The organism is Micromonospora haikouensis, from assembly GCF_900091595.1.
GTDB lineage: Bacteria > Actinomycetota > Actinomycetes > Mycobacteriales > Micromonosporaceae > Micromonospora > Micromonospora haikouensis.
Window position 1 is genome coordinate 56862 of the sequence record NZ_FMCW01000014.1, and the last position, 54627, is coordinate 111488.

General features: G+C 74.3%; 55 protein-coding genes and 1 riboswitch (1 of these 56 cut by a window edge). Of the genes, 17 read left to right on the forward strand and 38 right to left on the reverse strand.

The window, feature by feature from the left end; genetic code table 11:
* Nucleotides 1-116: 116 nt before the first annotated feature.
* Nucleotides 117-1136 (forward strand): SMP-30/gluconolactonase/LRE family protein, encoded by a 1020-nt coding sequence (locus tag GA0070558_RS15875; RefSeq protein ID WP_091280496.1) that lies wholly within the window; start codon nt 117-119, stop codon nt 1134-1136.
* A 164-nt stretch (nt 1137-1300) separates the two neighbouring features.
* Here the strand turns inward: GA0070558_RS15875 and GA0070558_RS15880 are convergent, their stop codons facing one another.
* From GA0070558_RS15880 to pdhA, 5 genes are all read right to left on the reverse strand, one after another.
* Nucleotides 1301-2575, reverse strand: coding sequence for a L,D-transpeptidase (locus GA0070558_RS15880; protein ID WP_091280499.1), 1275 nt, complete (start codon nt 2573-2575; stop codon nt 1301-1303).
* Between the two features lie 197 nt (nt 2576-2772).
* Nucleotides 2773-4452, reverse strand: coding sequence for a right-handed parallel beta-helix repeat-containing protein (locus GA0070558_RS15885; protein ID WP_091280502.1), 1680 nt, complete (start codon nt 4450-4452; stop codon nt 2773-2775).
* Between the two features lie 276 nt (nt 4453-4728).
* Entirely contained in the window at nt 4729-6126 is a 1398-nt protein-coding gene (locus GA0070558_RS15890) for a dihydrolipoamide acetyltransferase family protein (protein ID WP_091280506.1), read from the reverse strand.
* Nucleotides 6123-7139: an alpha-ketoacid dehydrogenase subunit beta gene (locus tag GA0070558_RS15895; protein ID WP_043968913.1), complete on the reverse strand. Its 1017-nt coding sequence runs from the start codon at nt 7137-7139 to the stop codon at nt 6123-6125. Before GA0070558_RS15895 ends, GA0070558_RS15890 begins: the two co-directional genes overlap by 4 nt.
* Nucleotides 7139-8365 (reverse strand): pyruvate dehydrogenase (acetyl-transferring) E1 component subunit alpha, encoded by a 1227-nt coding sequence (gene pdhA, locus GA0070558_RS15900; RefSeq protein ID WP_091280776.1) that lies wholly within the window; start codon nt 8363-8365, stop codon nt 7139-7141. The genes GA0070558_RS15895 and pdhA overlap by 1 nt, the downstream gene beginning before the upstream one ends.
* A 72-nt stretch (nt 8366-8437) precedes the next feature.
* Between pdhA and GA0070558_RS15905 the strand changes: the two genes are divergently transcribed.
* A complete protein-coding gene (locus GA0070558_RS15905) occupies nt 8438-8944 on the forward strand; it encodes an Lrp/AsnC family transcriptional regulator (protein WP_077940085.1) in 507 nt (168 codons plus the stop codon).
* Between the two features lie 7 nt (nt 8945-8951).
* Here GA0070558_RS15905 and GA0070558_RS15910 read toward each other — a convergent pair whose 3' ends face one another.
* The 4 genes from GA0070558_RS15910 to GA0070558_RS15925 form a co-directional block, all read right to left on the reverse strand.
* The gene (locus GA0070558_RS15910; protein WP_091280512.1) at nt 8952-9923 is read right to left on the reverse strand and encodes a DNA polymerase domain-containing protein; all 972 of its coding nucleotides are present in this window, start codon (nt 9921-9923) and stop codon (nt 8952-8954) included.
* A gap of 82 nt (nt 9924-10005) precedes the next feature.
* Nucleotides 10006-10827 (reverse strand): SAM-dependent methyltransferase, encoded by an 822-nt coding sequence (locus tag GA0070558_RS15915; RefSeq protein WP_091280516.1) that lies wholly within the window; start codon nt 10825-10827, stop codon nt 10006-10008.
* 68 nt (nt 10828-10895) lie between these two features.
* On the reverse strand, nt 10896-11222 hold the full coding sequence (locus GA0070558_RS15920) for a hypothetical protein (protein ID WP_091280779.1): 327 nt from the start codon (nt 11220-11222) through the stop codon (nt 10896-10898).
* A 171-nt stretch (nt 11223-11393) separates the two neighbouring features.
* The gene (locus GA0070558_RS15925; RefSeq protein WP_043969572.1) at nt 11394-11624 is read right to left on the reverse strand and encodes a hypothetical protein; all 231 of its coding nucleotides are present in this window, start codon (nt 11622-11624) and stop codon (nt 11394-11396) included.
* Between the two features lie 236 nt (nt 11625-11860).
* On the opposite strand from GA0070558_RS15925, the gene GA0070558_RS15930 reads away from it, so the two are divergent.
* Together GA0070558_RS15930 and GA0070558_RS15935 are read left to right on the forward strand one after the other, a co-directional pair.
* Nucleotides 11861-12280 carry an NAD(P)H-hydrate dehydratase gene (locus GA0070558_RS15930; protein ID WP_256091967.1) on the forward strand — a complete coding sequence of 140 codons (420 nt, stop codon included), beginning with the start codon at nt 11861-11863 and terminating at the stop codon, nt 12278-12280.
* A gap of 60 nt (nt 12281-12340) precedes the next feature.
* On the forward strand, nt 12341-13666 hold the full coding sequence (locus GA0070558_RS15935) for an RNA-guided endonuclease InsQ/TnpB family protein (RefSeq protein WP_218107003.1): 1326 nt from the start codon (nt 12341-12343) through the stop codon (nt 13664-13666).
* Nucleotides 13667-13933: 267 nt separating this feature from the next.
* On the opposite strand, the gene GA0070558_RS15940 is transcribed toward GA0070558_RS15935, so the two are convergent.
* Together GA0070558_RS15940 and GA0070558_RS34400 are read right to left on the reverse strand one after the other, a co-directional pair.
* Nucleotides 13934-14512 (reverse strand): hypothetical protein, encoded by a 579-nt coding sequence (locus GA0070558_RS15940; protein WP_091280518.1) that lies wholly within the window; start codon nt 14510-14512, stop codon nt 13934-13936.
* Nucleotides 14513-14519: 7 nt separating this feature from the next.
* Nucleotides 14520-14765: a hypothetical protein gene (locus tag GA0070558_RS34400; RefSeq protein WP_256091968.1), complete on the reverse strand. Its 246-nt coding sequence runs from the start codon at nt 14763-14765 to the stop codon at nt 14520-14522.
* Here GA0070558_RS34400 and GA0070558_RS15945 point away from each other — a divergent pair.
* Both GA0070558_RS15945 and GA0070558_RS15950 read left to right on the forward strand, forming a co-directional pair.
* Nucleotides 14753-15094 carry a GNAT family N-acetyltransferase gene (locus tag GA0070558_RS15945; RefSeq protein ID WP_256091969.1) on the forward strand — a complete coding sequence of 114 codons (342 nt, stop codon included), beginning with the start codon at nt 14753-14755 and terminating at the stop codon, nt 15092-15094. The two genes, GA0070558_RS34400 and GA0070558_RS15945, sit on opposite strands and share 13 nt — an antisense overlap.
* A gap of 64 nt (nt 15095-15158) precedes the next feature.
* Complete coding sequence (locus GA0070558_RS15950) at nt 15159-15659, forward strand: hemerythrin domain-containing protein (RefSeq protein WP_077940074.1); 501 nt, start codon at nt 15159-15161, stop codon at nt 15657-15659.
* A gap of 93 nt (nt 15660-15752) precedes the next feature.
* Here the strand turns inward: GA0070558_RS15950 and GA0070558_RS15955 are convergent, their stop codons facing one another.
* Nucleotides 15753-16601, reverse strand: a complete 849-nt coding sequence (locus GA0070558_RS15955) for a metallophosphoesterase family protein (RefSeq protein WP_082106764.1) — start codon at nt 16599-16601, stop codon at nt 15753-15755.
* An 84-nt stretch (nt 16602-16685) separates the two neighbouring features.
* Nucleotides 16686-16775, forward strand: a riboswitch (ZMP/ZTP riboswitch).
* Nucleotides 16776-16793: 18 nt separating this feature from the next.
* Here GA0070558_RS15955 and GA0070558_RS15960 point away from each other — a divergent pair.
* Nucleotides 16794-18233 (forward strand): glycine hydroxymethyltransferase, encoded by a 1440-nt coding sequence (locus GA0070558_RS15960; protein WP_043968906.1) that lies wholly within the window; start codon nt 16794-16796, stop codon nt 18231-18233.
* Between the two features lie 132 nt (nt 18234-18365).
* Here the strand turns inward: GA0070558_RS15960 and GA0070558_RS15965 are convergent, their stop codons facing one another.
* The 6 genes from GA0070558_RS15965 to GA0070558_RS15990 form a co-directional block, all read right to left on the reverse strand.
* Nucleotides 18366-18626, reverse strand: a complete 261-nt coding sequence (locus tag GA0070558_RS15965) for a hypothetical protein (RefSeq protein WP_043968905.1) — start codon at nt 18624-18626, stop codon at nt 18366-18368.
* A 61-nt stretch (nt 18627-18687) separates the two neighbouring features.
* On the reverse strand, nt 18688-20106 hold the full coding sequence (locus tag GA0070558_RS15970; protein WP_439709605.1) for an aminotransferase-like domain-containing protein: 1419 nt from the start codon (nt 20104-20106) through the stop codon (nt 18688-18690).
* Nucleotides 20055-21209: an alpha-hydroxy acid oxidase gene (locus GA0070558_RS15975; RefSeq protein WP_256091970.1), complete on the reverse strand. Its 1155-nt coding sequence runs from the start codon at nt 21207-21209 to the stop codon at nt 20055-20057. Before GA0070558_RS15975 ends, GA0070558_RS15970 begins: the two co-directional genes overlap by 52 nt.
* Nucleotides 21202-22209: a LipP1 family hormone-sensitive lipase gene (lipP1, locus tag GA0070558_RS15980; protein ID WP_091280522.1), complete on the reverse strand. Its 1008-nt coding sequence runs from the start codon at nt 22207-22209 to the stop codon at nt 21202-21204. The genes GA0070558_RS15975 and lipP1 overlap by 8 nt, the downstream gene beginning before the upstream one ends.
* Before the next feature lie 13 nt (nt 22210-22222).
* Nucleotides 22223-23440: a cytochrome P450 gene (locus tag GA0070558_RS15985; RefSeq protein WP_091280523.1), complete on the reverse strand. Its 1218-nt coding sequence runs from the start codon at nt 23438-23440 to the stop codon at nt 22223-22225.
* 69 nt (nt 23441-23509) lie between these two features.
* Complete coding sequence (locus GA0070558_RS15990) at nt 23510-24781, reverse strand: SGNH/GDSL hydrolase family protein (RefSeq protein ID WP_077940077.1); 1272 nt, start codon at nt 24779-24781, stop codon at nt 23510-23512.
* A 380-nt stretch (nt 24782-25161) separates the two neighbouring features.
* Between GA0070558_RS15990 and GA0070558_RS15995 the strand changes: the two genes are divergently transcribed.
* The 4 genes from GA0070558_RS15995 (at nt 25162) to GA0070558_RS16010 (ending at nt 30025) form a co-directional block, all read left to right on the forward strand.
* Complete coding sequence (locus GA0070558_RS15995; RefSeq protein ID WP_091280526.1) at nt 25162-26763, forward strand: AMP-binding protein; 1602 nt, start codon at nt 25162-25164, stop codon at nt 26761-26763.
* An 89-nt stretch (nt 26764-26852) separates the two neighbouring features.
* The gene (locus tag GA0070558_RS16000; protein WP_256091971.1) at nt 26853-28124 is read left to right on the forward strand and encodes an MFS transporter; all 1272 of its coding nucleotides are present in this window, start codon (nt 26853-26855) and stop codon (nt 28122-28124) included.
* Nucleotides 28125-28335: 211 nt separating this feature from the next.
* Complete coding sequence (locus GA0070558_RS16005; RefSeq protein WP_176734228.1) at nt 28336-29301, forward strand: exo-alpha-sialidase; 966 nt, start codon at nt 28336-28338, stop codon at nt 29299-29301.
* 40 nt (nt 29302-29341) lie between these two features.
* Nucleotides 29342-30025 (forward strand): SGNH/GDSL hydrolase family protein, encoded by a 684-nt coding sequence (locus GA0070558_RS16010; protein WP_091280796.1) that lies wholly within the window; start codon nt 29342-29344, stop codon nt 30023-30025.
* A 45-nt stretch (nt 30026-30070) separates the two neighbouring features.
* Here GA0070558_RS16010 and GA0070558_RS16015 read toward each other — a convergent pair whose 3' ends face one another.
* From GA0070558_RS16015 to GA0070558_RS16070, 12 genes are read right to left on the reverse strand one after another with little or no spacing between them, the layout of a single operon-like run.
* A complete protein-coding gene (locus GA0070558_RS16015; protein WP_176734229.1) occupies nt 30071-31429 on the reverse strand; it encodes an ATP-grasp domain-containing protein in 1359 nt (452 codons plus the stop codon).
* The gene (locus GA0070558_RS16020) at nt 31429-32400 is read right to left on the reverse strand and encodes an alpha-ketoacid dehydrogenase subunit beta (RefSeq protein WP_077940062.1); all 972 of its coding nucleotides are present in this window, start codon (nt 32398-32400) and stop codon (nt 31429-31431) included. Before GA0070558_RS16020 ends, GA0070558_RS16015 begins: the two co-directional genes overlap by 1 nt.
* Nucleotides 32400-33371, reverse strand: a complete 972-nt coding sequence (locus tag GA0070558_RS16025) for a thiamine pyrophosphate-dependent dehydrogenase E1 component subunit alpha (protein ID WP_091280530.1) — start codon at nt 33369-33371, stop codon at nt 32400-32402. The genes GA0070558_RS16020 and GA0070558_RS16025 overlap by 1 nt, the downstream gene beginning before the upstream one ends.
* Entirely contained in the window at nt 33368-34165 is a 798-nt protein-coding gene (locus GA0070558_RS16030; RefSeq protein ID WP_074477223.1) for a DUF3050 domain-containing protein, read from the reverse strand. The genes GA0070558_RS16025 and GA0070558_RS16030 overlap by 4 nt, the downstream gene beginning before the upstream one ends.
* Before the next feature lie 2 nt (nt 34166-34167).
* Nucleotides 34168-35097 carry a phytanoyl-CoA dioxygenase family protein gene (locus GA0070558_RS16035; protein WP_043968893.1) on the reverse strand — a complete coding sequence of 310 codons (930 nt, stop codon included), beginning with the start codon at nt 35095-35097 and terminating at the stop codon, nt 34168-34170.
* Nucleotides 35094-36209, reverse strand: coding sequence for a 4-hydroxyphenylpyruvate dioxygenase (hppD, locus tag GA0070558_RS16040; protein ID WP_091280533.1), 1116 nt, complete (start codon nt 36207-36209; stop codon nt 35094-35096). Before hppD ends, GA0070558_RS16035 begins: the two co-directional genes overlap by 4 nt.
* A 59-nt stretch (nt 36210-36268) precedes the next feature.
* Entirely contained in the window at nt 36269-37537 is a 1269-nt protein-coding gene (locus tag GA0070558_RS16045) for a beta-ketoacyl-[acyl-carrier-protein] synthase family protein (protein ID WP_091280536.1), read from the reverse strand.
* The gene (locus tag GA0070558_RS16050; protein WP_077940058.1) at nt 37534-39150 is read right to left on the reverse strand and encodes a class I adenylate-forming enzyme family protein; all 1617 of its coding nucleotides are present in this window, start codon (nt 39148-39150) and stop codon (nt 37534-37536) included. The genes GA0070558_RS16045 and GA0070558_RS16050 overlap by 4 nt, the downstream gene beginning before the upstream one ends.
* Complete coding sequence (locus GA0070558_RS16055; protein ID WP_077940065.1) at nt 39147-39689, reverse strand: beta-ketoacyl synthase chain length factor; 543 nt, start codon at nt 39687-39689, stop codon at nt 39147-39149. Before GA0070558_RS16055 ends, GA0070558_RS16050 begins: the two co-directional genes overlap by 4 nt.
* 38 nt (nt 39690-39727) lie before the next feature.
* Nucleotides 39728-40822 (reverse strand): beta-ketoacyl-[acyl-carrier-protein] synthase family protein, encoded by a 1095-nt coding sequence (locus tag GA0070558_RS16060; protein WP_091280538.1) that lies wholly within the window; start codon nt 40820-40822, stop codon nt 39728-39730.
* Nucleotides 40815-41060, reverse strand: coding sequence for a hypothetical protein (locus GA0070558_RS16065; protein ID WP_091280541.1), 246 nt, complete (start codon nt 41058-41060; stop codon nt 40815-40817). Before GA0070558_RS16065 ends, GA0070558_RS16060 begins: the two co-directional genes overlap by 8 nt.
* Complete coding sequence (locus tag GA0070558_RS16070) at nt 41060-41326, reverse strand: acyl carrier protein (RefSeq protein WP_043968887.1); 267 nt, start codon at nt 41324-41326, stop codon at nt 41060-41062. Before GA0070558_RS16070 ends, GA0070558_RS16065 begins: the two co-directional genes overlap by 1 nt.
* Nucleotides 41327-41341: 15 nt before the next feature.
* Between GA0070558_RS16070 and GA0070558_RS16075 the strand changes: the two genes are divergently transcribed.
* Nucleotides 41342-42007, forward strand: a complete 666-nt coding sequence (locus GA0070558_RS16075) for a 4'-phosphopantetheinyl transferase family protein (RefSeq protein WP_091280545.1) — start codon at nt 41342-41344, stop codon at nt 42005-42007.
* Nucleotides 42008-42057: 50 nt separating this feature from the next.
* On the opposite strand, the gene GA0070558_RS16080 is transcribed toward GA0070558_RS16075, so the two are convergent.
* From GA0070558_RS16080 to GA0070558_RS16110, 7 genes are all read right to left on the reverse strand, one after another.
* Entirely contained in the window at nt 42058-43452 is a 1395-nt protein-coding gene (locus tag GA0070558_RS16080; protein ID WP_091280548.1) for a class I adenylate-forming enzyme family protein, read from the reverse strand.
* A gap of 402 nt (nt 43453-43854) precedes the next feature.
* On the reverse strand, nt 43855-44172 hold the full coding sequence (locus GA0070558_RS16085) for an antibiotic biosynthesis monooxygenase family protein (protein ID WP_077940055.1): 318 nt from the start codon (nt 44170-44172) through the stop codon (nt 43855-43857).
* The gene (locus GA0070558_RS16090; protein ID WP_091280552.1) at nt 44169-45458 is read right to left on the reverse strand and encodes a beta-ketoacyl synthase N-terminal-like domain-containing protein; all 1290 of its coding nucleotides are present in this window, start codon (nt 45456-45458) and stop codon (nt 44169-44171) included. Before GA0070558_RS16090 ends, GA0070558_RS16085 begins: the two co-directional genes overlap by 4 nt.
* On the reverse strand, nt 45455-46783 hold the full coding sequence (locus GA0070558_RS16095; RefSeq protein WP_256091972.1) for a beta-ketoacyl-[acyl-carrier-protein] synthase family protein: 1329 nt from the start codon (nt 46781-46783) through the stop codon (nt 45455-45457). The genes GA0070558_RS16090 and GA0070558_RS16095 overlap by 4 nt, the downstream gene beginning before the upstream one ends.
* Entirely contained in the window at nt 46780-47211 is a 432-nt protein-coding gene (locus GA0070558_RS16100) for a cupin domain-containing protein (RefSeq protein ID WP_077940052.1), read from the reverse strand. The genes GA0070558_RS16095 and GA0070558_RS16100 overlap by 4 nt, the downstream gene beginning before the upstream one ends.
* A complete protein-coding gene (locus GA0070558_RS16105) occupies nt 47204-47932 on the reverse strand; it encodes an SRPBCC family protein (RefSeq protein WP_077940051.1) in 729 nt (242 codons plus the stop codon). The genes GA0070558_RS16100 and GA0070558_RS16105 overlap by 8 nt, the downstream gene beginning before the upstream one ends.
* Nucleotides 47933-48053: 121 nt before the next feature.
* The gene (locus GA0070558_RS16110) at nt 48054-48386 is read right to left on the reverse strand and encodes a TcmI family type II polyketide cyclase (protein WP_077940050.1); all 333 of its coding nucleotides are present in this window, start codon (nt 48384-48386) and stop codon (nt 48054-48056) included.
* A gap of 423 nt (nt 48387-48809) precedes the next feature.
* Between GA0070558_RS16110 and GA0070558_RS16115 the strand changes: the two genes are divergently transcribed.
* From GA0070558_RS16115 to GA0070558_RS16135, 5 genes are all read left to right on the forward strand, one after another.
* Nucleotides 48810-49619: an AfsR/SARP family transcriptional regulator gene (locus GA0070558_RS16115; protein ID WP_091280556.1), complete on the forward strand. Its 810-nt coding sequence runs from the start codon at nt 48810-48812 to the stop codon at nt 49617-49619.
* Between the two features lie 94 nt (nt 49620-49713).
* Nucleotides 49714-50064, forward strand: coding sequence for a TcmI family type II polyketide cyclase (locus tag GA0070558_RS16120; protein WP_077940048.1), 351 nt, complete (start codon nt 49714-49716; stop codon nt 50062-50064).
* A 17-nt stretch (nt 50065-50081) separates the two neighbouring features.
* Nucleotides 50082-51431 carry an FAD-dependent oxidoreductase gene (locus tag GA0070558_RS16125; protein ID WP_091280559.1) on the forward strand — a complete coding sequence of 450 codons (1350 nt, stop codon included), beginning with the start codon at nt 50082-50084 and terminating at the stop codon, nt 51429-51431.
* Between the two features lie 167 nt (nt 51432-51598).
* Nucleotides 51599-52693, forward strand: a complete 1095-nt coding sequence (locus tag GA0070558_RS34980) for a helix-hairpin-helix domain-containing protein (protein WP_091280563.1) — start codon at nt 51599-51601, stop codon at nt 52691-52693.
* Between the two features lie 203 nt (nt 52694-52896).
* A complete protein-coding gene (locus GA0070558_RS16135) occupies nt 52897-53106 on the forward strand; it encodes a hypothetical protein (RefSeq protein WP_043968875.1) in 210 nt (69 codons plus the stop codon).
* A gap of 170 nt (nt 53107-53276) precedes the next feature.
* On the opposite strand, the gene GA0070558_RS16140 is transcribed toward GA0070558_RS16135, so the two are convergent.
* Nucleotides 53277-54627: the 3' portion of a right-handed parallel beta-helix repeat-containing protein gene (locus GA0070558_RS16140; RefSeq protein WP_091280566.1), read on the reverse strand. It continues 200 nt past the right edge of the window; the window shows 1351 of its 1551 coding nt (coding positions 201-1551); the start codon falls outside the window, past its right edge; its stop codon occupies nt 53277-53279.

The window sequence follows — 54627 nt, forward strand, 5'->3', positions numbered from 1 at the left end:
ACCCTGAGCCGCCCCGGATCCTCCCCTGGCAGGAGGCCGGGGGCGCTGCGCGGGACCGCTCGACACGCCGCCGGACGACGCGCCCCGGCCGCCGGTGCCGGGGTGAGAATGGGCCGATGGTGGTACCCCGCCCCCGCGCGCCCCGGCCCATCCGTCCCGTCCGCGAGCCGGCCACCGTGCCGCCCCCGCTGACCGGGCCGTGGGCGCCCGACGACCGTCGGCTCGACGAGGTGGAGCTGCTGCCGCTGCCCGACGGCGCGCACGGTCCCGAGGACGTCGTGGTCGACCCGGCCGGCCGGGTGGTCAGCGGGGACGAGGACGGTCGGCTCTGGTGGTGGGCGGCCGACGCGCCGGCGGGCACCCCGGCGCGGCTGCTGGCGGAGACCGGGGGCCGGCCGCTCGGCATCGAACTCGACCCGCGCGACGGCAGCCTGGTCGTCTGCGACGCGTACCGGGGGTTGCTGCGGGTCACCCCCGACGGGGCGGTACGCGAGCTGACCGGCACCGCACCGCCGGTGCACCTGGCCAACAACGCCGCCGTGGCCCGCGACGGCACGATCTACTTCACCGACAGCTCGGACCGCTTCCCCCTGTCGCACTGGAAGCACGACCTGCTGGAGCACCGGCCCAACGGGCGGGTGCTCGCCTACGATCCGGGCACCGGGCGGACGGACGTGGTGACCGCCGGGCTCTACTTCCCCAACGGGATCGCGGTCACCCCCGACGAGTCCGCGCTGATCCTGGTGGAGACGACCACCCACCGGCTGCTCCGGGTCGACCTGCCCGGCGGGGCGGCCACCGTGCTGGCGGACCTGCCGGCGTATCCGGACAACCTCTGCGGGGTCGGCGACGGGACGTACTGGATCGCCCTGCCCAGCCCCCGGCTGCCGGTGGTGGAGCGGCTGCTGCCGCACCCGCGGCTGCGGCAGCTGGTCGCGCTGCTGCCCGACGCGGTCCGGCCGCAGCCGCGCCGCTACGGGCTGGTCGCGCTGGTCGACGGCGCGGGCGCGGTGCTGCGGACCCTGCACGGCCCGCGCGGCGCCTACTGGATGATCACCGGGGTACGCCAGCACGGCGACCGGCTCTGGCTGGGCTCCCTGGTCGGCACCGGCGTTGCCCGGGTGCCGCTCGGCTGAAGCCAGGGCCGGCCGCGCCCGGCGCGTGCCCCGTCCGGCGCGGCGCGTGCCCGGAGCGGCCGACACGCCACGTGTCGGGCGACGTCCCCCGTTCCGCGCTCGCGACAGGGGCCGGCCCGCCACCGTGCGGTGACGGGCCGACCCGCGGCCGTTCCTCCCGATGGTCAGCCGCCGCTGGCCGACGGCGTCGGCGCGGGCGAACCCCCGCCGGCCACCGCCCCCGGGTGCGGCGACGCGGTGTGCGGGCTGGGCCGCAGCCCGGCCGGGACGGGCAGGGCGCTGCCCTTGGCGAACTCGTCCCAGCTGACGTTCCAGGCCGTCCAGCCGTTGCCGGCCCGCAGCGGCACCTCGGTGCCCGTGACGGTGACGAGGTCGCCGACCTGGGTGATGCCCATCAGCCAGTCCGCGGCGGCGGCGGAGACGTTGGCGCAGCCGTGCGAGACGTTGGTGAAGCCCTGGTCGCCCTCCGACCACGGCGCGGAGTGGATGAACTCCCCGCCCCAGGTGAGCCGCTGGGCGTCGTCGACGTCGACGACGTAGCCGCCGTCGGGCTCGCCGCGGGTGTCGAACGTCGTCCGCTCGTGCTTCTCCATGATCACCATCTTGCCGCTGGAGCTGGGCGTGCTCGGCTTGCCGAGGCTGACCGGGATCCGGCGGACCAGCTTGCCGTCGCGGAAGACCGACATCTGCTTGCTGGCGTTGTCGATGTCGACCGAGACCTGCCGGCCGATCTTCGAGGTGGCCCGGTGCTCGGCGTCGCCCACCAGGTCCTTGCCGATCGGCAGCCCCTCCAGCGCCGCGCGGACGCTGATCTTCGTGCCCGGCCGCCAGAAGTCGGGCGCCCGGTAGTAGGCCTGGCTGCCGTCCTCCAGCCAGGACCAGGTGCCCGGCTGCGGCGGGTCGGTCTTGACGAACAGCCGCTTCTGCACCGCTGCGCGGGCCTCCTGCGGCACCCCCGGGTCGAACGCCACCGTCACGGGCATCGCGGTGCCGTACGTCTGGTTGCCCGTGAAGTAGAGCGTGCTGGTGATCGCCGGCTTCGTCGGCTTCGGCGCGGTGGTGAACGTCGTCGTGCGGGTGGCGGTCCTCCCGCCGTCCCCCGTCACCGTCACCTCGGCGGTGTACGTCCGCCCGCCGGCCAGCGGAGCGCCGGGCACCCAGCTCGTCCCGTCCTCCCGGGGCTCTCCCGCGACCTGCCGGCCCTTGTCGTCGGTGAGCCGGACGCCGGTGACCCTGCCGTGGGCCACGCTCGTGCCGATCTCGGCACTGACCGGGACGTCCCGGGTCCGGTCGGCGGGCGTCAGCTCGACCGCCGGCGGCGGCGCGACCCGCGCGGCCCGCTCGGCGACCTTCCTCTCCCCGGCGGTGCATCCGCCGAGGATCAGTGGTGTGGCTGCGATGGTTACCGCCAATAGCGTCAATCGCCGCCTCACGTCCATGTTCCGCACCCCTTTTCCGCTCCCCTTTGGCCACATTCTGTACGGCGTTACGGGAGGCCCGGTGCATTTTCCGGAAAAGGCGCGGAGCTATTGTCGGCAGTTTCGGCGACGGCGGGTCGAAAATGGTGAACCGCGCCCGGAGGGCCCGGTGTCACCGATCGGCCCTTCCGCCGGCGGACGACCGGTTCGCCCCGCCGTCAGTCCCAGTCCTGGTCGCCGTGGTTGCGGTCCCACCGGCCGCCCACGGGAGGGGTGTCCAGGCGGGTGGCGGCCACGGCGTTGCCAGCCAGGTCGTTGTCCTCGACCCGGCAGCCCACGCAGCTGCCCCGCTCGGTGATCCAGAGCCCGTGCGTCTGGGTGCGCTCGTCGTGGTTGTCCCAGATCCGGTTGCCCCGGATGGTGGCCGAGTCGACGTGCGCGTTGACCGTGATCCCGGCCCGGCACTGCGGCGCGGGCGGCAGCTCGTACGCCGTCCCCGGCAGCGGGGTGTCCCCGCTCCAGGCGGTGTACGCGTCGGGGCGTACGGGGGCGAGGGTGAGCCCGGTGTCGTCGTTGGCGGCGACCAGGGCGACCCGCTTGCCGACCCGCAGCACCTTGCCCCGGTGCCCGTCGTGCTGCCAGCCGGCGGTCCGGTCGACCAGCGACCGCTCGTTGTAGCGGACGGACTCGCCGCCCGCGCCGTACGCGCCGGCGCACTGGCGGCCGTTGTTGCGGATGCGGTTGTTGAGCAGCACGGCGTCGACCATCGGCCGGTCGATCCGGATGGCATCGAGGCCGTTGCCCCAGAAGTCGTTGCTGTCGATCACCACGTCCGTCGCCGCGCCGTGATAACCGCGCCCGAGGTCGTGCTCGTGGTAGCCGTACGCGCCGTTGCCGCTGATCCGGTTGCCGCGCACCGTGTACGGGCCCGGGGTGTTGCCCATGCTGACGCCGTCGCGGACGTTGCCGTCGATGACGCAGTCGGCCAGCAGGCCGCCCCGGCCGGCGACCCCGGAGGTGCCCTCGGCGGAGACGTCGAAGCCGGCCTCCAGGTTGCCCGTCATCGTGCACGCGGAGACGATCAGCCCGTCGGCGCCCCAGTCGGAGATGCCGAACCGGTTGCCCTGGCTGTGGCAGCCGACGATCCGGTAGCCGCGCGGCGGCGGCCAGTTGGCCTTCTGGAGTTCCAGGAAGATGCCGTTGGTGCCGTTGCCCAGCGCGGTGCAGTTGGCGATGGTGAGCCGCTCCACGGTGCCCCAACCGCCGATGCCGACGCCGATCCCGGCGCCGCCCATCTCCTGGCCGTTGTCGAGGCGGCCGCAGCCGACGACCACCACCCCCTCGATCAGGCTGTCCTGGAGGAAGTCGCAGCCCAGGCCGGTGGCCGCCGTGTGGTGGATGTAGAGGTTACGGAAGACGCCGCGCACCACGTACTGCAGGCCGAGGCCCTTGGCGAGGTAGTTGTACTCGGCCATGGCCACGCCGGAGCCGTCGATCTCGAAGTCGGCGAAGGTGCAGTCGGCGATGTGCCGGTCGCGGTCCGCGCCGTGCTGGAGGGTGGTCCAGAACGCCAGCGGCGTCGGGTCGGCCCGGTTGCCCTCGTTGCTGAGCAGGAACCGGGTCGCGCCGGGGCCGGCCCCGATCAGGGACACCCCGCTGCGCCAGACCGTGCCCGCGTCGCGGATGGAGTAGATGCCGGGCGGGCAGTAGATGACCCGTGCCCGCCCGTCGGCGGCGTAGCCGTCGCCGAGGCGGTCCACGAGGGCGGCGAGCGCCGGCTGGTCGTTGGTCACCCCGTCGCCGCGCAGTCCGTACCGGGTGGCGTCGCAGTGCAGCGGTGCCCCGGCGACGGCCGGGCGACGGTCTCGGACGGCGGCGGGCAGGCCCTGGTACGGCACTGCGCTCTCCCCTCGCGCGGGCGGGCGACCGGGCGGTCGCGGACGGACGACAGGCGGTCGCCGCCCGCGCGGATTTCCCGGCAACAGCAGGGAGAAACGGAAGGGGAAAAGGATCGGATCGAGCTGACCGGATGCTCGGTGAATGAGCGGCGATCCGGATCGGGAACGTACTTCCGGCCCATTCGGCGGGGCGCGAGCGAAAAGGGACGGCAGGGAGGGCGGGGCGGGCGGTATGGGCGTTTCCGGTCCCGGCGGCGCGCTGCCGCCGGGACCGGCTCACACGTTGGCGACCAGCAGGGCGGGCTGCTCCACGCAGTCCGCGACGTGCCGCAGGAAGCCGCCGGCCACCCCGCCGTCGCAGACCCGGTGGTCGAAGGTGAGGCTGAGCTGCGTCACCTTGCGCACGGCGAGCTGACCGTCGACGACCCACGGCTTGTCCACGATCCGTCCCACGCCGAGCAGCGCCGCCTCGGGGTGGTTGATGATCGGGGTGGAGCCGTCGACGCCGAACACGCCGTAGTTGTTGAGGGTGAACGTGCCGCCGGTGAGGCGGGCCGGCGGCAGGGTGCCGGCCCGGGCGGCGGCGGTGGTCTCGGCCAGCGCCGCGGCCAGCTCCCGGGTGGTCAGCAGGTGCGCGTCGCGCAGCACCGGGACGACCAGGCCCCGGTCGGTCTGCGCGGCGATGCCCAGGTGCACCCCGCGGGACTGGACGATCCGCTGCCCCTCGGTGTCGACGCGCGCGTTGAGCTGCGGGAAGCGGCGCAGGCCGCTGAGGCAGATCCGGGCCAGCAGGGCCAGCAGGCTCACCGGCGCGTCCGGGGTCGCGGCGTTGATCGCCCGGCGGGTCTCCACCAGGGCGGTGGCGTCCGCGTCGACCCAGATGGTCACCTCGGGGATCTCCCGCCGGCTGCGGGAGAGCTTGTCGGCGATCACCTTGCGGACGCCGGTGAGCGGGACGACCAGGTCCTCCTCGCCCGCCGGCACGGCGACCCGTCCCGCCGCGGTCGGGCCGTCGGCCCCACCGGTCGGGGCCGCGTCGGGGCGGTCGGGCACCGGGGTGGGCCGGGGGGCCGGGGCCGGGCCGGCGAGGGCCGCCTCGACGTCGGCCCGGCGCACCACCCCGCCCGGGCCGCTCCCGCGCAGGGTGGCCGGGTCGATGCCGTGCTCCCGGGCCAGCCGCCGGACGATCGGGGAGATCACCAGGGCGACCGCGCCCCCGGGTACCGCCGCCGGCCCGGAAGCCGCCGCGACGGGCGCGGGGGCCGGGGCGGGCGCGAAATCGGGGGCCGGGGCGGGTTCGGGGGCGACGGAGAGCCGGGGCCGGCGGCGTCGCCGACCCGCCGCGCCGTGCCCGGTGCCGTACCCGATGAGGACGTTGCCGCTGCCGGCGCGCTCCTCCTCCCGGTAGGTGGCGTGCCCGGCGGGCTCGCCGTCGGCGGGCGCGATGGTGATCAGCGGCTGGCCGACCGGGCGCGTCTCGCCCGCCGCGCCGTGCAGGGCCACCACCCGCCCGGCATACGGGCAGGGCACGTCCACGACGGCCTTCGCGGTCTCCACCTCGACCACGCTCTGGTCCACCGTCACGGTGTCGCCGACGGCGACCCGCCATTCGACGATCTCCGCCTCGGTCAGCCCCTCGCCGAGGTCGGGCAGGAGGAACACCTGCTCGGTCATGCCGCGCTCCCCTGCGGCAGCCAGCGCGCGTCGGGCCGGTCGTCCCACTGGAGCCGGGCCACCGTGTCGAGCACCCGGTCCACGCCGGGCAGATGGGTGTGCTCCAGCATCGGCGCGGGGTACGGGATGTCCAGGCCGGACACCCGCAGCACCGGGGCGTGCAGGGCGTGGAAGCAGCGCTCCTGCACCCGGGCGGCGATCTCCGCGCCGACGCCGGCGAAGCCCTGCGCCTCGCTGACCACCACGCACCGGCCGGTGCGGCGCACCGACGCGGCGATGGTCGCGTCGTCGAGGGGGACGATCGTGCGTACGTCCACCACCTCCAGGTCCCAGCCCTCCTCGCGGGCGGCCTCGGCGGCCTCCAGGGCGACCGGCACCGCCGGCCCGTACGCGATCAGGGTGGCGTCGGTGCCCGGCCGGCGCACGACGGCGCGGCCGAACGGCTCGGTGGCCGCCGGCAGCTCGGCCTCGGCGCTGGAGAAGTAGAGCTTCTTCGGCTCCAGGAACACCACCGGGTCCGGGTCCGCGATCGCCTCGCGCAGCAGCGAGTACGCGTCGGCGACCGTCGCCGGGGTGACGACCTTCAGGCCCGGGGTGTGCGCGTAGTACGCCTCGGACGAGTCGCAGTGGTGCTCGACGCCGCCGATGCCACCCGCGTACGGCACCCGGATCACCATGGGCACGCCGAGCGCGCCCCGGGTGCGGTTGCGCAGCTTCGCCACGTGCGAGGCGATCTGCTCGAACGCCGGATACGCGAACGCGTCGAACTGCATCTCCACCACCGGCCGCAGCCCGGACATGGCCAGGCCGACGGCGAAGCCGACGATGCCGGCCTCGGCGAGCGGGGTGTCGAAGCAGCGCTTGTCGCCGAACCGGGCCTGCAGGCCGTCGGTGATCCGGAAGACGCCGCCGAGCTTGCCGACGTCCTCGCCGAAGACGAGCACCCGCTCGTCGTCGGCCAGCGCGTCGGCGAGCGCGGCGTTGAGCGCCTTCGCCATGGTGGTGGTCGCCATCAGCGCCCGTCCTCGCGGTCGGCGGCCAGCTCGGCGCGCACCAGCTCCCGCTGCTCGACCAGTTGCGGGGTCGGCGTGGCGTAGACGTGGTCGAAGAGGCTCAGCGGGTCGACCTCGGGCTGGGTGTGCATCCGCTCGCGCAGGTCGGCCGCGTACGCCTCGGCCTGTTCGGCGATCGCGGCGACGGCCGCGTCGTCGAGCGCGCCGCGCGTGCGCAGGTACGTCTCCAGCCGGGCGACCGGGTCGCGGTCGCGCCAGGTGTCGACCTCGGCGCCGTCGCGGTAGCGGGTGGCGTCGTCGGCGTTGGTGTGCGGCTCCATCCGGTAGGTGTGCGCCTCGACCAGGTAGGGGCCGTTGCCGGCGCGGGCGTGCGCGACCGCGCGGGTGAGCACGGCGAGCACGGCGACGGGGTCGTTGCCGTCCACCTGCTCGCTGGGCACGCCGTAGCCGACGCCCTTGTACGCCAGCGACGGGGCGGCGGTCTGCCGCGACAGCGGGACGCTGATGGCGTACTTGTTGTTCTGCACGAAGAACACGACGGGGGCCTTGAACACGGCGGCGAAGTTGACGCCCTCGTGGAAGTCGCCCTCGCTGGTGGCGCCGTCGCCGATGAAGGCCAGGGCCACGGTGTCGCGGCCCTGGTGGGCCTCCCCGTAGGCGAGGCCGGCGGCGTGCACGCACTGGGTGGCCAGGGGGGTGCACTGCGGGGCGGTGTGCACCCGGGTGGGGTCGTACCCGCAGTGCCAGTCGCCGCGCAGCAGGGTGAGCACCTCGACGGGGTCGATGCCCCGGGAGACCAGCGCCATCGACTCGCGGTAGGTCGGGAAGACCCAGTCGGTGTCGCGGACGGCGAGCACCGCGCCGACCTGGCAGGCCTCCTGGCCGCGCGAGGACGGGTAGACGGCGAGCCGGCCCTGCTTGGTCAGGGCGGTGGCCTGGGTGTCGAAGCGCCGGCCGACCACCATGCGGCGGTACATCTCGCGCAGGGCCTCGACGGGCGGCTCGGGGTAGTCGGCGCGGGCCGGCCGGGGCGTGCCGTCGGGGTCCAGCAGCCGCACCGGTTCGGTCTGCGGCAGAAGGGCGGCGGCGGGGTCGGTCGCCGCCTGCTCGCGGGCGGGGGCCTTGGTGGGCTTCTTGGCCGGCGGGCGGGTGCGCGGGGATGCCCTGCGGACCGCCTGGGGTGTGGTCGTCACGGCGGGGACCTCCTGGACTTGTGGTGGACCTATGCTCCTGCCGATGGATGATTGACTCAACACGCAGGATGAACGCGGGACGAATGGCGGGGGAAAGGGCCGGATGTGAGCCAGCAGACCACCGGGGAGCCGGGCACGGAGGGCGGTACGGGACGTTCGGCCGGGCCGCTCGACGAGGTGGACCGGCGCATCCTCGACGAACTGGCCCGCGACGGGCGGATCTCCATCCGTACCCTCGCCGAGCGGGTGCACGTCTCCCGGACCAACGCGTACGCGCGGGTGGAGCGGCTGCTGCGCGACGGCGTGATCACCGGCTTCCGGGCCCGGGTCGCGCCCGAGCCGGCCGGGCTGGGCACCTCGGCGTACATCGCGCTGACCATCCAGCAGAACACCTGGCGGGAGGTGTCGGCCGAGCTGGCCCGGGTGCGCTACGTCGAGCACGTCGCGCTGCTCAGCGGCGAGCACGACGTCCTCGCCCTGGTCCGGGCGCCGGACAACGCCACCCTGCGGGACGTGGTGCTGGACCGGGTGCAGGGCATCGCCGGGGTGCTGTCCACCCGCAGCTGGCTCGTCTTCGACGAGTTCGAGGGCACCCGCAGCCCGTGGGCGTGAGCCGGGCTCAGTGCGCAGGCGGGGCCGCGAGGCCGGCGCGGTCGGCCAGCTCCAGCAGCGGCTCCAGCGAGAAACGCGGGCCGTCCAGGCCGGCGTGCGGGTCGCCGCGCTCGGCGAAGCGCGCCGGCAGGGTGAGCACGTCGAAGTCCTCCGGCCGGGCGTCGTCCAGCTCCGCCCAGTCCAGCGGCGCGGAGACCAGCGCCGCCGGGGTGGGCCGGATCGAGTACGCCGAGGCCATCGTGTGGTCCCGCGACATCTGGTTGTAGTCGACGAAGACCGGCCGGTCCCGCTGCTCGCGCCACCAGGTGGTGGTGACCAGGTGCGGCAGGCGGCGCTGCAGCTCGCGGCCCAGCGCCAGCACCGCCCGGCGGCAGTCGCCGAAGCCCCACCTCGGCTCGATCGACAGGTAGACGTGCAGGCCCCGCCCGCCGGTGGTCTTCGGGTAGCCGACCAGCCCCAGCTCGGCCAGCACCGCCCGCAGCTCGCGGGCGACCGGGACCACCTGCGCGAAGTCGACCCCGGGCATGGGGTCGAGGTCGACGCGGAGCTGGTCGGGGCGTTCGGTGTCGGCGGCGGTGACCGGCCACGGGTGGAAGCGCAGCGTGCCGAGGTTGGCCGCCCAGATCACCACCGCCAGCTCGCCGGGCGCGACCTCGTCGGCCGTGCGTCCGCTGGGGAACGTCAGGTGGGCGGTGCGCACCCAGTCGGGTGCGCCGGCCGGCAGCCGCTTCTGGTAGAACGCGTCGCCCCGGTTGCTCTGCCGGGTGGCGATCCGCGCACCCTCGAACACGCCCCGGGGCCACCGCTCCAGCATGGTCGGGCGGTCCCGCAGGGCGCGCAGGATCCCGTCGCCGACGGCGAGGAAGTAGCGCACCACGTCGAGCTTGGTCAGGCCGCGCTCGGGAAAGTACGGCTTGTCGGGGCTGGAGACGCGGACCACCCGCTCCCCGACCCTGATCTCCTGCGCCGCCGTGGCCACGACTGCCACCGTACGACGCCGCGCCGACGGGCGCAGGCAGGTCGGGGGCGGTCCGGCGGGCGTGCGGCGCGGCCCGGCGCGGTCAGGGCCTGCGGGCCACGCAGCCGTACTGCGGGACGACGGCCGGCTCCTCGCCATCGTCCGGCCGCCACCGCGCGCACGACACCAGGCCCGGCTCCACCAGCTCCAGGCCGTCGAGGAACCGGGCGATCTCCGCTCCGGTGCGCGCGCGGATCGGGGGCGCGGCGTTGGCGTTCCAGAACTCCATGGCGGGCACGTTCGCCTCGCCGCCCAGCTCGACGGTGGGATGGGTGAGCGCCAGGTAGCTGCCCGGAGGCATCGCGTCCATCAGCCGGCGCACTATCGCCACGGCCTCGTCGGTGTCGAGGACGAAGTTGAGGATGCCCAGCATCATCACGGCCACCGGCCGGTCGAGGTCCAGCGTCCGGGCGGCGGCGGTCAGGATGGACGCCGGGTCGTGGACGTCCGCCTCGACGTAGTCCGTGGCGCCCTCGGCGGAGCTGGTCAGCAGGGCGCGGGCGTGCACGAGGACCATCGGGTCGTTGTCGACGTAGACGATCCGCGCGTCGGGGGCGACGGCCTGCGCGACCTGGTGGGTGTTGTCGGCGGTCGGCAGGCCGGTGCCGATGTCGAGGAACTGCCGCACGCCCGCCTCGCCGGCCAGGTGCCGCACGGCGCGGGCGAGGAAGCGCCGGTCGGCCCGGGCGACCTCCCCGATGACCGGGAACATCGCGCGGACGTGGTCGCCGACCCGACGGTCCGGCTCGAAGTTGTCCTTGCCGCCGAGCCAGTAGTTCCACACCCGGGCGTTGTGCGCCACCGAGGTGTCGATGGGCTCGACCCGTTCGCCGTCGCGAACCCCGACGTCGCCGGACTCTGACACGAAAACTCCTCGGCTGTCGCGGATGTCCGGTCAGCCTAGCTCCGCGCCCGGCGGACGATCGGGTCGGGTCAGGACAGCAGCGCCACCCCGACGACCATCAGCGGCAGCGAGACGAACAGGAAGATGCCGACCCCGGTGAGCACCCGCCCGCCGCCCGCGTCCTCCCGCTCGGGGGCCAACCCGAAGGCCGCCCGGGCGGGCAGCATGCCGATCCGGCTCAGGGTCAGGTCGCCGGTGAGCCCGAGCAGGGTGCCGACGACGATGAGCGCGACGCCGAGCCGGAAGGCGAACTCGCCGCCGCTGACCGCCGTCCACACGCCCGCGGCGGCGGCGACCGCCACCAGCGCGACGACGAACAGCACGAGCGCCTCGCGTAGACCCCGGACCACCGTCATCGCCGCGCACCCCTCTCGGCCGGCCCGCGGCCGGCGCCCGTCGACACCCGCGCCGCCGGGGCCACCGGCGGCGCGGGTGACATTCTGCCGGGCGTACGGCCACGGCGCTGCCCCGTGCCGCAGGTGCGCGCCGGCCGGGTGGACGCGGTCCACCCGGCCGGCGCGGCCGACTCAGCTCTTCTCGCGCTGGAGCCGATCCATCAGCATCTGCTTGCCCTGCTCGCCCGCCTTGCGATTGTTCTCCTGGATCTTGCGGAACCAGGTGGCGAGTTCCTTGTCGCCGCGCTCCTCGGCGTCGGAGATGTAGATCTCCATCCGGTAGACGTGCTCCAGCGACATCTGCAGCGCGTGGATCAGGTCGTAGTTCTTGTCCCGCACCGGACTGCTGATCTCCCTGACCATCGTGGCCACGGCCAACCTCCCCGTGTCTCGGCTACCGTTCGGCCCCGCGCTTACCCGCCGGGCCCGGTCGTACGCGCCCGCCACAGGGAGGGGATAACCAGCGTCGCGTCTCATTGCACACGTCGCCAACCGGTCGATATCAGGTGAGAAAGGGCCATGGATGTGCTTGCCGGTCACAGCCGTACGGGTCCGCCCGGGCGGCCTTCCGTCGGCGGCTCCCGGTTCACCCCGGCGCGGTGCTGCGGGCCGGGGTGGCCGCGCTGCGGGCCGGCCCGGTGGTGCTGACCCCCAACCTGACCGAGGCGACGCACCTGCTGGGCCGCGACCCCGGCGACGACCTGGACGCCGAGGCGGCCGAGCTGGCCCGCCGGTACGACGCCGTGGTCTCCCTCTACGGCCACATCGCCGCACCGGACGGGCGGTGCTGGCGGGAGGAGAGCGGCGACGCGGGGCTGGGCACCTCCGGCAGCGGGGACGTACGCGCCGGGCTGCTGGCGGGCCTGCTGTCCCGGGGCGCCGAGCCGGCGCAGGCGGCCTGCTGGGCGGCGTTCGCGCACGCGGTCAGCGGGCAGCGTCTGGTGCCCCGGTTCGGCCGGATCGGCTTCCTCGCCCGCGAGCTGCTCGACGAGATCCCGCACACCCTCGCCACGGTCTGACCACAGCGTCTGCAGTGCGGATGCCTTCGAGCGTTCAGCGATGCACATAGAGTAGGGGCCGTGCAGCTCCGTTACCAGTCCCGTGTCTTCCCGACGCCCGGCCAGCAGGTCGAGCTGGCCAAGGCGTTTGGCTGCGCGCGGGTGGTGTTCAACGACGGACTCAGGCTGCGCCGGACCGCGCGTGAGGCGGGCGATAAGTACATCTCCGACGTGGAGTTGTCGCGCCGCCTGATCACCGAGGCCAAGCAGACTCCGCAACGGGCCTGGTTAGGCGAGGTGTCCGCCGTGGTGTTGCAGCAGGCCCTCGCGGACCTGAACTCCGCGTACCGCAACTTCTTCGCCTCGGTCTCAGGCAAGCGCAAGGGCCGCAAGGTCGCCCCGCCGAGATGCCGGTCGCGTAAGGACAACCGGCAGGCTATCCGATTCACGAGAAACTCCCGCTTCAAGGTCCTGGACAACGGCCACCTTCGGCTGCCGAAGATCGGTGGCCTTGTGATCCGCTGGTCCAGGTCGCTACCGTCCGCCCCGTCCTCGGTTACCGTGATCAAGGACGCGATGGGCCGGTACTTCGCCTCATTCGTCGTTCAGACAACCAACGACGAGGATCTGCCACCGGTCGAGTCCGAGGTTGGTGTCGACCTGGGCCTGACGCACTTCGCCGTACTCTCAGATGGCACAAAGGTGACCGCGCCGAGGTTTCTACGCCGCGCCGCGCGCAAGATCAAGCGGCTACAACAAGCCCTCTCGCGCAAGCAGAAGGGCTCGGCCAACCGCAAGAAGGCCGTCGAGAAGGTCGCCCGCGCCCACGCGCGGGTGGCCGATACCCGGCGGGACTGGCAGCACAAACTGTCCACGGCGATCATCCGCGAAAACCAAGCGGTGTACGTCGAGGACCTGCGCGTTGCCGGTCTCGCCCGGACCCGGCTCGCCAAGAGCGTCCACGACGCCGGGTGGGCCAGTTTCACCGCCATGCTGGAGTACAAGGCCGCCCGGTACGGGCGCACCTTCGCCCGGGTGAACCGGTTCTTCCCGTCCACCCGCATGTGCTCACAGTGTGGCTGCATCAACGACAAGATGGCCCTCAACGTCCGAGCGTGGGACTGTCCCTGCGGAGCAGCCCACGACCGAGACGTCAACGCCGCCATCAATGTCCTCGCCGCCGGACGGGCGGAGAGCCTGAACGACCGTGGAGCGCAGATAAGACCAGGACTTGTCCCGGCACCGCGCGGCGAAGCGGTAACCCACCCAGATGCCGCGTGTTCCACTCGCAGCGTGGAGGGAATCTCCATCCTTCAGGGAGGAGAGGACGTCAATACATCGACCCGTGGGAAGCTGAACTGCCACCACCACGCGCGCCGGCGCCCGGTGCGGCAGGCCATCCGGTAGCCGCAGCGCAAAGGCGTGTTCAAGATGGCACCCGCGGGGCAGCTGAAACCAAGGTCCGGGCTCACTCCGGTGGGCCGCAGCGGATTCTGCGGCGTGGGCGTCGTCAACACTTACAACGCAGTCGAGTGACCGTCTGACGGAGAATCGGTGGTACCCGGCGCATATTGGGCTTTACCAGCCTCCTAAAGGAGAAGCCCAGCGCGGTCGCTGGTCGACGGGACCTCGACCGACGCGTTCCGGTCCTTCCCGGCGCCAGGAAATCCTGGGTCAGAACTTGCCGCTGACGAGCCGCACGGGATGGCCGAGTCGCCCGCCGACCTCGGCGACGAAGGCGGGCAGCAGGGGCGGGCAGTTCCAGAACGTGAAGCCGAGCGCCCCGACGGCCCACGGCTCCGATTCCCACTGCCATTCGTTGAGGGCGACAGGCAGACCGCAGTAGGCGCACGTCGCCTCGGCGGGGCCGCCGTCCATCCAACCCTTGGCCGCCGAGTGGAACCGCCGCCACTGCGACGGGACCGGGCCGGTGTAGGAGCCGTCCCGCTGTTCGAGGCGTCCGCAGTGCGGGCACTGCAGGCCGCCGTCGTCCTGACCCGGGTAGAAGACGGTGCGACGGACGATGACCCCCATGCCGTCGGCCCACAGGTCGGGCACACCCGGCCCCTGCTCGGCGACCGTCGTGCCGAACCGGGGACCCGGGGCGTGCCCCGATCCCCCGAGCACGCAGTCCGAGCGCTCGGCACGCACGATGCCCTCCGCGACGAGCCACGCCAGAACGGCTCCGGCGAGTCCCGCCGCTTCGCCCTGCGTGGCATCGAGATCGACGATCGCCTGGAAGTAGTCACCCACGGAGGGATCATAGGGAGACCCGCCGACGTAGTAGTGGGGCTGCGGTGCGAAGCGAAGCCGCTAGGGTCGCAAGGCGAGCGAGCTTCAGCGCCTCGACGCGCACCACGCGGACGCGCTGCTGCGCTTCGAGCGCGACAATCGCGCGTACTTCGCGCGGTGGGTGCCGGATCGGGGAGACGACCACTTCGCCGGGTTCGCCGAGCGGCACGCGGCGCTGCTCGCCACGCAGGCCACCGGCCAGTGCCACTTCCATGTCCTGCTCGACGAGGACGGTGCAGTGTTGGGCCGGTTCAACCTGGTCAACGTCGCCGACGGCAGCGCGAGCTGGGTTTCCGGGTGGCCGAGCGAGCCTGCGGCCGGGGCGTGGCGACCGATGGGGTGCGCCGGGTGCTCGGCCTGGCTCGCGACCCGTACGGGCTGCGCCGGCTGGTCGCGTCGGCGGACCGGGAGAATGCCGGCTCGCTCGGGGTGCTGCGGCGCACCGGGTTCACGGCGGTCGGCGAGGTGCTGCTCGACGGGCGGCCCGGGGTGCGGCACGTCCGCGAGCTGGGGTGTGACCAGGCGCGTCCACCAATCGGGTGACGGCTGTTTCCGCTGGTGGCCTCGGGGTACCGGTCGATCATCAGCCGAACCTAGGAGGCCACCCGTGTCGACCGATGCCATCGTCGTGCTCAAAGAGGACCACAAGGAGATGCGCCGCCTGTTCAGGGCCTTCCAGGATGCGCAGGACGGGCCGGCGAGCCAGCGGCAGAAGCTGGTGGGGCAGATCCTGGAGGCCCTCACGGTGCACACCTACCTGGAGAACGAGGTGATGTACCCGGAGGTCCGCAAGCTGCTGCCGGACCTGGAGGACGACATCCTCGAATCGTACGAGGAGCACCACGTGGCCGACCTGCTCTGCGCCGAGCTGGCCACCATGGACGCCGACGACGACCACTTCAACGCCAAGACCACGGTGCTGATCGAGAACGTGGAGCACCACGTCGAGGAGGAGGAGCAGGAGTGGTTCCCGAAGGTGCGGGAGGCGCTCGGCCGCAAGCAGTTGCAGGAGATCGGCGAGCGGATGCTCGCGCTGCGCGCCGACGCCCCGCGCAGCCCCACCGCCCCGAAGGCGATCAAGAAGGCGCTGGACGCGGTCACCGCCTGACCGCGCCCCGCACGCGATTCTTGGACAGTTGTCGTCCGCTCGTGACGGCAACTGTCCAAGATCCGGAGGGGGCGGATCAGTCCGGGGGGTGGATCAGGTCGGGGGCGGGAGGATCTGGCGGAGCTGGCCCGGTGGGACGGAGCGGCGTCGCCACTCGCGGGGGTAGCCGACCGACACCTCTTCGAAGCGCACCCCGTCGTGCCAGGTCGTGCGGGGGATGTGCAGGTGGCCGTAGACGGCCGCGGCGGCCCCGTAGCGCACGTGCCAGTCCGCGGTGGCGTCGGTGCCGCACCACTGGGCGAAGATCGGATAGCGCAGGATCCGGGTCGGCTCGCGCACCAGCGGCCAGTGGCTGACCAGCACCGTCGGCAGCGCCGGGTCGCGGGCGTCGAGCCGCGCGGCCGTCTCGGCGAGCCGGGCCGCGCACCAGTCCTGCCGGCTCGGGTACGGGTCCGGGTGCAGCAGGTATTCGTCGGTGCAGACGATGCCGGTGGCGTACGCCTCGGCCAGGGCCGCCTCGCGGGTGTCGAGGCCCTCGGGCCGCCAGGTGTAGTCGTAGAGCAGGAACAGCGGCACGACCAGCGCCGGCCCGCCGGGGCCCCGCCACACCGGGTAGGGATCCTCCGGGGTGACCACGCCCAGGGCGCGGCAGACGTCGACCAGGTGCCGGTAGCGGGCCACCCCGCGCAGGGTGACCGGGTCGCTCGACGGCGTCCACAGGTCGTGGTTGCCCGGGGCCCACACCACCTTCGCGAAGCGCCGGCTGAGCAGGCCCAGCGCCCATTCGATGTCCGCCACGGTGTCGGCGACGTCGCCCGCGACCAGCAGCCAGTCGCCCGGTGAACGGGGGCGCAGGCCCTCGACGATCGCCCGGTTCTCCGCGTATGTCACATGCAGGTCGCTGATCGCGAGCAGCGCCCCGTCGTCCTCCCCCACCACCAGTCGATCCTACGGGAGCCGCCGCGAACGCGGAGACCGCCGAAGGTGGTCCGGCCCGGCCCGCCCCAGGGCGGACCGGGTAGGATCGGGCCGGGCCGTGACTGGCGCGTGGGGATGGACAACCATCGGGAAGCGGTCCCGTCATCAGGACGTCTGCCGAGCGCCTGGGCCTTCCGCACGTCACCAGGAGGTCGCATGTCGTCGCCGAACGCCGAATCCACCGCCTTCCGCAGCGCCCTCGAGGTGATCCGCGCCGTCGAGCCCCGGGTCGCCGACGCGATCGGGGCGGAGCTGGCAGACCAGCGCGAGTCGCTGAAGTTGATCGCGAGCGAGAACTACGCCTCCCCCGCCACGCTGCTGGCGATGGGCAACTGGTTCAGCGACAAGTACGCCGAGGGCACGGTCGGCCGCCGCTTCTACGCGGGCTGCCAGAACGTGGACACCGTCGAGGCGCTCGCCGCCGAGCACGCCCGGGAGCTGTTCGGCGCGTCGCACGCGTACGTGCAGCCGCACTCGGGCATCGACGCGAACCTGGTGGCGTTCTGGGCGATCCTGGCCGACCGGGTGGAGTCCCCGGCCCTGAAGCGGGCGCAGGTGCGTCAGGTCAACGACCTGACCGAGGAGGACTGGTTCGCGCTGCGCCGCGAGCTGGGCGACCAGCGGATGCTCGGCATGTCGCTGGACGCGGGCGGTCACCTCACCCACGGTTTCCGGCCGAACATTTCCGGCAAGATGTTCGACCAGCGCAGCTACGGCACCGACCCGGCCACCGGCCTGATCGACTACGACCGGGTCGCCGAGGCGGCCCGCGAGTTCCGGCCGTTGATCCTGGTCGCCGGCTACTCGGCGTACCCGAGGAAGGTCAACTTCCGGATCATGCGGGAGATCGCCGACTCGGTGGGCGCGACGTTCATGGTCGACATGGCGCACTTCGCCGGCCTGGTGGCCGGCAAGGTCTTCACCGGCGACTTCGACCCGGTGCCGCACGCGCACATCGTCACCACCACCACCCACAAGTCGCTGCGCGGCCCGCGCGGCGGCATGGTGCTGTGCGGCCCGGAGCTGGCCGACCAGGTCGACCGGGGCTGCCCGATGGTGCTCGGCGGTCCGCTGCCGCACGTGATGGCCGCCAAGGCGGTCGCCCTGGCCGAGGCGCGTCGCCCCGACTTCGCCGACTACGCGCAGCGCATCGTCGACAACGCCCAGGCCCTCGCCGAGGGGCTGCTGCGCCGGGGCGCGACGCTGGTCACCGGTGGCACCGACAACCACCTGGTGCTCATCGACGTCTCCGGGTACGGCCTGACCGGCCGGCAGGCCGAGCAGGCGCTGCTGGACTCGGGCATCGTCACCAACCGCAACGCGGTCCCGCAGGACCCGAACGGCGCGTGGTACACCTCGGGCATCCGGATCGGCACCCCCGCCCTGACCACCCGGGGCCTGGGCACCGCCGAGATGGACGCGACGGCCGAGCTGATCCACACCGTGCTCAGCCAGACCACGCCGGGGTCGAACGCCGACGGCACGCCGTCGAAGGCCAAGTATGTCCTGGACCCGGCCCTGGCCGACAAGGTCAGCCGCCAGGCCACCGACCTCCTGTCGACCCACCCCCTCTACCCCTCGGTCACCCTGGCCTGACCGGCCCCCACCTGTTCGGTGATCAAGAGAAAAGCGTCATCGTCGAGATCGACTTTGACGCTTTTCTCTTGATCACCGGGGCGGGGCGGTACGGCGGGACGCCGGGACGCCCCGGGAGAGCGGGCGGGCGGGTCAGGCCATGGGGCGCTTGAGGTGGTAGCGGTGGACCTCGGTGCTGCCCTGGACGTTGTTCACGTCCTCGGCGGCGGAGACCAGCTCCCAGCCTTCCCGGCCGGCCCGGTTGAGGTGCGCGATCGCGGTGTCGCCGTACGCGGTGATGTCGGTGCGGGACCCGTCCGGGCCGTACCACACGAACGAGACGTGGAAATTGCGCCCCTGCCCCTGGTAGCGGCGGACCAACAGTGCGTACTCCCATGCGACCATGCGGTCCATTATGGCCGGTCCGCCCGGGCGCGTGGCGCACGGGGGGTGGCGGAACGACGACAGTGCGGGGTCAGCGCCGCGCCGCCGGGACGGGCGACCGGGCCAGCTCGTCGGCGATCAGCGCGGCGAGCCGGTCGAGGCCGGCGTCGATCTGCGCGGGCGTCACGGCGCTGATCGACAGCCGCAGCGCGGCCACCGGCGCGGTGTCGTCGTAGAAGTGGGCCATCGGCGTCCACAGCACGCCGTAGTCCTCGGCGGAGCGGCGCAGCAGCGCGTCGTCGACGGGGAACGGGACGCTCACCACGGCGAAGAAGCCGCCCGCCGGGACGTTCCACCGCACCGGCGACGGATCGGGGAACCGCCGGGCGAGGCCGTCGACGAGGTGGCGCAGGTTGCGGGCGTACGCGGCGCGCTCGCGGGTGTTGGCGGCGACGAGGCTGCACCCGTGGGCGATCAGCGCCCCGCCGACGACGGCCTGGGCGATGGCCGAGGTGTTCACCGTGACCATGCTCTTGATCTTGGCGAGCTGGTCGGCGAGCGGCCCGACGGTCCCGTCGGCGTCGCGCACCCGCTGGTCGGCGACCACGTAGCCGACCCGCGCCCCGGGCAGCACGGTCTTGGCGAACGAGCCGAGGTAGACCACCCGCCGCGCGGTGTCGAGGGCCTTGAGCGTCGGCACCCGCCCCGCCCCGTCGGCGTGGAACAGCCCGTACGGGTTGTCCTCGATCAGCAGCAGGTCCTCGGCGGCGGCGAGGTCCAGCAGCCGCCGCCGGTCGGCCAGGTCGATGCTCGCCCCGGACGGGTTGGCGAAGTCGGGCATCACGTAGCAGGCGCGCGGGCGCAGCCCCTCGGCGCGGGCCCGGCGCACCTGCTCGCGCAGGTCCGCCAGGTCGATCCCGGCCGGGCCGCCGGCCACCGGACGCACCGGCAGGTCCACGAGCCGGGCCGCGCCGGTCAGCCCGACGTACGTCGGGGCGACGGCGAGCAGCACGTCGGCGGGGCCGGCGCGCAGCGCCCGCAGCACCAGCAGCATCGCCTCCTGGCAGCCGACGGTCACCACGATCGACTCCGGGTCGACGGTGATCTCCTCGTCGACGGCGAGGTTGCGGGCGACGAGGTCGTGGATGATGCCCTTGGTGCGGCCGTACTGGAACAGGGCGCGGTGCACCTGCGCCGGGCCGTAGCCGAGGTCGTCGGCCAGGTGGGCGCGGAACGTCTCCAGGTGCCGGTGCAGGTCGGCGACGTCGAAGAACTCCTCGTACGGGCGGCCGGCGGCCAGCGACACCGCGTCGGGATAGCGCTGGGCGACCTCGTTGAGGAAGTTCATCGAGTTCAGCGCGGGGTCGCCGACCGCCGGGTGCAGGTCGGCCACCTCCAGATCGGCCACGGCCAGGTCGGCGTGCGCGCTCAGGTCCACCGGTCGTCCACCGTCCACGTTCAGCCTTCCGTGATCGTACGCAGGTCGCGGGCCTCCGCCGGGTCGGCGCACCCGGCGAGGGTGAGGGCGTCGCGCAGCTCCGCCGCGAGCAGCGCGAACGCGGCGTCGGCACCGGCCCGCCCGCCGACGGCCAGCGCCCACAGCAGGGGCCGGCCCACCAGCACCCCCGACGCGCCCAGCGCCAGGGCGCGCAGCACGTCGACGCCGCCGCTGATGCCGCCGTCGACCAGCACCTCGCACCGGTCGCCGACGGCGGTGCGCACCTGCGGCAGCATGGTCAGCCCGGCGGGGGCGGCGTCGAGCTGCCGCCCGCCGTGGTTGGACACCACCACCGCGTCCGCGCCCGCGTCGGCGGCCAGCACCGCGTCGCGGGGGTCGAGGACGCCCTTGACCACCAGCGGCAGGTCCGTGCGCCCCCGCAGCCAGGCGACGTCGGACCAGGTGAGGGCCGAGGCGAACGCGGCGCTGGTGTGCCGGGCCACGGCCGAGGTGCCGGGCGTGCCGGCGTGCGCCAGGTCGTCGCGGCTGCCGGGCAGGTTCGCGGCGGCCACCTGCGGCGGCAGGGCGAACCCGTTGCGGACGTCGCGCAGCCGGGGGCCGAGGATCGGCACGTCGACGGTGAGCATGAGCGCGGTGCACCCGGCCCGCTGCGCCCGGTCCACCAGCTCGCGGACCATCCCCCGGTCCCGCAGCCAGTAGAGCTGGAACCACACCGGCCCGCCGGCCGCCGCGATCTGCTCGATGGTGGCGCTGCTCAGGGTGCTCGCCACGTAGGGCACCCCGGCCGCGCCGGCCGCCGCCGCGAGCGCGGGCTCGCCGTCGGGGTGCACGAGCCGCTGGTACGCCATCGGCGCGACCGCCACCGGCAGGTCCTGCGCCCGGCCGAGCAGCGGGGCGTCGGTGCGGGGCCGGTCGATCCCGCGCAGCATCCGGGGCAGCACGGCGACCCGGTCCAGGGCGGCCCGGTTCGCGGCGAGGGCGGTCTCGGCGCCGCTGCCGCCGGCCACGAAGTCGTACACCTCGGGCGGCAGCACCTCGCGGGCCAGCGCGGCGAAGTCGGCGAGGCTCGCCGCGAACGGCACCGCACCGGCGGACGCGGCCGCAGGCGCGGTGCCGGGCGGGGCGGGCGCGGCCGGGGCGAGCGGTTCAGCCATCGACCGCGCCCGCGTCGGCCGGCACCGCCGGGGCGACGCCGAGCCGGTCGCGCAGGAACGCGGCGGCCCGGTCCTGGGCGTGCCGACCGGCGTCGAACGCCCCGGGCATGGCGAAGAACCCGTGGATCATCCCGGGGTAGCGGGCCAGCTCCACCGGCACGCCCGCCGCGCGCAGCCGGTCGGCGTAGCGCTCCCCCTCCTCGCGCAGCGGGTCGTACTCGGCGGTGATCACCAGGGCCGGCGGCAGGCCGGTCAGGTCCTCGGCGAGCAGCGGCGACGCGAGCGGGTTCGCCGCGTCGGCCGGATCGGGCAGGTAGTGCCCCCGGTACCAGGCCACCGAGTGCCGGTTGAACAGCAGCGGGTCCTGCTCCCCGCCGGGCCCGGCGGACTCAGCGGGATCGGCGGACCCCGCCGGCTCGGCGCGCTCACGCTGGTCGGTGTTGGGGTAGACCAGCAGCTGGGCGGCCAGCGCCGGCCCGCCGCCGTCGCGGGCCAGCAGCGTCACGGCGGCGGCGAGGTTGCCGCCGGCGCTGTCCCCGCCGACGGCCAGCCGGTCCGGGTCGGCCCCGAACTCGTCGGCGTGCGCGGCGAGCCAGGCCACGGCGGCGTGGCAGTCGTGCACCGCCGCCGGGAACGGGTGCTCCGGGGCGAGCCGGTAGCCGACCGTGACGACCTGGCAGCCCGTGGCGTTGGCCAGCCGGCGGCAGATCCCGTCGGCGGTGTCGATGCTGCCGAGGGTCCAGCCACCGCCGAAGAAGTAGACCAGGGTCGGCAGCGGGCCGGCCCCGGCCGGCCGGTGCACGCGTACCGGAAGGTCACCGGCGGGGCCGGGGACGACCGTGTCGCGTACCGCGTGCACCGGCTCGACGTCGCCGCCCCCGGCCCGGATGGCCGCCAGGTCGGCCGCGCGCGCCGCGGCGAGGGTCTGGGTGTACAGCGGCGCGACGCCGGCCGCCGCGCGCGCGGCCCGGTACGCGACCACCTGCGGGTCCAGGGGCATGGGTGGGTCTCCTTTATTCGCCGGTGGTGACGAACAGCTTGTCGATGCCGCGCAGGAACAGGCTGCCGCTGTAGACGGGCTGCTGGGTGATGCGCAGCCCGGGGAAGCGGGCGAACAGCCGGGGCAGGGCGAGCTGGCCCTCCAGCCGGGACACCGCCGAGCCGAGGCAGAAGTGCAGGCCGACGCCGAAGGCCAGCGACGGCGGGCCGGCGCGGCGCGGGTCGAACCGGTCGGGGTCGGGGAAGCGGGCCGGGTCGCGGTTGGCGGCGGCGATCAGCAGCATCACGTTCTCGCCCTCGGCGACCTTGACCCCGTGCAGGACGGTGTCGCGGGGCGCGGCCCGGGCCAGGAAGTGCACCGGGCTCTGCATGCGCAGCACCTCGTCGACGCAGCCCCGGGTCAGCTCGGCGTCGCCGGGCAGGGCGGCCGTCACCTCGGGGTGCTCCAGCAGCAGCGGCAGGCCGTTGCTGAACATGTAGACGGTGGTGACGAAGCTGGCGTTGAACAGGACGATGAGGTTGCTGATCAGCTCGTCCTCGGTGAGGTCCACCCCGCCTGCGTCGAGCGCCTCGACGAGGCCGCTGATCAGGTCCTCGCCGGGGGCGCGGCGGCGCTCGGCGATCCGCTCCCGGTAGTAGCCGCGCAGCTCGGCGGCGGCGGTGTTGGCCTTGGCCAGCCGCTCCGGGGTCGCCCCGGCCACGTCGAGGAAGTCGTCGATCCAGTCGACCCGCTCGCGGTACCAGGGCAGGTCGGCCTCGGGCAGGCCGATGAACTCGGCCATCACCAGCGCCGGGATCGGGTACGCGAAGTCGGCCACGAAGTCGACCTCGGCGCCGCCGGCGCCCGCCTCGGCCATCCGGTCCAGCAGCGTGTCGGTGACCCGGCTGATCACCGGCTCCAGGGCGCCCAGCCGACGCGGGGTGAACGTCTTGGCGAACACCGCCCGCATCCGGGCGTGGTCGGGCGGGTTGATGAACATCATCGACGACTCGAAGGTGCGCAGGATCTCGTGCTGCTCCCAGCCGGGCGGGGACTGCTTGAGCCACTCCGGGTCGCGCAGCACCTGGTCGACGACGTCGTACCCGCCGGCGACGGCGCTGACGGTGCTGTGCTCGGGGCGGTTCGGGATCTCGCGGATCGGGCCCAGCTCGTGCAGGGCCGCGTAGAAGGGGTACGGGTTCTGCCGGCCCTGGTCGCTGTACAGGCCGGAGAGCAGCTCTTTGACGTCCACGGTGGTGCTTCCTCCCCAGGAAGTTGGCGGCGGGGCGACGGGAGGAACACCCCCGCCGCCCCGCCGGTGTCACAGACCGAGCAGGCGCAGCGGCACCGCGTCGGCCATCGCCTGGTTGCCCAGGTCGTTCGGGTGGATGTGGTCACCCGAGTCGTACGCCGGCAGCAGCCGGCTCGGCTGGGCCGGGTCGCGCAGCACCTTGTCGAAGTCGAGCACCCCGTCGAACTCGTGGCTGCCACGCAGGTACGCGTTGACCGCCTGGCGGGTGGCCTCCTTCTCCGGGGTCCACACCCCCGGGTTGCCGTGCCCCTCGTACGGGGTCAGCGTGGCCACCAGGCTGGTCAGGCCGCGGGCCTTGACCTGCTGGTTGACCTGCCGCAGCGAGGCGATGATCTTCTCGGCGGAGTCGTCCGACATCCAGATGTCGTTGATGCCCAGGTGGGTCACGACGGTCCGCACGCCGGTCTGCGGGAAGACGTCCTCGTTGAGCCGGGCCAGAGCGTTCGGGCCCAGCTCGTAGTAGCCGGGGAAGCCGCCCGCGCCGGGCTCGGTGCCCTCGTGGTTGAGCCGGTTGCCGGCCAGGCTGAGGTTGAGCACGCCCGGGGTACGCACCTCGGGGCGGGCGTCGATCAGCCGGTCGGCGAGCAGGTCGGGCCAGCGCCGGTTGGTGTTGACCGTGCTGCCGTTGCCGTCGGCGATGGAGTCGCCGAGGACGACGACCGAGCCGGGGCTGAGCTTACGCTGCACGTCCACACCGGACAGGAACATCCAGCAGCAGTCGGGGCGGATGGTGAAGCCCGTCCCGCCGGCGGCACCGGTGAGGTCGGTGGCGCCGATGAACGTGGTCTGCCGCGACTGGCCGTGGAAGGTCACCGGCCCGGTCAGCTCGGGGAAGTACAGCGTGACGACCAGGTCCTCCTGGTCACCGACCGGGAGGTCGACCGGGTCGCTGAGCAGCTCCCCGCCCTTGTTCATGGTGACCGACGCGGAGCCGTTGAAGGTCAGCTCCTTCACGGTCGGCGCGGCCACGTCCGACAGGTCCGTCGGGGTGGACGTGTCCGGCCGGGCGATGGTGGCCCGGCCGACCTTCACGGCCTGCTCGCCGTAGACGTTGCTCAGCCGCACGCGCAGCCGGGGACCGCCGACCGTGGTGTGCACGATCATCCGGATGCTCTGGTTGTTGAGGCCGGTGTTGGTCAGCCCGACCGTGTTGCCCCGGGTCACCGCGGCGGCCCAGCTGCCCGCCCACACGGGTGCGCCGGGGCGCTTCCCGGTGTCCGGGCCGGCGGTGGCCACCACGGCCGGCGCTCCCACGACCAGCGCCGTGGCCGCAGCGGCGATCACCTGCCATCTCTTCGGGGCCGTTATCAAGCGCCACTTGTTCGGAGTCGACATTGAACCTCCATGTTGGCAGCCCAGGGTCGTCCACTGACGACAGCCTCCTGGACGATGGTCCAGAAACCTAGCCGCGCCCCTGACAGGCGTCAATCAACCTGATCGACAAGATCAAATGACGTCGAGCTGCGGCCGCGCACCGATCGGCCCGGTGCCCGGCGCGGCCGGGCGGCCTACGCTCGAAGCTGGCGGCGGTGCGGTCGCCGAAGCGCGCCGCCGTCGCCGCGTCCCGGCCCTGAGCTGCCGGGACGCCGCTCGCGGCCGGTCGACGCGGGCGCCCCGCCGGGCCGCCGCCGACCGCCGCCGGAAGCTGATGGGGGCTGGCGATGACCGACGGTGCCGACCGACCGACCACCTATGTGCACGAGGCGCTGGAGCTGTTCGCCGGCTTCGGCGACCGGGAGGCCCTGGTGGGCGGCGGACGCCGACTGACCTACCTGGACGTGGCCGCGCAGGTGCGCGGCATGGCCGGCGCGCTGACGCGCGGCGGGGTCCGCCCGGGCGCGGCCGTGCTGGTGATGCTCGGCAACGCGGTCGAGGGGCCGCTGCTGCAGCTCGCCCTGCACCTGCTGGGCTGCCGGACGATGTGGGTCGCCCCGGTCACCTCCCGCCGCGAGGTCGACGACTTCGTCCGGCTGTCCCGGCCGGAGGCGTTCGTCTACGACGCCCGCGACGGCGACGGGCTCGGCCCGCGGATCGCCGCCGACCTGGCCGGCGTGCCCGTGTTCTGCCTCGGCCCCGGCGGCGCGGGCCCCGACCTCACCGCCGCCTCGCCGGGCCCGGGCCGCACCGCCGCCGATCTCGACGCGGGTGCCGGGCTGCCCGTCGACGTGCCGGAGCCGGAGTCGTTCCTGCAGACCAGCGGCACCACCGGCACCCCGAAGCTGGTGCACCACCGGGAGAGCTTCTACCGCCAGGTCCTCGCCCTCGCCGCCGGCTTCCGCTCCGGCGGAATCCCGCTGCTGCGGCACCTGTCCCACTCGCCGATGTGGCTGGCCAGCGGCCAGATCACCACCCTGGTCAACCTGTTCAGCGGCGGCGTGCTGTTCCTGCGCGAGCGGTGGGACCCGGCGGCGTTCATCGCCACCGTCGGGCGGGAACGGATCAACTCGACGTTCGTCACCCCGCCGATGCTCTACGAGGTGCTCGACCACCCCGACCTGCCCGGCGCGGACTTCTCCGCCATGTTCATGTTCAACGTGGGCGCCGGGCCCGCCGCGCCCGCCCGCCTGCGCCAGGCGATCGCCCGCTTCGGCCCGGTCCTGCGCATCGTGTACGGGCTCAGCGAGGCCGTCGTGATCACCGCCCAGCCGGGGCTGACCGAGGACCCGGAGCACCCGGAGCGGCTGCGTTCCTGCGGCAGGGCGTACGGGGACGTGGCCGTGGAGATCCGCGACGCCGACGGCGAGGTGCTGCCGACGGGCGTCGACGGCGAGGTGTGGGTGCGCACGAAGCTCAGCTTCGCCGGCTACCACGGCCAGCCCGAGCTGACCGCCGAGACCCTCGTCGACGGCTGGGTACGCACCCGCGACGTCGGCCACCTCGACGACGACGGCTACCTCTACCTCGTCGACCGGCTCGCCGACCGGATCCTCACCCGGCAGCGGAGCTGGCCGATCTACTCCCGGCCCATCGAGGACGTGCTCGCCGGGCACCCGCAGGTGCGCGCCGCCGCCGTGATCGGGGTGCCCGACGAGGTGGCCGGCGAGCTGCCGCACGCGTACGTGGTGACGGCGCCGGGCGCGACGGTGACGGAGGCGGAGCTGATCGACCTGGTCACCGCCGAGCTGAGCGAGACGTGGGCGCCGGGCGCGGTGGAGTTCGTCGACGCGCTGCCGCTGAACCGGTCGGCCAAGGTCGACAAGCTGGCGCTGCGGGCCCGGTACGCCGCCGGCCACCCCGCCGACCAGGTCGGCAGCCCCGCGTGACGACCGAGGCCGTCCCCGGGACCGGGGCAGAGGCCGGCCCGGCGGCCGGTTCCACGGCCGGCCCGGCGGCCGTGGCGAAGGGAGGCGCCGTGGCGAAGGGAGGCGGCGTGGACCGGGAGCGGGCCGCCGCGCGGCGGGAACTGGTCACGCTCGTCGCCGCCGACCTGATCTCCAACCTGGGCAGCCGCATCTCCGTCATCGCGATCCCGTGGCTGGTGCTGACCACCACGGGCAGCCCGGCGAAGATGGGCATCGTCGCGGCGGCGGAGTTCCTGCCGTACATGCTGTCGAGTTCCCTGGCCACGCCGTGGGCGGACCGGTTCGGGGTGCGCCGTACGTCCATCGTGGTGGACGCCGCGAGCGCGGCGGCCGTGGCGGTGGTGGCGATGACCCCGTGGCTCGGCTTCGGCGCGCTGGTCGCCCTCGTCGCGGTGGCCGGCGGGCTGCGCGGCATCGGCGACCGGGTCAAGCACGTCATGTTCCGGCCGGCGGCGCAGCGCGCCGGGGTGCAGCTGATCCGGCTCACCTCCGCCTACGACGGGCTGGCCCGGGGCGTCACCCTCTTCGGCGCGGTGATCGGGGGCCTGCTCATCGACTGGGTCGGGGTGACCCGGGCCATCTGGATCGACGCGGGCACCTTCGCGCTCTGCGCGCTGCTGGTCGGGCTGCTGGTGCGTCCGCCTGCCGCCGACGCGCCGGCCGCGCCCCGGGAGAGCTACTTCCGGGCCCTGCGCACCGGGTTCGCCTACCTGCGCACCGACCGGGTGCTGCTGGCCATGCTGCTGGTGGTCTCCGCGCTGAACATGATGGCCGCCGCCAACACGGCCGTGTGGATCCCCGTCTGGGTACGCGACGTGCTCGGCGACCCGGCCGGCTTCGGCCTGGTGCTGGGGGTGTTCGGCGCGGGGGCGCTGCTGGGCAACGTGGTGTTCACGATGGTCGGCCCGAGGCTGCCCCGCACGTTCGTCTTCGCCGTCGGCGCGGCGATGAGCGGCGCGCCCCGGCTGCTGACCATGGCGGTCACCGATCACCTCGTGGTGGTGCTGGTGGTGACGTTCCTGTCCGGCATCGGCATCGCCGCCGTCAATCCGCTGCTGGGGGCGACGCTCTACGAGCGGGTGCCCGACGCGTTGCAGACCCGGGTGCTCGGCATCGCCGGCTCGCTGGCGTTCGTCGGCCTGCCCGTCGGCGCGCTGCTGGGCGGCTGGTCGGTGGCCGTGCTGGGCCTCAAGCCGGCGCTGCTGGTGATGGCGGTGCTGTGCGCGGTGCTGACCGTGGGGCCGCTGCTCGCCGGTCCGCTGCGCGCGGGCCGGTCGCGCCCCGCCCCGGCCGCCCCGCCTGCCGCGCCGCCCGCCGGGTAGGGGACTGCTCGGCATGTCGGGCAGGTGGCGGTGTCCGGCCGCCGGGATACCGCCACCCGCCCGACACGGCTTCCTCGCATGTTCGCCCCGCGTCCGCCCCGCGTTCTCCGGCGGGCCCGCGTCGCGTCGGGTGGTACGCCTACCGTGGCCGGTCGGGTCGCACCGACTGCCTCCCCGGGCGCGACCGGACCGGCGACCCGCGAGGAGAACCATGCCGTCATCGACCGACAGCCCGGTGGCCACCGCCCGGCTCGGCACCGTGCGCCGGATCGGCGACGCCGCCGGGCACAACGCCTTCACCGACCTGGTCCGTCATCGGGGCCGGTGGGTGTGCGCGTACCGGGAGGGCGCCGGGCACCTCTCCATCGACGGCGCGATCCGGGTGATCGCCTCCGCCGACGGGCGGGACTGGTCCCCGGTCGCCCGGCTGGAGCGGGCGGCCACCGACCTGCGCGATCCCCGGTTCGTGACCCGGCCCGACGGCCGGCTGCAACTGCTCGCCGCGGCGGTCACCGGCCACCCGGACGGGCCCGGGACGGGACAGGAGCAGACAGCGTTCCGCACGCTGACCTGGCTGTCGGCCGACGGGCAACGCTGGGGCGAGCCGACGCCGGTCGGCGAGCGCGACATCTGGGTGTGGCAGGCGGCCTGGCACGGCGGGGCCATGTACGGCATCGGGTACGCCACCCGGGAGCCCCGGTTCGTCCGGCTCTACCGCAGCGGCGACGGGCTCGACCTGCAGCCGGTCGTCGACACCCTCTTCCTCGGCGGCTACCCCAACGAGTCCGGGCTGGTCTTCGGCCCCGACGGCACCGCCACCTGCCTGCTGCGCCGCGACCGGGAGGCGGCCACCGCCCAGCTCGGGCGGGCCCGCCCGCCGTACCGGCACTGGGCGTGGACCGACCTCGGGGTGCGGGTGGGCGGGCCGGCCCTGCTCGGGCTGCCCGACGGCCGCCTCGTCGCCGGGGTACGCCTGCTCGACGGCGGCCCGCGCACCGCCGTCTGCGCCGTCGATCCGCACCGGGGCGTCCTGACCGAGCTGGTGGCGCTGCCCTCCGGCGGCGACTGCGGCTACCCGGGGCTGGGCTGGCACGACGGGGTGCTGCGGGTCAGCTACTACTCCTCCCACGAGGAGCGGACCTGCGTGTACCTGGCCGAGGTGACGCTCGACGGGTAGGGGTGTCGACGCGGCGGGCGGGTCGGTTAGCGTGCCGATCATGCCGTCGAGCCGCACCGAAGCCACCGACCCGTACTGCCTGCGCGCGGGCGAGAGCGCGCGGCTGCTCGCCGGGCACCCGTGGCGGCGGTTCGTGGTGCTCGGCGACAGCGTCGCCGAGGGGTTGTGCGAGCCCGTCGACGGGTACCCGGACGTGCAGTGGGCCGACCGGATCGCCGCCGAGCTGGACGCGGCCCGCCCCGGGCTGGCGTACCTCAATCTGGGGTTGCGGGGGCTGCGGGCGCACGAGGTCCGCGCCACCCAGCTCGCCCCGGCGGTGGAGTTCCGCCCGGACCTGGCGCTGGTGGTGTGCGGCGGCAACGACGCGTTCCGCTCCGCCTACGACGCGGACGCCGTCGACGCGGAGCTGGCCGCCATGGTCGCCGGGTTGCAGGAGGCGGGGGCGGACGTGGTGACGGTGGGCATGTTCGACGTGTCGCACAGCCCGGCGGTGCCGGCGCGGCTGCGGGAGAGCCTGGGCGAGCGGATGCGCCGGCTGGCGACGCACACCCGGGCCCTGGGCGAGCGGCTCGGCACCCTGCACGTGCACCTGACCGACCACCCGGCGGTGGCCGACCCGACGCTGTACAGCGGCGACGGGCGGCACGGCAGCGCCCGCAGCGACGCCATCGCCGCCGCCGAGACGGTCCGTCGCCTCGGTGCGCACCTGGCCGCGCGCCGGTGACCGGCCCGGCGGCGACTCTCGGGGAGGCCGCCGCCGGGGAGGCGGTCAGTCGGTGAGCAGGATGCCGGTGAGCAGGACCCCGCGCGCGAGGTTGAGCACGCTGTCGCAGCCGGGGAAGCCCACCCGGGCCAGGCCGCCCGAGCCGGTGCGGCCGAACAGGTAGGGCGCGAGGCTGTACGGGACGTCGGCGGTGACCGTCTCCCCCGTCTCCATCCGCACGAAGTCCATCGCCACCCGGTCGGCCGGCATGTACTCCTGGAGGATGTAGCCGCCCTCGTCGAGGGCGGCGCGCAGCCCCTCCTCCCACTGCTGCGGGTCGGTCTCGCGGCCCAGCAGCACGCCGATGCCGGCGGAGCCGTCGGCGGGCTTGGCGACCAGGTCGTGCTGATCGGCCAGCGCCCGGGGCAGCTCGGCGGCGGTGAGGGCGGTGGTGCGGGGGACGTACCGGCGCACGAGCGCCTGGTCGGCCTCGGGCAGGGTGTCGAGGTCCTCCCACAGCCAGGCGAAGTTGATCTTGTTGCCGAGCAGCCAGGCGGCGGAGCTGACGAACATCGGCAGGGTGCCGGCGGCGAGGGCACCGGCGACCGCGTCCAGGCCCGCACTGGCGTGCACCCGGTTGGGCACGAAGAGCCGGAACAGCGCGTCCACCGGGGCGCCGTCGACGACGAGCCGCTTGTCCTCGTCCAGGGTCGCCAGCTTGAGCTGGGCGATGACCAGGTCGATGCCGAAGTGGCGGGCCCGGTCGGCCAGCGGGGACAGGATCCGGATGAAGTCGTCCGGCGTCTCCAGGCCCGGGTAGTCGGCGTCGAAGTCCAGCAGCAGCGCCACCCGGGCCCCGTCGGCCAGCCCCAGCTCGTCACGGATCGCCACGAACCGCTGGTCCAGCAGGGACGGGGCGGGCCGCACCGCCAGCCCGTCGAGGATGCCCCGCTCGGCGTAGAGCTTCGCGTACCGGTAGACGACCGTGTCGGCGTCGAAGCCGCCGCCGAGGCTGCTGTCGATGTTGTACTCGACGAACTTCGGCACCCCGCCGGAGATCAGCACGTCCGGCCGGTACGCGGCCAGCAGCGCCTCCGACAGGACCTCGTCGGTGTCGAGCAGCTTCGTCTCCTCCGCCGGCACCCCGAGCAGCCGGGTCAGCTCCCCGGCGGTGCGGGCCCGCCGCTGGCACGACTCCAGGATGAGCTGGGCGAGCCGGTCGCACACCTCGTTCAGCTCGCGGAACGCGTCCGCCGGCATCACCGGGGGCCGGGCCAGCCGCCACGTCTGGTTGTACGTCGCGCAGCCGTAGAAGATCTCCTTCCACGCGCCCGCCCCGGCGGCCACCATCGCCGCGCGGGTCGACTCCGGCAGGTCGTTCCACGCCTGGTCCAGCGGCGGCCACGGGTAGTTCGGGTCGATCATCACTCGTCCTTCATGGTGAGTTGGATGGCGGCGGTGAGCTGCTCGCGGCCGGGCTGCACGGCCCGGTCCAGCGCCGGGGCGAACGGCAGCACCGCGCCGTCGGGGCGGGTGACCCGCCGGGGCGGCGCGAGCAGCCGCACCCGTTCCACCACGGTCGCGATGATCTCCCCGGCGATCCCGCAGGACCGGTTGGAGTCGTCCACCACGACCAGCCGCCCGGTGCGGGCCACGGACGCGGTCAGCCCGTCCCAGTCGAACGGGTAGAGCGTGCGCGGGTCGAAGACCTCCACCGACACCTGGTCGGCCAGCTCCTCGGCCACGGCGAGCGCGTCGTGCACCAGGTGCCCGACGGCGACCACCGTCACGTCGTCGCCGGCCCGGTGCACCCGCCCCCGCCCGATCGGCACCGGGGCCAGGGCGGCGAAGTCCACGTCGGCGCGCACGTCCATCGCCCCGGCCGGCGCGAACACCACCACCGGGTCGACGTGCCGGATCGCCGAGACCAGCAGCCCGTACGCGTCGGCCGGGGTGGCCGGGACCACGGTGGTCACCCCGACGTGGGCGAACAGGCTGTACGGATGGTCGGAGTGCTGCCCCGCCCACCCCGTGCGCGAGCCGGAGCCCGGCACCAGGTAGGTGACCGGGACCTCGGCCTGCCCGCCCGTCATCAGCGGGAACTTGTGCGCGTGGTTGACGATCTGCTCGAAGACCAGGAACAGCAGGGACGGGATCTGGAACTCCACCACCGGGCGCAACCCGGCCAGGGCCGCGCCGGTGGCGAAGCTGGTGAACGCCTGCTCCGACAGCGGGGTGTCCACCACCCGGTCCGGCCCGAACCGCTTCAGCAGCCCGGCGGTGACGTTCGAGGCGGCCACCCGGATGTCCTCGCCGAGCAGGAACACCGACTCGTCGCGGGCCATCTCGTCGGCCAGGGCCCGGGTGAGGGCCTTGCGGTACGACAGCCGTGGCATCAGCCACCTCCCGTCCGGGCGACCAGCCCGCTGGCGTACAGGTGCGCCAGCGCGCCGGCCGGGTCGGGCTCGGGGCTGGCCAGGGCGAACTCCAGGGCCGCGTCGAGGGTCGCCTCGACGTCGGCGTCGACGGCGGCCCGGTCCACCCCGGACAGCCGGGCGCCCTGGATCTCGACCGGGTCGCGGGACCGGCCGGCGGCCACCTCCTGCGGCGCGCGGTAGTCGAGGCGTACCGCGTGCTCGAAGGTGTGGTGGGCGTCGAACCGGTAGGTGCGGGCCTCGATCAGCTCCGGCCCGCCCCCGGCGCGCATCCGGGCGACGGCGGCGGCCGTGGCGTCGCGTACCGCCTCGGGGTCCTGGCCGTCGACGACGGCCGCCGGCATGCCGAACGCCTCGGCGCGGCCGGGGATCGTGCCGGCCACCGCGCCCTCGACGGGCATGGTGGTGGCGTAGCCGTTGTTCTCGCAGACGAACAGCACCGGCACCCGCCACAGCGCGGCCAGGTTGAACGCCTCCAGCAGCATGCCCTCGTTGACCGCGCCGTCGCCGAAGAAGGTGGCCCCGACGAGGTCGTCGCCGCGCCGCCGACGCGCCCACACCGCTCCGGTGAGGATCGCGCCGGCGGCACCGACGATGGCGTTCGCGCCGAGCACCCCGACGGCGAGGTCGGCGGCGTGCATGGAGCCGCCGCGGCCCCGGTTGAGCCCGGTCTCGCGGCCCAGCAGCTCGGCGAGCATGCGGGCCGGGTCGGCCCCCTTGGCGAGCACGTGGCCGTGCCCGCGGTGGGTGCCGGTGACCAGGTCGTCGTCGCGCAGCGCCGCGCAGACCCCGGCGGCGATCCCCTCCTGACCGAGGTACGGGTGGATGCCGCCGACGATCGCCCCGGCGCGGACCAGGTCGACGGCCCGCTCCTCGAACCGGCGGATCAGCCGCACCGTGCGGTACAGCCGGACGGGATCGTCGCGGGTCACGCCGGGCGACCCTCCTTGATCGCGGCGAGGATGTCGTCCCAGAGCTGCGCGCGGGCGGTGAGCGCCAGGTTGACCGTGTCGGCGCACTCCTGCCACTTGGTGTCGTCGTCGCCGCACAGGTCGGCGAGCATCTGCATGGCCATCGGGGTGTGCTGCTCCCCGTCGACCTCGATGTGCCGCTCCAGGTAGTCGACGAACGTGTGCAGCTTCTGGCTGCGCTCGTTGACGGCGACGACCTGGGTGAACATGTCGGGGATCAGGTCCTCGCGGCCGAACGCGAACGCCGCCGCCTGGCAGTGCACCGGCGTCGACTCGATGATCTTCCAGGTGGTGGCGGCGAACGCCGCCGACGGGCCGGGCACGCCGGCCTTCACCAGCGCCTCGGTCACCGGCGTGCCGGCGCGCAGCAGGTCGACCAGCGCGTCCACGGCGCCGGTGTCGGCCCCCGCCTCGGCCATGCCCCGCACGTACAGCTCGAAGTGGCTGATGTAGCCCTCGCCGAGCTCGTCGCTCTCCTCGACCATCACAATGTCGTTGATCAGCCGCCGGCTGCCGGTCGGGCCGGTGGGGATCCACGGCACGTCCACGCAGGTGAGCTGCCGCTGCAGCGACTTCAGCAGGGACATGAAGTCCCAGACCGCGAAGACGTGGTGCTCCATGAAGGTCACCAGCGCCTCGTGGGTGTCCAGGTTGGCGTAGAGGGGGTGCTTGACCACCACGTCGCGGCGGTCGGTCACCGCCTGCTCCAACCGCTCGATGCCCGGGTGCGTCTTACCCCAGTCGTACCGTGACATTGTCAGCCTCCCTGCTGGGCGCGGTCGCGCCAGATGACCGGGCAGAAGTCGGGGTCCGCGTAGTCCGGCCGCCCGTCGTGGGTGCGGCGGACCAGCACGTCGTGGTTGTACGCGGCGAGGGTGCCGTCGGAGAGCGGGAACTCCCGGTAGGCGTTCGCGCCGTCCTGCAGGTGCAGCGAGATCGCCCGGCGCGGGCGACCGCTGACGTTCGCGCCGCTGCCGTGGTAGGTGCGGCAGTGGTGGAAACTCACGTGTCCCTTGGGGATCACCATGGGGATCTTGCGGATCTGGGCGCCGTTGTGCGCGGCGTTGCGGGCCAGCATCTCCTCGAGCTGGTCGCGGTCGCGCTCGGCGAAGTGCCGCACGACGGTGTCGTCGGCGCCGATCTCCTTCCACCGGTGCGACCCGTCGACCATGGTGATCGTGCCCATCTCCTCGCCACAGTCGTGGAACGGGATGAACGCGGTGAGCATGTCCTCCGACGACGAGGACGACCAGTAGTGCTTGTCGAAGTGCCAGGGCACGATGTTCGACGGCTCGCCGTCGATCGGCGGCTTGTAGATCAGCGTGGACTGGAACACCCGGATCTCGGCGGCCCGCGCGAGCCGGGCGGCGACCGCCCCGAGCAGCGGCTTGCGCAGGATCGCGGCGATCCCGTCGTGCTCGTAGTGGACGTAGTCGTTGTGCCGCTGCACCGGGCCCTTCGACGGGTCCCAGTAGGCGAGCTTCGGCGGGCGCACCGGCAGGGTGCGGTCCCGCTCGCCGTCGTAGTAGCGGTCGGTGGCCGCCACGAGGGCGTCCACCTCCTCGTCGGTGAACAGCTTCTTCGACAGGTACCAGCCGTGCTCGGCGTAGTGCCGCACGTCCTCGTCGGACGGCAGCAGCGCCTCCTCCTGCGCGGTCAGCGCCGGGTGGATCTGTGTGGTGGTCATGCCCCAACCCCTTGTGCCGTGCCGGCCGCGACGGCGGGGGTCGCCCCCGCCGCGGCCAGCTCCCGTTCCTTGGCCTCGTAGAGGGCCTTGATGTTGCCGCTGCCGAAGGTCAGCGCCCCGCGTCGCTCGATGAGTTCGAGGAAGAGGGTGCGCCGCACGTGCATCGACTCGGTGAAGATCTGCAACAGCTGGCCGCCGTGGTCGCGGTCGACCAGGATGCTCAGCTCGCGCAGCCGGTCCAGCGACGCGTCGACCGGGCCGACCCGCCGTTCCAGGTCGTCGTAGTAGGCCCCGGGGGTGCCGGCGAACCGGACGCCCCGGGAACGCAGCGCGCCGACGGCGGTGACGATGTCGTCGGTGCGCAGCCCCAGGTGCTGCACGCCGGCCCCGGCGTGCTCGGTGAGGAACGCGTCGATCTGCCCCGGCCGGTGGCTGCGGTCCGGCTCCAGCAGCACCAGGGTGACCCGCCCGGACGGGCTCTGCACCACGGTGGAGTTCATCGCCTGCCCGGCGACCTCGACGTGCTCGGTGAAGATCTGCGCGAAGCCGAAGACCCGCTCGTAGTGGGCGACGGTCGCGTCGAGCTGCCCCGGCGGCACGCAGATCGCCAGGTGGTCGATCTCGGCGAGCAGGCCGTCGTCGCCGGCCAGCCCGGTGGGCTCGGTGGTCTCGAACGCGCCGGGCAGGAACTCGCCCCGGTCGCCCCGGCGCTCCACCAGCCGGTGCAGCACGTCGCCGAAGCCGGCCACCTCGGCGGTGACGACCTCGGCGTCCGCGCCGGTGAAGGTGGCCGGCGGCGTCACCGGCGTCGCCCCCCGGCCCACCAGCTCCGCGTACGCCCCGGCGGCGTCGTCGACCTCCAGCGCCACCACGGCGATGCCGTCGCCGTGCCGCTGCACGTACGTCGACGCCCGGTGCCCGGCGGTCAGCCCGGAGGTGAGCACCATCCGGATGTCGGCCTGGCGCAGCAGCAGCGACCGCTGCCCCGCCAGCCCGGTCTCGGGGCCGCCCTGCCCGGCCAGGCGGAACCCGACGGCGGTGCCGAAGTAGAAGGCGGCCTGCCGGGCGTCCCCCACGAAGAGTTCGATGTGATCTATAGAACGGATGTCCATTTACCAGCCCTTCCCCATGTCCCCCCGTGACTGCCGTCCGGGCTCCCCCGCCCGGGGTGTTACGCGAGATCACCTCCCGGCGCGGCGGCGCGCGCACCCGCACCGGCGGTGCGCCGCAGCAGCAGGCTCACGTTCTGCCCCCCGAAGCCGAACGAGTTGGTCAGCGCGTGTTCCACGTCGGCCCGCCTGGCCTCTTTGCGGATGTGGTCCGCCGGGCAGGCCGGGTCCGGGTCGTCGAGGTTCCAGGTCGGTGGCAGCAGCCCCCGGCCCAGCGCCAGCGCGGTGGCGGCGGCCTCCAGCACCCCGGACGCGCCGAGCAGGTGCCCGGTGAGCGCCTTGGTGGAGCTGACCGGCACCCGGCCCTCGCCGAACACGTCGGTCAGGGCGGTGATCTCGGCGATGTCGCCGAGCTTGGTGCCGGTGCCGTGGGCGTTGACGTAGCCGACGTCGCCGGCCGTCACCGCGCCGCCGGCCAGGGCCTGGCGCATGCACTCGGCCGCTCCCGCCCCGTCGGGCCGGGGCGCGGTGGGGTGGTGGGCGTCGGTGTTCGCCCCGTACCCGGCGACCTCGGCGTAGCCGGCCACGCCCCGGGCGGCGGCGTGCTCGGCGCGTTCCAGCACCAGCAGCGCCGCGCCCTCGGCGAGGACGAAGCCGTTGCGGCGGGCGTCGAACGGCCGGCTCGCCTCGGCCGGGTCGGCCCAGCCCCGGGCGAGGGCCCGGGCGTTGCCGAAGGTGTCGGCGAAGGTGGGGAACAGGGGGGCCTCGCTGGCCCCGCAGACCACCACGTCGGCCTCCCCGGCGCGGATCAGCCGGACCGCGTCGGCGACGGCCTGCGCGCCGGAGGCGCACGCCGTGCCGACCGACGAGCTGTAGCCGCGGATGCCGTGGGCGATGGCGATCCGCGCCGCCGGCATGTTCGGCAGGATCCCGGTGAGCAGGTACGGGCTGACCGCCGCCCGGCCCCGCTCGGCCCGTGCCAGCACCTGCCGCTCCAGGGTGGCCATCCCGCCGACGCCGCCGACGATCACGCCGATCCGGGCGGGGTCGACGTCGCGGCCCACCTCGATGCCGGCGTCGGCGAGCGCATCGGCGGCGGCGAGCAGGGCGAGCACGACGATCCGGTCCAGCACCCGGGTCTCCGGGCCGGACGCGACCGTACGCGGGTCGATGTCCGGCAGCAGCCCGGCGGCCTCCAGCGACCCGTGGGCCGGGTGGTCCTGCGGCGGGCGGACCAGCCCGGACCGGCCGGCGAGCAGGGCGTCGAGGGTCTCCCCCGCCCCCCGCCCGGCCGGGGTCAGCAGGCCCATCCCGGTGATGAGGGCGGTCACGACGACGACTCGGTCAGGTAGCGCTCGCGCAGCACCACCTTGCGGACCTTGCCGGTGACGGTGACCGGGATGTCCTCGGAACGCACCGGCACCACCCGGCGCAGGGTCGCCCCGACGTCCGCGCCGAGCGCGGCGCGCACCGCCTCGGTGCGGTCGACGCCCGGGTCGGCCCCGGCCGCCAGCTCCAGCAGCACGTCGGTGACGACGCGGTCGTCCTCCTTGACGATCACCACCGTGCAGTCGGTGACGTCGGGACAGGCGGCGAGGACCCGCTCCTCGGACAGGGCGGTGAAGAACCGCCGGCCGTCGCCGACCTCGACGGAGTCGACGGCCCGGTCCAGGTGGTAGTAGCGCCCGTCGGCGTCGGCGTAGACCAGGTCGCCGGTGAGGTACCAGCCGCGCAGCCGGAACCGGTAGGTGGTGACCGAGTCGTTCCAGTAGCCGCGGAACAGCGACGGCGAGTCGATGCCGAGGAAGCCGACCTGCCCCGGGGGCAGCTCGTTGCCGTCGGCGTCGAGCACGGCGACCTTCGTGAACTGGTACGGGCGGCCCACGCAGCGGCCGTACCGGTCGGTGTCGGCGGTGTGGGTGATGTGGAACATCGAGTGGCCCATCTCGCTGGAGCCCAGCCCGTCGATGAACACGGACCCGGGCACCCGCACCACGCCCTGGCGGGTCACGGTGTCCCGCGAGCCGACCGCGACGAGCCGGCGCACGTGCGGCTCGTGCGAGCAGTCGCCGGTGTTGAACCACAGCCGCACCGAGTCCAGGTCGTACGCGGACAGGTCGAAGCGGGCCAGCTCCGCCCAGGTGACGGAGAACCCGAACACGCCGTCGGGCCGCCAGCGCTGGATCGCGTCGAGGACCCGCTCGCCGCCCTGGTCGGACAGCAGGAACATCTCGGCCCGGTTGCCCAGCGCCTGGTTGACCATGAGCACGGTCGCGGTGTGCGGGGCGGGCAGCGCGTTGAGGATGCGGCGGGTGCCCTGCGCCTGCGGCATGGACAGCAGGTGCCGGGTGGCGGCGAACAGGCTCGCGTGCGAGTGCAGGACCGCCTTGGGCACGCCGGTGGTGCCGGAGGTGTGGGTGATGACGATCGGGTCGTCGGGGTGGTGCCGGTAGTGGGCCCCGGCGGCGGCCGGGTCGCCCGTGCCGGCGTCGGCGGGCGTGCCGAGCAGCGGCGCGCCGAGGTCGTGCCCGGCCAGCAGCTCGGTGTGCGCGGCGTCGGCGAGCACGCCCGCGCCGCGCAGCCGGCGGATGTACTCGGCGGCGATCTCCGGGCGCAGCCTGCCGTTCATCAGCGCGGGGATCGCGCCGAGGCGGGTCAGCGCCAGGAAGCTGAGCACCATGTCGGCGGCGGCGGTGGCCCAGACGGCGACGGGGTCGCGGGGCTTGACGCCCCGGGCGCGCAGCCAGGCGGCGCGGGCGGCGACCCGCTCGTCGAGCTGGCCGAGCGTCAGCGGGCGCTCGGCGGGGTGCCCGTCGACCTCCGTGTCGAAGGTCAGGCCGGGGCCGTCCGGGTCGGCGCCGTGCGCCAGCACCCGGGCCAGCACGTTGCCGGCGCCCAGCTCGGTGTCGGCGGCCAGCAGGCCGCGCAGTCCCTTGGTCCTCATGGTGTGACTCCTCCCCCCAGCAGCACCGCGACGGCGGCGGTCCCGGGCGGGTCGCCCGGCACTGCGGCCTCGACGCCCGCACCGGCGTCGTCGGGTGCCTGTTCGATCAGGATCAGTAGTGCCTCGTCGGCGTCGCCGTCGCTCAGCAGCAGTTCCGCCTCGGCCGTTCCCTCGGCCAGCGGGTCCCCGGTCGGGGCGAGGCAGACCACCGGCCCGCCCAGCCCCCAGCGCGCGGCGACGTGCCCGGCCACGCTGTTGGGCACCGACTGGAAGAAGAACAGCGGGCCCGGTCGCCCCCCGGCGGCGACCGTGGCGTGCACGTGGTCGGCGCTGGCCCGGTCCCCGGCGGCGCTGACCAGCACCACCGCGGTCCGCCCGCCGGCCGGTTCCGGGGCCGGTCGCTCGCCGTGGCGTCGGGTGAGGCACCGGTCGGCGACGGCCGCGACGACCGGGCTGAACCGCGAGTGCACGAACCCGGGCAGGGTCGGCGGGGCGGCGTCGCCCGGCTCCGGCCAGCGCGCCTGCGCGAGCACCCGCAGCCGGCCGTCCGTCGCCGTCGGCAGCTCCCCGGTGCCGGTCACGCCGCACCGACCAGCAGGGCGGTGTTGGCGCCGCCGAACGCGGCGTTGAGGCTCACCGCGTAACCGGTGGCGGCCGGGCGGGGCGCGTCGCGGATGACGTCGAGCGGGCACGCCTCGTCGGGGCCGAGCCAGCCGGCGTTGACCGGCAGCTTCCCGTGCCGTACGGCCAGCACGGTCACCACCAGCTCCAGCAGCCCGGACGCCTCCAACGCGTGCCCGTGCAGCGCCTTGGTCGAGCTGACCGGCACCCGGTGCGCGTGCTCGCCCCAGGCCAGCCGCAGCGCCGCCGCCTCGGCGGCGTCGCTGTAGCCGGTGCCGGTGGCGTTGGCGTTGACGTACCCGATGTCCTCGGGGCGCAGGCCGGCGCGGCGCAGGGCCGCGCCGAGCGCGCGGGCCAGGCCGCGCCCCTGCGGGTCGGGCTGGCAGGGGTGGTAGGCGTCGCCGGCCCGGCCCCAGCCGAGCACCGAGGCCAGCGTCGGCGCGTCCCGCCGGGCCGCCGCGGTGGCGGACTCCAGCACCACGGCGGCCACGCCGTCGCCAAGCAGCAGCCCACGCCGCCCGGCGCTGAACGGGCGGACCGCGCCGTCGGTGGCGAGGGCCCGGCCGGCGTCGAAGAGCGCGTACTGGTCGGGTTCGACCAGGTACCCGGCGGCGACGACGATCCGGTCGACGTCGCCGCGGCCGATCAGCGCGGCGGCGTCGGCGACCGCGGTGGACGCCGACACGCAGGCGCTGGTGTAGACCCGGGACGCGCCGGCCAGCCCGCACCGGCGGGCCAGCTCCCCGGCCAGCGCCGGCACGCCCGTCCCGCCGTGGGCGGCGAGCAGCAGCGGCGCGCCGGCCCGGCCGGCGGTGTCGAGCCCGGCGGCGGCGCACGCGGCGTGCACCGCCTCGGTCAGTTCGTCGGCCAGCGGGCCGGCGTCCGCCAGGGTGGCCGCCACGCCGACCCGCCGGGCGCTGGTGTCGAAGCGGCCGACGGGCCGGAACGCGGGGGTGCCGGCGAGCACCCCGGCGAGCTGGGCGTCGGCGCCCCTGCCGAGGGCGCTGAGCGCGTGGACACCGGTGATCCGTACGGGGGCCCGCTCAGCCATCTGCGGGGGCGGTCAGGCAGGTGTGGAACACCGCCAGGGCGTCGTCGACCGTCCGGATGCCGGCGAGCTGGTCGTCGGTGAGGTCGAGCCGGCGGTCGTAGCGCTGTTCGACGAGGTGGACCAGCCAGGCGAGCTCCATCGAGCCCACCCGGTCGGACACCTGGCCGACGGGCTTCGCGGTCATCTCGGCGAGCATGGTCAGCAGGTCAGCTCGCCCCAGGTCGGGCTGACCGGCCATCAGGAGTTGCCGTCGGCCGTCGCGGCGACCCGGTCGGCGACCATCGTGGTGAACTCGCCGACCGTCATCAGCGCCAGCTTCTCCGACTCGTCGTCGGCGAACTTCAGGCCGTAGCGGTCCTCGACGCGGACGGCCAGGTCCGCCAGGGCCAGCGACTCCAGGTCGACGCCGGCCGGGCCGAGGGTGGTGTCGTCGTCGATGCCGTCGACGTCGTAGTTCATGTCGTCGAGCTGGGAGATGACGAAGGCACGGACCTCGTCGCGCATGGTTAACCTCTTTCCGTGAGCCAGTCAGCGGTGCCCGGTCGGGACACCGTGTACGTGTTCCTCGGCCGTACCGACGGCGATCGGCCGGCGGCGGCCCGGCGGCTGCTGCGGCGCGCGGGTGGCACGCTGCTCGGCCGGGCGGAGGCGGAGATCCGGGTGCGACGCGACGCGGCCGGGCGGCCGCTCGTCGACGCCGGTGACGCGGTGGAGCTGCCGGTGAGCGTCAGCCACACCGGCGGGGTCGTGGTGGTGGCGGCCCGCCGCGGCGGCGGGGTCGGCGTCGACGTCGAGCGCCGCCGGGAGCTGCCCGCGCTGGCGCTGGCCCGCCGCTGGTACGCCCCGCAGGAGGCGGCCTGGCTGCGCGGACGCCCGCCCGGGCAGCGCGTCGAGGCGTTCCTGCTGCTGTGGACGGCCAAGGAGGCGGTCGGCAAGGCGCTCGGGCGCGGCCTGCGCGACGGCGGCCTGCGCCGGCCGATGCCGGTCCCCGGCGGGCCGGGTGAGCTGCTGCGCCCCGTCCCGGGGGCCGGTGGGCTGCGGGTCGGCCACCCCCGGCTGCCCGCAGGCGACGGCCGGGCCGGCGACGGGCCGGTCCCGGCCGGTGACCTGGTGCTGGCCGGTGACCTGGTGCTGGCCCTGGCGGTCGACGGGCCGGCGGACGGCGTCGAGCTGGTGATCGGCTGATCGATCAGTCAGGTCGGCGGGCACCGCACCGGGCCGCCGGAGCGGGCCGGTCACGGCGTGGCCGCCCGCAGCGCCTCGGTCGACCGGACCAGCTTGCCGGTGGTGGTGCGGGGCAGCCGGTCGAGCAGGTGCAGGACGCGGGGCCGCTTGTAGGCGGCGAGCCGCTCGGCGAGCAGCTTCTCCAGCACGTCCTCCGACAGCGGCCCGTCCGGCTGCACGTACGCGGTGATGTCGCCGTCGTGCACGACCACGGCGGCGGCGACGCCGGGCAGCCCGGCGAGGGTGGCCTCGACCTCGGTGAGGTCGACCTTCAGCCCGCCGACGGAGACCTGCGAGTCGAGCCGGCCGCGCACGGTGACCAGGCCGGTGCCGGGGTCGACGGTGCCGGCGTCGCGGGTGTGCAGCCAGCCGTCGGCCCAGCGGTCCGGGTCGGACAGCCCGACGTACGGCGAGTCCGGGCAGCTCACCCACAGCTCGCCGGTGGCCGACTCGCGGACGGTGATCCCGGGGGCGGGGGCGATCGAGGGCCGGTGCCAGCCGTGCAGGTCGGTGCCGATGACGCCGACCTCGGTCATCCCGTACATGTTGCCCAGCGGCACGCCGAAGCGGTCGACGAACGCATTGACGACGGCCGGCGGGACCAGCTCGCCGCCGGTGGTCATCCGCTTGAACTGCGGCAGCGGGCCGGTCGGCCGGGTGGAGGCGAGCAGTCCGATGTGGAACGGCACGCCGAGCACGGTGGCGGGGGTGTCGTCGGCGGCGATGGCGGCCAGCACCGCGTCGCCGCTGAGCCGGTCCGGCGGCACCAGCGTCACGTGGGCGTGCAGGCCGTAGAGCAGCCCGCCGACGAGACCGAGCACGTGCACCATGGACGGCAGCAGGATGATCCGCTCGCCGGGCAGGGCCACGCCGTCGATGCGCGTGTAGCGGCGCACCTCGGCGACGAGGGACGCGGCGCTGCGACCGATCACCTTGGACGGTCCGGTGGAGCCGGAGCTGAGCTGGATCACCGCGTGCGTGCTGCCGGCGGGCCGGTCCGAGTAGGCGGTGACGCCCTCGGTGACGTCGACGAAGATCTTCAGCGCGGCGCCGCCGCTGCGCACCGGGGCGACGACGACCTGCGGGGTGAGCCGCGCGAGCGCGCCCTGCACCTCGTGGTCGGTGAGCCGGTGGTCGAGCAGGATCGCCTGGGCCCCGGTGCGCCAGGTGGCGAGGAGGTTCACCACGTACGCCAGCGACGGCGGCAGGCGCAGCGCGGCGGCGCCCCCGGGACGCAGCCCGGCGCCGGTGAGCCGGGCCTGCGCCTCGGCGACGAGCCGGCGCAGCGTGCCCCGGTCCACCGGGTCGGGCAGCCGCAGACAAACTTCGGCCGACGGACCGGCCAGCAAGAGGTCGTCAACCCAGGTAGGGTGGTCTACTGTAGATTCTGCTGCCGAACGATCCATGGTCACTGTGGTCTACCGCCCAGCATCGAAATTGGGCATAACTGCCCAATGTGGTGCGTCCTCCGGGGTGCTGACGGAACACTACGACAGCCGCCGAGACCATTACTAGATGCAAATGGCTAGATCAAAAAGGTCGTGCGGCCCGATTGCCGGTCAGCCGGTTCGCCGGGCAGGATCGGGGGCCGCGAGGCCGTGGGCGACGTCGCCGCCACGGGGCGGGAGCCTGCCCGCCGCAGAGCCGGCACACCCGGGCGGCAGCCTGCCCAGATTCGGCCCGACCGCCTGCCCGCGTGGAGCCTGACGGCTCCCCACGTCGGCCTGACGCCGATGGGTGGCTGCCGACCGGCAGCCACCCATCGAAGATACACGATCTTATGGCGACGGGGCGCCCCGCCCGCGAGATCAGGCCAGGGCCGGCGTCTGCGCGTGGACGACGAACCGCAGCGACCGGGCGTCGGTGAAGCACTCCCGCATCGGCTTGACCAGGTCCCGGTGCTCCGGGCTGCGCTCCCACGCCTCGAACGCGGCCAGGTTCACCCACTCGCTGGTGATCAGCCACTGCTCCGGGTCGGCCGACGAGCGGCACACCTGGTCCACCAGGTGCCCCGGCACCCCCTCGGCGACCAGGTGCCGGATGGCCTCGTAGGCGCGCAGGAAGTCCCCGGTGCGCTGCTGCGGCACCCGGACCAGGAAGACCACCCGCGCCCGCTGTTCGATCATCGTGCCACTCCTTGGGTCGGGCCGGGCTCGGCCGCCCGGCGGGGTGCCGGTGCCGGGCGGGCCGCCGCGCCCCGCAGCACCAGCGCGCTGTTGAAACCGTCGAACCCCCGGGCGGCCACCAGCGCCACCCGGGACGCGGGCCGGCGGGGCTCCCGCAGGAAGTCCAGCTCGCAGCCGTCGGCCGGCCGGTCCGGGCCGGCGGAGGCGGGCAGCGTGTCGTGGGCGAAGGCCAGCAGCGCCGTGGCCACGTCCAGCGCCGACCCGCCCTGGTGCGCCCGGCCGGTCAGCGGCTTGGCCGTGGTCACCGGCACGGGACGGGCCCCGAACACCGCGCGCAGCGCGTCGGCCTCGGCCCGGTCGTGGCCCGGCGTGCCCAGCGCGTCGGGCAGCACCACGTCCACGTCGTCGGGGGTGACGCCGGCCCGGTCCAGGGCCAGCCGCATCGCCCGCGCGTATTGGACGGGGTCCCCGGCCCGGCCGGGGCCGGTGTGCACGGCGTCGTGGGTGGCCCCCCAGCCGGTGACCTCCCCGTAGATGCGGGCCCCCCGGGCCAGGGCGTGCGACAGCTCCTCCACCACGAACACCGCGCCGCCCTCCGCCGGCACGTACCCCGCGGCGTCGGCGTCGAACGGCTGGTACGCCCGGGCGGGGTCGTCGGCGACGCTGAGCAGCCCGGACCGCAGCTGGCAGGCCAGCGCGTACGGGCTCAGCGGGCACTCGGTGGCCCCGGCGATCACCACGGGGGTGCCCCGCCGCACGGTACGCACCGCGTGCGCGAGACTGTCCAGCCCGCCGGCGGACTCGCTGACCAGCACCCCGCAGGGGCCCTTGAACTGGTGGTGGATGGAGAGCTGCCCGACGCTGGCGGCGTAGAACCAGGCGATCGACTGGTACGCCCCGACGGTGCGCGACGGCCCGCCCCACAGCCGTTGCAGCTCCCGCTGCCCGAACAGGTTCCCGCCCGACGAGCTGGCCAGGGTCACGGCGTACCCGTAGGGCTCGGGGGCGTGCTCGGGCAGCCCGGCGTCGGCCAGCGCCAGCCGGGTGGCCGCGAACCCCAGGTGCGTCCACCGGTCGGTCTGCACCAGCCGGCGGTTGTCCGCCCAGGTCAGCGCCTCGAAGTCGGGCACCTGACCGGCGACGCGGGTGGGGTAGGACGCCGGGTCGAACAGGGTGATCGGGCCGGTGCGCCGGGTCCGCGACACCACCGTGGACCAGTGCGCCTCGGCGCCGATGCCGCTCGGGGCGACCACCCCGATCCCGGTGACCACCGCCCGGGTGGTCACGCCGCCCCGCCCGACGCCGCCCCGCCGTGCGCGGTGCCGCCCTGCGTCGCCCCGCCCTGCGTCGTCCCACCCAGCCGGCGGAACACCATCGCCGACTGGAAGCCGCCGAAGCCGCTGCCCACCGACAGCGCCACGTCCACCGGCACCTCCCGGGCCACGTTCGGCACGTAGTCCAGGTCGCACTCCGGGTCACGGGTGGCCCAGTTGGCCGTCGGCGGCACCACGCCGTACTCGATGGCGAGGGCGCAGGCGGCCATCTCGATGGACCCGATCGCGCCGAGGGAGTGCCCCACCATGGACTTGATGGAGCTGATCGGCACCCGATGGGCCGCCTCGCCGAGGGCCCGCTTGAACGCCGCCGTCTCGTGCCGGTCGTTCTGCCGGGTGCCGGAGCCGTGCGCGCTGATGTAGGAGACCTGCCGCGGGATGAGCCGCGCCTGCTTCAGGGTCGCCGAGATGGCCAGCCCCATCTCCAGCCCGTCCGGGCGCAGCCCCGTCATGTGGTAGCCGTTGCTGCGGCTGGCGTACCCGGCGACCTCGCAGTAGACGTGCGCCCCCCGGCGGCGGGCGTGCCCGTACTCCTCCAGCACCAGCACCGCCGCGCCCTCGGCGAGGACGAAACCGTGCCGGTCGGCGTCGAACGGGCGCGACGCGTGCGCCGGGTCGTCGTTGTCGGGGCTGGTCGCCTTGATCGCGTCGAACGAGGCGACGGTGACCGGGGAGATCGGCGAGTCCGCCGCCCCCGCGAGGACGATGTCGGCCTCGCCGTCGGCGATGAGCTGGTGGGCGTACCCGATGGCGTCGATGCCGGAGGTGCAGCCGGTGGAGACCACCTGCGCCGGGCCGTGCAGCCCGTGCCGGCAGGCCACGTCGGCGGCGAGGCTGCTGGGCACGAGCGCCTGGTACAGGTACGGCCCGCCCCGGTCGTGGTCGACCAGCCAGCGGCTGCCGGAGTCGCTGACGGTCACGTACTCCTGCTCCAGGGCCATGGTGCCGCCGACGGCGGTGCCCAGCACCACCCCGGCGCGGTCGCGCTGCGCGTCGGTCAACTCCAGGCCGCTGTCGGCGACCGCCTCGATCGAGCAGGCGAGGGCGAACTGCACGTACCGGTCGGCGCGGCGCCGCTCGGCCTCGGTGAGCCCGGCGGCGACCGGATCGAAGTCGCACTCGGCGGCGATGCGGGAACGGAACGGCGACGGGTCGAAGAACGTGATCCGCCGCGTCGCCGTGCGCCCCTCCGTGATCGTCTTCCAGAACCGGTCCCGGGTCACGCCGCCCGGGGCGACCACCCCGATGCCGGTCACCACCGTGCGGCGCGCGGTCACGACGCGCCCCGCTGTTCCGCCGGTTCGGTGTCGACGTGACCCAGCTCCGGCCGGGGCGCGAGGGGGCCCAGGTGGAACACCACCTCGGCCGGCTCCTCGCCGGTGTTGCGCAGCCGGTGCCGCACGTTGACCGGCACGAGCAGCGCCTCCCCGGCGGCCAGCGGCACCGGCCGGTCGTCCAGGTCCACGGTGATCGCCCCCCGCGCCACGTACAGGAACTCCTCGCTGTACGGGTGGTAGTGCTCGGCGATGCGCTCGCCGGGGGCGAGGGCGGCGACCCCCATGAACCCGGAGGTGCTGCCGACCGTCTTCGGCCCGAGCAGCACCCGCAGCTCGCCGCCGCGCCGCCGGTCGGCCGGCACGTCGCGGGCGGCGACCGTCCGGTACGCCGGGTCGTCCGTCGTACGCTGGGCGGTGGTCTCACTCATCGTCGCCTCCCGTGGTGGCGGAGCCGGCCCGCGCCGCCCGCTCGATCCGTTCCTTGATGACCGCGAGCTGGACGCGGCTGTTGGTGTTGATCCGCTCGGTCATCCCGGCGTTGTCCAGCGGGGCGCTCGGGTGCATCGCGAAGTCCTGCACCCAGGTCATCCGAGTGCCCTCCGGCTCGGTGTCGTAGCGCCAGTGGATGCGCATGTACTCGAACGGGCCGGTCTCCACCCGGTGCGCCCGCACCTCGCGGTTCTCCCAGTCGGTGGTGCGTTCGCTCACCCAGCTCCACACCGCGCCGTTCTCGTCGGGGTGCATGGTGAGGCGGAACCGCACGGTGCGGCCGTCGCGTTCGAGGATCTGCGCGGAGGCGTACTCGGTGAACAGGTTCGGCCAGTTCGCCACGTCGTTGGTCAGCTCCCAGACCAGCCGCAGCGGCGCGTCGACGACGATGCTGTTCTCGGTGTGCCCGGGCGGGTCGGTCGCCCGGGTCACGAGGTCGGCGACCTCGGCGATGCTCAGCCGCGCGGCGTCCTCGGGCAGGCGCACCCGGTACCGGTCGGCGACCACCGCGGACAGTTCGAGCAGGGCGAGGGAGTCCATGCCGAGGTCCTCCAGGGACGCTTCGGGCTCCCGGGCCGCAGCCTCGGCGTCCATGCCGCAGTTCGCCACCAGGATCTCGGTGATCTCGGCGGTGAGCGGGCGGCCGTGGGTGACGGTCATCAGTTTCTCCTCTGGTCGGGGCCGGACGGACCGGCGGCGGCGACGCGAACGGGACTCCCCCCGTCGTCCGGTGCGGCGCATCCGGCGCAGCGCGGCCGCACCCGCCCGCCGACGGTGGGGGTCACGGCCGCAGCCCGCCGTGGTCCCAGCGGTAGAAGCAGCGCGCCATGGCGTCCCGGGGCGAGCGCCAGGTCGGCAGGTACGGCGAGACGTACGGCTGCAGCCGCGCGCTGACCCGGGCGAACTCGGGGTGCTCCCGGATCCCCTCCACCGCCGTCTCCCCCGGCCGCTCGGTCTCCAGCAGGTGGACGTAGAGGTCGCCCAGCCGGTACAGCGACCGGTGCCGGACCCCGGCCAGGCGCGGCAACTCCGTCGCGTCGGACTCGGCGAAGATCTCAGCGACCCGCTCCTCGGCGTCGGGTGCCACCTTGGCGACGATCAGCGAACGATCCATGGACTGCCTCCCTCGGGCGCGCGGCGGCGCGGCGTGAACTCGCCGTCACGCGGGACGACTGCCGCCACGGTGCGCGCACCGCCGTCACCGAGGCGTCAATGCCGGCCCACCCACCGACACGACCAACGGTGACGCTGCGTTGATGAATCCTGTGGACAATCCATGCTTCGCCTGAGAAGACGACCCCGATGGCGACAAATATTCGCAGTTGGCGGGCACTTCGCCGTCCACGATGGCAGCAGCCACGCCTGACCCCATGTTGACTCACCGTAATCACTGTTGTTTAATCTTCAAGCGGGCCAGCCCGGCGGTCGCGACGCCCGAGCCGCGCCGCGTGGCGCCACCGGAGACAGTGGCGCCCCCGGGCGAGCGCGCCGGGACGCACGAGGAGTCCGGACGAGGTCCGGTGCAGGGGGTGCCGCCGTGACCGCTGATCCGCCCACGTCGACCGCGGGCGACGGCCCCGCCCCGGACGTCTCGCTGCACCTGCTCGGCGGCTTCCGTCTGCTGCACGACGAGACCCCCGTCGTCGTGCCGCGCGGCCTGCAGCGGGTCCTCGCGCTCATCGGGCTGCGCCCCGGCGCCACCCGCAGCCACCTCGCCGGCCTGCTCTGGCCCGAGGCGCCGGAGGAACGGGCACTGTCCTCGCTGCGCACCGCGCTGTGGCGGCTGCGCCAGGACCCGTGCTGCCCCCTGGTCACCACCGGCGACACCACCCGCCTCGACCCCCGCGTACGGCTCGACGTCGACGACCTGACCAGCACCGCCGCCCGCGTCCGCGACGGCGACGACCCGGGCAGCACCGGCACCGCCCTCACCGCCGGCCGGCACGACCTGCTCCCCGGCTGGTACGACGACTGGGTGCTGCTGGAACGGGAACGCCTGCGCCAACTGCGGCTGCACATGCTCGAACAGGTGGCCCGCAACCACCTCGCGGCGGGACGGCACGGCGAGGCCCTGGAGGCTGCGCTGGAGGCCATGGCGGCGGAACCACTACGCGAGACCCCGCACCGGCTGGTGGTGCGGGTCCACCTCGCCGAGGGCAACGTCTTCGAGGCCGTGCACGCCTTCTACGCCTACCGCGACCTGCTCCTGCGGGAACTGCGCCTGGAGCCGTCCCCGGCGATGACCGCCCTGCTGCACGACACGCTCGCGCCCATCCGGCAGGCCAGCCGCCCGACGCCCCCCGAGCCGCGCAGGCCGGGCGCGTCACCGCAAACACACCCACGGTGACGGCAACGTGACAGATCGGTCGGCATGGTGGTCGCAGAAGCGGTGCCACGGTCGCCCGACCTTGATCCAGGAGCACCGCCGGCGGGAGGGACCCATGAGTCGTCTACTGATCGTCAGCAGGATCATCCCCGGCGCGGAGGGACGCGTGGCGCAGATCTTCGCCGAGTCCGACGCGACGGAGTTGCCGGGCCTCACCGGGGTCCGGCACCGCTCCCTGTACTGCCTGCACGACCTGTGCGTACACCTGATGGAGACCGCCGACGTCGACGCCGACGCCCTCGCCGCGGCCCGCAACCACCCGCTCTACCTCCAGGTCAACGAGCGGCTCTCCGCGCACACCTCGCCGTACCTGCCGACCTGGCGCTCGCCGCGCGACGCGATCGCCGGCTGCTTCTACAGCTGGGACGCCACCTCGTCGGTCGGTGCCGCCGGCACGGCCGGCTGAGCGGGAGGGCCGCGACCATGGTGGCCAACCCACCGCACGTAGTGATCATCGGGGCCGGCACCGGCGGCCTCTGCCTGGCCCACGGGCTGCGCCGGGCCGGGATCGGCGTCTCCGTCCACGAACGGCACACCACCCGCGCCGACGGGCTGCTCGGTTACCGGGTCGGCATCGGACCCACCGGCAGCAGGGCGCTGCGGGAGTGCCTCCCGCCGGAGCTGTTCGACATCTTCGCCGTCACCTGCGCCCGCGGCCCCCGCTACTTCAACGTCGTCACCGAGCGACTGCGGCAGACCGCCTCGTTCCCGCTGCGCCCGGACACCGACGACGTCGGCACCGAACGCTCGGTCGCCCGGATGACCCTGCGCCAGGTCCTGCTCACCGGCCTGGAGGACACCGTCGAGTTCGGCAAGACGTTCACCCACTACGACCAGCGCGACGACGGCACGGTCACCGCGCACTTCGCCGACGGCACCACGGCGACCGGCGACCTGCTGGTCGCCGCCGACGGCACGCACTCCGCCGTCCGCCGCCAGTACCTGCCGCACGCGGTGATCCGCGACGCCGGCACCATCAACATCGCCACCCGGATCCCGCTGACCGAACACACCCGCTCGCTGCTGCCCGAACGCGTCGCGCAGGGCATCTCGCTGGTCTTCGGCGCGGGCGGGACGATGGGCGTGCTGCACGTGATGGAGTTCAAGTGGGACCGCAACGGCGACGTCAAGCCCGGCGTCGCCGCCGCCGACGCCGACCTGTTGCGCCGCTGGCCCGGCCTGCGCCACGACACCACCCGCGACAACATCAACTTCATCATCTGGAGCACGGCCCGCCGGTTCCCCGCCGACGTCATGAGCCGACGCGGCGAGGACCTCGTCCGGATCGCCCAGGAACTCACCCGCAACTGGCACCCCCACCTGCGGGAACTGCTGGCCCGCAGCGACCCCGGCAGCGCCCTGCCCATCAGGGTGTCCACCTCCGAGCCCGTACCGGCCTGGAAGAGCAGCACCGTCACCCTGCTCGGCGACGCCATCCACACCATGACCCCGGGGCGCGGGGTCGGCGCGAACACCGCCCTGCGCGACGCCGCCCTGCTCTGCCGGCAGGTCAGGCTGGCCTCCGCCGGGGAGAAGACCCTGGTGCAGGCCGTCGCCGACTACGAGGCCGCCATGCTGCCGTACGGGTTCGCCCGCGTGCACGACTCGCTGCACCGCAGCGGCACCAGCGGCGACGACCGGATCTACCGTCCGGTGATCGGGCGGCTCGCGCTGCTCGGGGCGCGCGGCTACTTCGGCATCACCAGTCGGGTGCCCCGGCTGCGGCGCACGTTCATCGACGACTTCTACACCTATCGCGGCGAGGAGGACTGAGGACGTCGTCTCACTCTCGGTAGCCCCGGCGCCACCCCGGGTTCGAAGTGCCCCACCAGCACCGGAAGCCACCGGACCTCCCTGTCGCCGACACGGCGCGTGTGCGAAGCTGCGACGGATTTTTCTCGCGACTTTTCACCGATGCTTCTCAAAGAGGGAGGTTCGACGTGCCGTCGAGTTTCGGGCAATGGCTGATCGTGATCCTGGCACTGCTGGTGGGTGCGGCGGCCGGATGGGCGCTGCGTGGCCGGCAGGAGACGCCCTCCGGCGCGACGCCCATCGTGGAGGGTGACCCGGTCGCCGGTGTGGCGGTGGTGTCCAGCCCCGCCCCCGAGGCCACCGTCGACGAGCAGCGGCCGGAGGCGACCGTCGCGCCGGCGTCGGCCCCGGTCGCCGTCCTCGACCAGCCGACCCCGGACACCGCCTCCCCCACCCCGACCGGCGGGGTCCTCGGCGACGCCGACCCGGCCGCCTTCACCGCCACCGCCCCTGTCTCCTCCGCCGACGCCCACACCACCGCCGACGCCCCGGAGCCGGCGACGGTGACGGAGCCCGAGCCGGTCGCCACGACCCCGGCCGAGCCGACGGACACGACCCCCACCGAGCCCGTCGCCGTGACGCCTACCGAGCCGGAGCCCGCCACGGAGCCCGAGCCCGTCGCCGCGACCCCCGCCGAGCCGGAGCCCGCCACGGATCCGGAGCCCGTCGCCGTGACGCCCGCCGAGCCGGCGGCGGAGACCGCCGACGCCGAGCCGGTGGCCGGGGCCGTCGAGCCGGTGGAGACCGCGCCGGTCCCGCCGGTGGCCGAGAGCGCGCCGGCCGAGCCCGTCCTGCCGGCCGAGCCCGTGGCCGAGCCCGTGTCGGAGCCCGGAGCCGGAGCCGCCACGCCCGTCGTCCCCGCGCCGCGTACCCCGGTCGACGACGCCCTGCCGCCGACCGCCGACGGCTCCGAGGCGCAGGACGCCCCGGTCGAGCCCGAGCCCGCGCCGGTCGCCGCCGGGGCGGCGACCACCGGGTCGGCCGACGACTTCCGTCGCATCCAGGGCATCGGCCCGAAGATGGCCGCTGCGCTCCAGGACGCCGGCATCCGCACCTACCGGCAACTCGCCGACCTCGACGAGGCGGCCCTGCGGGAGACGATCCGCGCCGCCGGCCTGCGGGCCGCGCCCAGCCTGGCCACGTGGCCCCAGCAGGCGAAGGTCCTCGCCGGCGCGCCGGCCGAGGCCGACCGGGTGCTCCCGGCGGGTGGCGCCGACGCCTGACGGGGCCGCCCCGAAGGCGTAGCACCAGTCGGGGCTGGCCAGCGGGTTGCGGGCCACGCTCCGGGTGACACCGGGACCCCCTCGTGCCGCCGACATCGCTGCCCTGTCCGCACCTGCACGGACGGGGCAGCGGCCGTTTAGCCGCTAGTGGCGGTTGGGTACATCGGGCTCACCTCGAAAACACCACTACCCGGGAGGAAGCCATGCGGCGCGGCCCGTCGATTCTGGGAATCATCCTTGTCATCTGGCTGGTCATCGGCGCCATCGCCGCTGGACAGCGGGGCTACTACAACGGCGACGACACGAACTGCGCCGAGGCGGGCACCATCCTGGTGACCATCGTCGCCGGGCCGTTGAACTACATCGGCGCCAACCCGAAGGTCGACTGCGAGCTTCCCGAGCCCTCCAAGTAGGACGAGCGGCACGGCACGAGCGGCCCGCCCCCTTTCCGGGGGCGGGCCGCTTTCGCTTCGCGTCTGCTGCGAGCTTCGTGGACAGTTGCCGTCACGAGCGAATCCGAACCGTCTAAGATCTGCAGCGGTGCGCGCCGACCGCGTCGAGCGGGGCGAGCCGAGAGCGTGGGTCAGCGGAAGCAGTGGGCGATCGTGACCTTGCTGCCCACGCAGTTGGTGGGCCGGTTCTCGATGACGACGCTGGCGTCGTCGATCCTGACCTGGGCCCGGTCGGCGAAGATCCCACCCGGGGGCAGGGTCGCGCTGTTGTCGACCACCTTGCTCTTGAACAGCGAGAGCTGCCCGGCGACGGTGTAGATGCCGCCGCCGGTGGACTTCGCGCCGACCGCGGCGTTGCCGCTCACCTCGCTGGTGCGTACCAGCGTGTTGGAGCGGTCGGCGAAGATGCCGCCGCCGTTGCCCCGGGCGTGGTTGCCGCTGACGACGCTGTCGTCCATCGGCAGCAGGCCCTGGACGCTGGAGATGCCCCCGCCGTTGCCGCTGGCGGTGTTGCCCTGCACGACCAGGCCACGCAGGACCAGCACCGCGTCGGAGTTGGCGATGCCGCCGCCGATCTTGGCGGTGTTGTCCACGACCCGGGTGTCCTCGACCTTCGTCCGGGCCGAGAAGCTGGCCAGGCCGCCGCCCTGCCCGGCGATGTTGTGCGCGAGGATGGTGGTGGCGACGTCGGCCGCGCCCCGGTAGTTGGCGAGCCCACCGCCGTAGCCGTTGGCGCTGTTGTCGCGGAACTCGGTCTTCGTCATGGTCAGCACACCGCCGTTGAGCATGCCGCCGCCCTTGCCCTCGGCGCCGGCGGCCGAGTTGCCGACGAACCGGCTCTCGCGGACCACCATGTTGCCGTCGTTGAAGACCCCGCCGCCGCCCTCCTTCGGCGAGACGGACGTGCTGCCGACGACCGTGGTGCGTTCGAGGACGGCCGTGGCCCCGTGCACGACGTGGACGCTGCCCCCCTCCGAGGTGGACCGGCCGTTGCGCAGGGTGACGTCGCGCAGTGTCAGCTCGCCGCCGTCGCGCACCGTGAAGAAGCGGAAGGTCTCGGCGTTCTCGCCCCGGGCGATGGTCGCCCCGGAACCCTCGACGGTGATCGCCTGGTAGATCACCGGCAGGCCGGTGTTGTCGTCGCCCGGCTGGCGCGGCGGCAGTTCGGCGTCCCCGGGGGTCTCGGCGGCGTCGGCGGCCTCCCGGGCGTCGCGGATGCCGCCGTCGTACTCGTCGGGCTGCTGGAAGGCGTGGCTGAGCGTGTAGGTGCACTTCGGCGCGAGCCGCACCGTCGCCCCGCCCTCCGCGTTGGCCTGCACGAGCGCGGCGACGAGCCGGGCCGAGTCGCAGGGCACGGTGAGCAGCGGCGGCCGGCGCGTGCCCGGCCCGTCCGGCTTGCCCTCCGGGGCGGCCGCCCCGTCCGTCCTGCTCTCGGGCCGGCGGGGACCGCCCGGGGCGCCCTCGTCGGTCCACCGCCCCCCG

What these genes read in the sequence shown, in the direction of transcription:
- GA0070558_RS15875 (WP_091280496.1), top strand. Translation starts at nt 117, where the DNA reads ATGGTGGTACCCCGCCCCCGCGCGCCCCGGCCCATCCGTCCCGTCCGC.
- GA0070558_RS15880 (WP_091280499.1), bottom strand. Translation starts at nt 2,575, where the DNA reads ATGGACGTGAGGCGGCGATTGACGCTATTGGCGGTAACCATCGCAGCC.
- GA0070558_RS15890 (WP_091280506.1), bottom strand. Translation starts at nt 6,126, where the DNA reads ATGACCGAGCAGGTGTTCCTCCTGCCCGACCTCGGCGAGGGGCTGACC.
- GA0070558_RS15895 (WP_043968913.1), bottom strand. Translation starts at nt 7,139, where the DNA reads ATGGCGACCACCACCATGGCGAAGGCGCTCAACGCCGCGCTCGCCGAC.
- GA0070558_RS15920 (WP_091280779.1), bottom strand. Translation starts at nt 11,222, where the DNA reads ATGACGGTGGTCCGGGGTCTACGCGAGGCGCTCGTGCTGTTCGTCGTC.
- GA0070558_RS15925 (WP_043969572.1), bottom strand. Translation starts at nt 11,624, where the DNA reads ATGGTCAGGGAGATCAGCAGTCCGGTGCGGGACAAGAACTACGACCTG.
- GA0070558_RS34400 (WP_256091968.1), bottom strand. Translation starts at nt 14,765, where the DNA reads ATGGAAGTGGCACTGGCCGGTGGCCTGCGTGGCGAGCAGCGCCGCGTG.
- GA0070558_RS15960 (WP_043968906.1), top strand. Translation starts at nt 16,794, where the DNA reads ATGTCGTCGCCGAACGCCGAATCCACCGCCTTCCGCAGCGCCCTCGAG.
- GA0070558_RS15965 (WP_043968905.1), bottom strand. Translation starts at nt 18,626, where the DNA reads ATGGACCGCATGGTCGCATGGGAGTACGCACTGTTGGTCCGCCGCTAC.
- GA0070558_RS15975 (WP_256091970.1), bottom strand. Translation starts at nt 21,209, where the DNA reads ATGGCTGAACCGCTCGCCCCGGCCGCGCCCGCCCCGCCCGGCACCGCG.
- lipP1 (WP_091280522.1), bottom strand. Translation starts at nt 22,209, where the DNA reads ATGCCCCTGGACCCGCAGGTGGTCGCGTACCGGGCCGCGCGCGCGGCG.
- GA0070558_RS15995 (WP_091280526.1), top strand. Translation starts at nt 25,162, where the DNA reads ATGACCGACGGTGCCGACCGACCGACCACCTATGTGCACGAGGCGCTG.
- GA0070558_RS16005 (WP_176734228.1), top strand. Translation starts at nt 28,336, where the DNA reads ATGCCGTCATCGACCGACAGCCCGGTGGCCACCGCCCGGCTCGGCACC.
- GA0070558_RS16010 (WP_091280796.1), top strand. Translation starts at nt 29,342, where the DNA reads ATGCCGTCGAGCCGCACCGAAGCCACCGACCCGTACTGCCTGCGCGCG.
- GA0070558_RS16015 (WP_176734229.1), bottom strand. Translation starts at nt 31,429, where the DNA reads ATGATCGACCCGAACTACCCGTGGCCGCCGCTGGACCAGGCGTGGAAC.
- GA0070558_RS16020 (WP_077940062.1), bottom strand. Translation starts at nt 32,400, where the DNA reads ATGCCACGGCTGTCGTACCGCAAGGCCCTCACCCGGGCCCTGGCCGAC.
- GA0070558_RS16030 (WP_074477223.1), bottom strand. Translation starts at nt 34,165, where the DNA reads ATGTCACGGTACGACTGGGGTAAGACGCACCCGGGCATCGAGCGGTTG.
- GA0070558_RS16035 (WP_043968893.1), bottom strand. Translation starts at nt 35,097, where the DNA reads ATGACCACCACACAGATCCACCCGGCGCTGACCGCGCAGGAGGAGGCG.
- hppD (WP_091280533.1), bottom strand. Translation starts at nt 36,209, where the DNA reads ATGGACATCCGTTCTATAGATCACATCGAACTCTTCGTGGGGGACGCC.
- GA0070558_RS16050 (WP_077940058.1), bottom strand. Translation starts at nt 39,150, where the DNA reads ATGAGGACCAAGGGACTGCGCGGCCTGCTGGCCGCCGACACCGAGCTG.
- GA0070558_RS16060 (WP_091280538.1), bottom strand. Translation starts at nt 40,822, where the DNA reads ATGGCTGAGCGGGCCCCCGTACGGATCACCGGTGTCCACGCGCTCAGC.
- GA0070558_RS16065 (WP_091280541.1), bottom strand. Translation starts at nt 41,060, where the DNA reads ATGGCCGGTCAGCCCGACCTGGGGCGAGCTGACCTGCTGACCATGCTC.
- GA0070558_RS16070 (WP_043968887.1), bottom strand. Translation starts at nt 41,326, where the DNA reads ATGCGCGACGAGGTCCGTGCCTTCGTCATCTCCCAGCTCGACGACATG.
- GA0070558_RS16080 (WP_091280548.1), bottom strand. Translation starts at nt 43,452, where the DNA reads ATGGATCGTTCGGCAGCAGAATCTACAGTAGACCACCCTACCTGGGTT.
- GA0070558_RS16085 (WP_077940055.1), bottom strand. Translation starts at nt 44,172, where the DNA reads ATGATCGAACAGCGGGCGCGGGTGGTCTTCCTGGTCCGGGTGCCGCAG.
- GA0070558_RS16100 (WP_077940052.1), bottom strand. Translation starts at nt 47,211, where the DNA reads ATGAGTGAGACCACCGCCCAGCGTACGACGGACGACCCGGCGTACCGG.
- GA0070558_RS16105 (WP_077940051.1), bottom strand. Translation starts at nt 47,932, where the DNA reads ATGACCGTCACCCACGGCCGCCCGCTCACCGCCGAGATCACCGAGATC.
- GA0070558_RS16110 (WP_077940050.1), bottom strand. Translation starts at nt 48,386, where the DNA reads ATGGATCGTTCGCTGATCGTCGCCAAGGTGGCACCCGACGCCGAGGAG.
- GA0070558_RS16120 (WP_077940048.1), top strand. Translation starts at nt 49,714, where the DNA reads ATGAGTCGTCTACTGATCGTCAGCAGGATCATCCCCGGCGCGGAGGGA.
- GA0070558_RS16125 (WP_091280559.1), top strand. Translation starts at nt 50,082, where the DNA reads ATGGTGGCCAACCCACCGCACGTAGTGATCATCGGGGCCGGCACCGGC.
- GA0070558_RS16135 (WP_043968875.1), top strand. Translation starts at nt 52,897, where the DNA reads ATGCGGCGCGGCCCGTCGATTCTGGGAATCATCCTTGTCATCTGGCTG.